Annotated in this window: 40 protein-coding genes and 1 pseudogene; 22 read left to right on the top strand and 19 right to left on the bottom strand. The window is 66.3% G+C overall.

What is annotated here, in order from left to right; translation table 11 throughout:
* The 5 genes from F3J18_RS15340 to F3J18_RS15320 form a co-directional block, all read left to right on the top strand.
* Positions 1–1,107: fructose-specific PTS transporter subunit EIIC (locus F3J18_RS15340; protein WP_240156397.1), on the top strand; the 1,107-nt coding region annotated here is incomplete at its 5' end.
* A 274-nt stretch (positions 1,108–1,381) separates the two neighbouring features.
* Positions 1,382–2,803, top strand: a complete 1,422-nt coding sequence (locus F3J18_RS15335) for an MFS transporter (RefSeq protein WP_025101093.1) — start codon at positions 1,382–1,384, stop codon at positions 2,801–2,803.
* A 426-nt stretch (positions 2,804–3,229) separates the two neighbouring features.
* A complete protein-coding gene (locus tag F3J18_RS15330) occupies positions 3,230–4,876 on the top strand; it encodes a beta-N-acetylhexosaminidase (RefSeq protein ID WP_166913243.1) in 1,647 nt (548 codons plus the stop codon).
* A gap of 100 nt (positions 4,877–4,976) precedes the next feature.
* On the top strand, positions 4,977–5,699 hold the full coding sequence (locus F3J18_RS15325) for a hypothetical protein (protein ID WP_166913242.1): 723 nt from the start codon (positions 4,977–4,979) through the stop codon (positions 5,697–5,699).
* Positions 5,700–5,770: 71 nt separating this feature from the next.
* Complete coding sequence (locus tag F3J18_RS15320) at positions 5,771–6,250, top strand: nuclear transport factor 2 family protein (protein WP_166913241.1); 480 nt, start codon at positions 5,771–5,773, stop codon at positions 6,248–6,250.
* Positions 6,251–6,417: 167 nt separating this feature from the next.
* Here the strand turns inward: F3J18_RS15320 and F3J18_RS15315 are convergent, their stop codons facing one another.
* Complete coding sequence (locus F3J18_RS15315; RefSeq protein WP_025101097.1) at positions 6,418–6,759, bottom strand: ArsR family transcriptional regulator; 342 nt, start codon at positions 6,757–6,759, stop codon at positions 6,418–6,420.
* Positions 6,760–6,837: 78 nt separating this feature from the next.
* Here F3J18_RS15315 and F3J18_RS15310 point away from each other — a divergent pair, with 78 nt between their 5' ends.
* The 3 genes from F3J18_RS15310 (at position 6,838) to F3J18_RS15300 (ending at position 9,529) form a co-directional block, all read left to right on the top strand.
* Positions 6,838–7,737 carry a hypothetical protein gene (locus F3J18_RS15310; RefSeq protein WP_025101098.1) on the top strand — a complete coding sequence of 300 codons (900 nt, stop codon included), beginning with the start codon at positions 6,838–6,840 and terminating at the stop codon, positions 7,735–7,737.
* Between the two features lie 166 nt (positions 7,738–7,903).
* Entirely contained in the window at positions 7,904–8,134 is a 231-nt protein-coding gene (locus F3J18_RS15305; protein ID WP_013689413.1) for a hypothetical protein, read from the top strand.
* 249 nt (positions 8,135–8,383) lie between these two features.
* Positions 8,384–9,529, top strand: coding sequence for a DUF2827 domain-containing protein (locus F3J18_RS15300; protein WP_096752548.1), 1,146 nt, complete (start codon positions 8,384–8,386; stop codon positions 9,527–9,529).
* Positions 9,530–9,601: 72 nt separating this feature from the next.
* On the opposite strand, the gene F3J18_RS15295 is transcribed toward F3J18_RS15300, so the two are convergent.
* A complete protein-coding gene (locus F3J18_RS15295) occupies positions 9,602–10,483 on the bottom strand; it encodes an AraC family transcriptional regulator (protein ID WP_166913240.1) in 882 nt (293 codons plus the stop codon).
* 240 nt (positions 10,484–10,723) lie between these two features.
* Here F3J18_RS15295 and F3J18_RS15290 point away from each other — a divergent pair, with 240 nt between their 5' ends.
* Entirely contained in the window at positions 10,724–11,566 is an 843-nt protein-coding gene (locus tag F3J18_RS15290; protein WP_166913239.1) for an oxidoreductase, read from the top strand.
* Positions 11,567–11,682: 116 nt separating this feature from the next.
* Here F3J18_RS15290 and F3J18_RS15285 read toward each other — a convergent pair whose 3' ends face one another.
* A complete protein-coding gene (locus F3J18_RS15285) occupies positions 11,683–12,729 on the bottom strand; it encodes an aldo/keto reductase (protein WP_025101101.1) in 1,047 nt (348 codons plus the stop codon).
* Positions 12,730–12,843: 114 nt separating this feature from the next.
* Here F3J18_RS15285 and F3J18_RS15280 point away from each other — a divergent pair, with 114 nt between their 5' ends.
* On the top strand, positions 12,844–13,767 hold the full coding sequence (locus F3J18_RS15280; RefSeq protein WP_025101102.1) for a LysR family transcriptional regulator: 924 nt from the start codon (positions 12,844–12,846) through the stop codon (positions 13,765–13,767).
* Between the two features lie 31 nt (positions 13,768–13,798).
* Here the strand turns inward: F3J18_RS15280 and F3J18_RS15275 are convergent, their stop codons facing one another.
* From F3J18_RS15275 to F3J18_RS38660, 4 genes are read right to left on the bottom strand one after another with little or no spacing between them, the layout of a single operon-like run.
* Positions 13,799–14,332 carry a DUF4019 domain-containing protein gene (locus F3J18_RS15275; RefSeq protein WP_025101103.1) on the bottom strand — a complete coding sequence of 178 codons (534 nt, stop codon included), beginning with the start codon at positions 14,330–14,332 and terminating at the stop codon, positions 13,799–13,801.
* A 49-nt stretch (positions 14,333–14,381) separates the two neighbouring features.
* The gene (locus F3J18_RS15270) at positions 14,382–15,533 is read right to left on the bottom strand and encodes a DUF2827 domain-containing protein (RefSeq protein WP_025101104.1); all 1,152 of its coding nucleotides are present in this window, start codon (positions 15,531–15,533) and stop codon (positions 14,382–14,384) included.
* Between the two features lie 23 nt (positions 15,534–15,556).
* A complete protein-coding gene (locus F3J18_RS15265) occupies positions 15,557–16,705 on the bottom strand; it encodes a DUF2827 domain-containing protein (RefSeq protein WP_013689421.1) in 1,149 nt (382 codons plus the stop codon).
* Positions 16,702–18,237 (bottom strand): YadA-like family protein, encoded by a 1,536-nt coding sequence (locus F3J18_RS38660; RefSeq protein WP_345892520.1) that lies wholly within the window; start codon positions 18,235–18,237, stop codon positions 16,702–16,704. The genes F3J18_RS15265 and F3J18_RS38660 overlap by 4 nt, the downstream gene beginning before the upstream one ends.
* Here F3J18_RS38660 and F3J18_RS38655 point away from each other — a divergent pair.
* Both F3J18_RS38655 and F3J18_RS38650 read left to right on the top strand, forming a co-directional pair.
* Positions 18,128–26,509 carry a hypothetical protein gene (locus tag F3J18_RS38655; RefSeq protein ID WP_345892519.1) on the top strand — a complete coding sequence of 2,794 codons (8,382 nt, stop codon included), beginning with the start codon at positions 18,128–18,130 and terminating at the stop codon, positions 26,507–26,509. The genes F3J18_RS38660 and F3J18_RS38655 overlap by 110 nt on opposite strands.
* A 60-nt stretch (positions 26,510–26,569) precedes the next feature.
* Positions 26,570–26,830, top strand: coding sequence for a hypothetical protein (locus tag F3J18_RS38650; protein ID WP_036054277.1), 261 nt, complete (start codon positions 26,570–26,572; stop codon positions 26,828–26,830).
* An 874-nt stretch (positions 26,831–27,704) separates the two neighbouring features.
* Here the strand turns inward: F3J18_RS38650 and F3J18_RS15255 are convergent.
* The 3 genes from F3J18_RS15255 to F3J18_RS15245 all read right to left on the bottom strand — a co-directional run bounded on the left by F3J18_RS15255 (position 27,705) and on the right by F3J18_RS15245 (position 29,832).
* Positions 27,705–28,607 carry a hypothetical protein gene (locus F3J18_RS15255; protein WP_025100359.1) on the bottom strand — a complete coding sequence of 301 codons (903 nt, stop codon included), beginning with the start codon at positions 28,605–28,607 and terminating at the stop codon, positions 27,705–27,707.
* A gap of 109 nt (positions 28,608–28,716) precedes the next feature.
* The gene (locus F3J18_RS15250; RefSeq protein WP_013689426.1) at positions 28,717–28,932 is read right to left on the bottom strand and encodes a hypothetical protein; all 216 of its coding nucleotides are present in this window, start codon (positions 28,930–28,932) and stop codon (positions 28,717–28,719) included.
* 264 nt (positions 28,933–29,196) lie between these two features.
* Positions 29,197–29,832 (bottom strand): NAD(P)H-dependent oxidoreductase, encoded by a 636-nt coding sequence (locus F3J18_RS15245; protein ID WP_017917979.1) that lies wholly within the window; start codon positions 29,830–29,832, stop codon positions 29,197–29,199.
* 369 nt (positions 29,833–30,201) lie between these two features.
* Between F3J18_RS15245 and pcp the strand changes: the two genes are divergently transcribed.
* The gene (pcp, locus tag F3J18_RS15240; protein WP_025100360.1) at positions 30,202–30,849 is read left to right on the top strand and encodes a pyroglutamyl-peptidase I; all 648 of its coding nucleotides are present in this window, start codon (positions 30,202–30,204) and stop codon (positions 30,847–30,849) included.
* A gap of 58 nt (positions 30,850–30,907) precedes the next feature.
* On the opposite strand, the gene F3J18_RS15235 is transcribed toward pcp, so the two are convergent.
* Positions 30,908–31,198 (bottom strand): hypothetical protein, encoded by a 291-nt coding sequence (locus tag F3J18_RS15235; RefSeq protein ID WP_166913238.1) that lies wholly within the window; start codon positions 31,196–31,198, stop codon positions 30,908–30,910.
* A 73-nt stretch (positions 31,199–31,271) separates the two neighbouring features.
* Between F3J18_RS15235 and F3J18_RS15230 the strand changes: the two are divergent.
* The 4 genes and pseudogenes from F3J18_RS15230 to F3J18_RS15215 all read left to right on the top strand — a co-directional run.
* A pseudogene (locus F3J18_RS15230) lies at positions 31,272–32,589 on the top strand (glycine betaine/L-proline ABC transporter ATP-binding protein); the annotation flags it as partial.
* A complete protein-coding gene (gene choW / locus F3J18_RS15225) occupies positions 32,582–33,475 on the top strand; it encodes a choline ABC transporter permease subunit (RefSeq protein ID WP_025100362.1) in 894 nt (297 codons plus the stop codon). The pseudogene F3J18_RS15230 and the gene choW, both read left to right, overlap by 8 nt.
* Before the next feature lie 112 nt (positions 33,476–33,587).
* Positions 33,588–34,595 (top strand): GlxA family transcriptional regulator, encoded by a 1,008-nt coding sequence (locus F3J18_RS15220; RefSeq protein ID WP_166913237.1) that lies wholly within the window; start codon positions 33,588–33,590, stop codon positions 34,593–34,595.
* 68 nt (positions 34,596–34,663) lie between these two features.
* Positions 34,664–35,614, top strand: a complete 951-nt coding sequence (locus tag F3J18_RS15215) for a choline ABC transporter substrate-binding protein (RefSeq protein WP_025100364.1) — start codon at positions 34,664–34,666, stop codon at positions 35,612–35,614.
* Between the two features lie 110 nt (positions 35,615–35,724).
* On the opposite strand, the gene F3J18_RS15210 is transcribed toward F3J18_RS15215, so the two are convergent.
* Positions 35,725–36,417 (bottom strand): aspartyl/asparaginyl beta-hydroxylase domain-containing protein, encoded by a 693-nt coding sequence (locus tag F3J18_RS15210; RefSeq protein WP_166913236.1) that lies wholly within the window; start codon positions 36,415–36,417, stop codon positions 35,725–35,727.
* Positions 36,418–36,667: 250 nt separating this feature from the next.
* Positions 36,668–37,120, bottom strand: a complete 453-nt coding sequence (locus F3J18_RS15205) for a MarR family winged helix-turn-helix transcriptional regulator (RefSeq protein WP_025100366.1) — start codon at positions 37,118–37,120, stop codon at positions 36,668–36,670.
* A gap of 240 nt (positions 37,121–37,360) precedes the next feature.
* Here F3J18_RS15205 and F3J18_RS15200 point away from each other — a divergent pair, with 240 nt between their 5' ends.
* The 5 genes from F3J18_RS15200 (at position 37,361) to F3J18_RS15180 (ending at position 41,987) form a co-directional block, all read left to right on the top strand.
* Positions 37,361–38,896 carry an MFS transporter gene (locus tag F3J18_RS15200; protein WP_166913235.1) on the top strand — a complete coding sequence of 512 codons (1,536 nt, stop codon included), beginning with the start codon at positions 37,361–37,363 and terminating at the stop codon, positions 38,894–38,896.
* A 78-nt stretch (positions 38,897–38,974) separates the two neighbouring features.
* Complete coding sequence (locus tag F3J18_RS15195) at positions 38,975–39,751, top strand: hypothetical protein (RefSeq protein WP_166913234.1); 777 nt, start codon at positions 38,975–38,977, stop codon at positions 39,749–39,751.
* A 12-nt stretch (positions 39,752–39,763) separates the two neighbouring features.
* Complete coding sequence (locus F3J18_RS15190) at positions 39,764–40,474, top strand: GNAT family N-acetyltransferase (RefSeq protein WP_025100369.1); 711 nt, start codon at positions 39,764–39,766, stop codon at positions 40,472–40,474.
* A gap of 107 nt (positions 40,475–40,581) precedes the next feature.
* The gene (locus F3J18_RS15185; protein WP_161783308.1) at positions 40,582–41,349 is read left to right on the top strand and encodes a DUF899 family protein; all 768 of its coding nucleotides are present in this window, start codon (positions 40,582–40,584) and stop codon (positions 41,347–41,349) included.
* A 23-nt stretch (positions 41,350–41,372) separates the two neighbouring features.
* The gene (locus F3J18_RS15180) at positions 41,373–41,987 is read left to right on the top strand and encodes a DUF5134 domain-containing protein (protein WP_084152572.1); all 615 of its coding nucleotides are present in this window, start codon (positions 41,373–41,375) and stop codon (positions 41,985–41,987) included.
* A gap of 5 nt (positions 41,988–41,992) precedes the next feature.
* Here F3J18_RS15180 and F3J18_RS15175 read toward each other — a convergent pair whose 3' ends face one another.
* The 6 genes from F3J18_RS15175 to F3J18_RS15150 all read right to left on the bottom strand — a co-directional run.
* Complete coding sequence (locus tag F3J18_RS15175) at positions 41,993–42,955, bottom strand: GlxA family transcriptional regulator (protein WP_025100372.1); 963 nt, start codon at positions 42,953–42,955, stop codon at positions 41,993–41,995.
* A 68-nt stretch (positions 42,956–43,023) separates the two neighbouring features.
* Positions 43,024–43,995 carry a D-erythronate dehydrogenase gene (denD, locus tag F3J18_RS15170; RefSeq protein ID WP_046580474.1) on the bottom strand — a complete coding sequence of 324 codons (972 nt, stop codon included), beginning with the start codon at positions 43,993–43,995 and terminating at the stop codon, positions 43,024–43,026.
* A 21-nt stretch (positions 43,996–44,016) separates the two neighbouring features.
* Positions 44,017–44,793, bottom strand: coding sequence for a 2-oxo-tetronate isomerase (gene otnI / locus F3J18_RS15165; protein WP_166913233.1), 777 nt, complete (start codon positions 44,791–44,793; stop codon positions 44,017–44,019).
* A 78-nt stretch (positions 44,794–44,871) separates the two neighbouring features.
* Entirely contained in the window at positions 44,872–46,194 is a 1,323-nt protein-coding gene (locus F3J18_RS15160) for an MFS transporter (RefSeq protein WP_166913232.1), read from the bottom strand.
* Between the two features lie 125 nt (positions 46,195–46,319).
* Positions 46,320–46,958: an aldolase gene (locus F3J18_RS15155; protein ID WP_166913231.1), complete on the bottom strand. Its 639-nt coding sequence runs from the start codon at positions 46,956–46,958 to the stop codon at positions 46,320–46,322.
* On the bottom strand, positions 46,955–47,478 hold a 524-nt coding region (locus tag F3J18_RS15150), incomplete at its 5' end, for a nucleotide-binding domain containing protein (protein WP_275691833.1). The genes F3J18_RS15155 and F3J18_RS15150, both read right to left, overlap by 4 nt.

The following is a 47,478-nucleotide window of genomic DNA, read 5'->3' as shown; positions in this document are numbered from 1 at the left end:
GCCGCGCCGGGCGCCGCGTCCGCGGCCGGCGCCTCGCTGGCCGACCAGGCCGCGGCGGCCAAGCAGGCCCGCAACGCGAAGGCGCCCGGCGCCTATCGCCACCTGATGACGGGCGTGTCCTTCATGCTGCCCTTCGTGGTGGCGGGCGGCCTGCTGATCGCGCTGTCCTTCGCGCTGGGCGGCATCTACGCCTTCGACGACGCGCACAAGGGCACGCTGGCCTGGTCGCTGTTCCAGATCGGCGCGAAATCGGCCTTCGCGCTGATCGTGCCGGCGCTGTCGGGCTATATCGCCTACTCGATCGCGGACCGGCCCGGCATCGCGCCAGGCATGGTCGGCGGGATGCTGGCCGCGAGCCTCGGCGCCGGTTTTCTCGGCGGCATCGTGTCGGGCTTCCTGGCCGGTTACGCGGCACTGCTGATCAATCGCCACCTGCGGCTGCACCGCAACCTGGAAGGGCTGAAGCCGGTGCTGATCATCCCGCTGCTGTCGACGCTGATCGTCGGCCTGCTGATGCTCTACGTGGTGGGCACGCCGGTGGCGGCCGCCCTGCATGCGCTGGAAGGCTGGCTGCGCTCGATGCAGTCGGGCAGCGCAGTGGTGCTCGGCGCGATCCTCGGCGGGATGATGGCGGTGGACATGGGCGGCCCCGTCAACAAGGCCGCCTATGCCTTCAGCGCCGGGCTGATCGCGAGCCAGGTCTATACGCCGATGGCGGCCACCATGGCGGCCGGCATGACGCCGCCGCTGGGCATCGCGCTGGCCACCTGGCTGTTTCGCTCGCGCTTCGGCGTCGAGGAGCGCGAGGCCGGCAACGCGGCCGCCGTGCTTGGCATCGCCTTCATCACCGAGGGCGCGATTCCGTTCGCGGCGCGCGACCCGATGCGGGTGATTCCGTCGTGCATCGTCGGCTCGGCGATCACCGGCGCGATCTCGATGGCGGCCGGCGTCGAGCTGAAGGTGCCGCACGGCGGCATCTTCGTGCTGCCGATCCCGAACGCGGTCACGCACCTGGGCACCTACACGCTGGCGATCGTGGCCGGCACCGTGGCGACGGCGCTGCTGATCGGCCTGCTGAAGCGGCCCGCGCCGGCGAAGGCCGCTTGAGCGATCCGGCGCGGCAGGGCGCGACGCGCCTGCCGCGTTCGGCGCGTTCGGCGCGTTCGGCGCGTTCGGCGCGTTCGGCGCGTTCGGCGTGTTCGGCACGCTCGGCGCGCTCGGCGCGCTCGGCGCGTTCAGCGCGTTCAGCGCGTTCGGCGCGCTCGGCACGCTCGGCACGCTCGGGCCGCCCGGCCAGCCGGTACAATGCGCGACGGACCGGCCGCCGCCGCATCGAGGCGAGCCGGTCGCGACGACAAGACCGCACCGGAGACACGCCGCCATGGCTTCCACCGATCGACCCTCATCCACCGCCTTCACCGCCGCGGCGCCCATCGACGCCGGCGCGATCGCGGCGCGCCTCGACCGCCTGCCGCCCACGCGCACCGTCTGGAAGCTGGTCGCGCTGCTGAGCCTCGGTTTCTTCTTCGAGCTCTACGACCTGCTCTACAGCGGCTACGTCGCGCCGGGCCTGGTGAAGAGCGGCATCCTCTCGGCCTCCACGCATGGCCTGTTCGGCACCACGGGGGTGGCGAGCTTCATCGCCGCGCTGTTCGCGGGCCTGTTCATCGGCACCATCTCCTGCGGCTTCCTGGCCGACCGCTTCGGGCGGCGCGCCGTGTTCACCTGGTCGCTGCTCTGGTACACCGCCGCCAACATCGTGATGGCCTTCCAGGACAGCGCCGCGGGCCTGAACTTCTGGCGCTTCGTGGTCGGCCTCGGGCTCGGCGTGGAGATGGTGACGATCGGCACCTACATCTCCGAGCTGGTGCCCAAGGAGATCCGCGGTCGCGCTTTCGCCTGCGAGCAGGCGGTCGGCTTCTGCGCGGTGCCGGTGGTGGCCTTCCTCGCCTACCTGCTGGTGCCGCATGCGCCGCTCGGCCTGGACGGCTGGCGCTGGGTGGTGCTGATCGGCGCGCATGCCGCGATCTTCGTCTGGTGGATCCGCCGCGCGCTGCCGGAAAGCCCGCGCTGGCTCGCCCAGCAGGGCCGCCTCGAGGAAGCCGACCAGGTGATGCGCGAGCTGGAGCGCAAGGTCGAGGCCGAATACGGCCGGCCGCTGCCGCCGCCGGGCCCGAGCGAGCCGGTGATCGCGCGCGGCAGCTTCCGCGACATGTGGGTGGCGCCGTATCGCAAGCGCACCGTGATGATGACGATCTTCAACGTGTTCCAGACCGTCGGCTTCTACGGTTTCGCGAACTGGGTGCCGACCTTGCTGATCAAGCAGGGCATCACGATCACCACCAGCCTGATGTATTCGAGCGTGATTGCCTTGGCCGCGCCGATCGGCCCGCTGATCGGCCTGGCGATCGGCGACCGCTTCGAGCGCAAGAGCGTGATCGTGGCGATGGCGGGCGCGGCGATCGTCTGCGGGCTGCTGTTCAGCCAGAGCGGCACGGCCGGCGTGCTGGTGCTGCTCGGCATCGGCCTCACGCTCGCCAACAACATCATGTCCTACAGCTTCCACGCCTATCAGGCCGAGCTGTTCCCCACCGCGATCCGCGCGCGCGCGGTGGGCTTCGTCTATTCGTGGAGCCGCTTCTCGGCGATCTTCACCTCGTTCGTGATCGCCTCGGTGCTGAACGGCTTCGGCACGGCCGGCGTGTTCGCCTTCATCTCCGCCGCGATGCTGATCGTGATGGCCTCGATCGGCCTGATGGGCCCCCGCACCAAGGGCATCGCGCTCGAGAAGATCTCGCACTGAAGGCGGGACTTCCTGCTCCCGGTGGTCAATCCGGGCACGATGCGCGAGCATTGGCCCGGAGCCGAAACATAATGTCGTTGCCCGCCGCCCGGCGTGCCGAATCCCGCGGCGCGCCGGGGCGGCGCCGACCTTCCTCGCTTGCCGGCCGTGCCGTCGATTTTTCATTGCCAATGAAAAACGAAGCGTGTACGTTACGCTGGTATCAAACTGGTACGAGCCATTCGCGGGCCAGGATTCGCGGGCCGCGGCTGTCGTATCCAGCCTGTTTCTCCGTCGAAGCAAGCCACGCGTGATGCCGATGGGAAGCGATTTTCGCTGGTTGTGAATGCACTCGAATTGCTTCGCATTGCGAAGTAGTGCGCGCGAACGAAGCCACCTCGAAGCGTGGCCGTCGCCTCCATGAACCTGAGAGAGAGGGAAGGTCCGATGCGTATTCCGCGTTCGATGACATCCTGGCTGTCGATGCTGCTGGCCGGCGGTCTGGTCGCGCTCGGCGGCCAAGGCGCGGCGCTCGCCGCATCCGGCGCGAGCCGGCCGGCAGCGGCGGCCCCGCTGGCCTGCAGCGAGGCCGAGCTGGGCCAGGCGCCGGCCGGCGCCAATGCCAAGCCGATGGTGATTCCCACCTTGCGCGACTGGACCGGCGGCAACGGCACGCTGAGCTTCGACGCCGGCAGCCGGATCCTGGTCGACCCGGCCGACGCGGCCGCGCTCGCGGATACCGCCACGCAGTTCCAGGCACAACTGAAGACCGTGTCCGGTCTCGCTCTTCCGATCGTGAGCCGGGCCGCCACGCCGGCCGCCGGGGACATCGTGCTGAGCCTCGCGCCTTGCGGCGCGAGCGCTGCCCAACTCGGCGAGGAGGGCTACAGCCTCGATCTGGAGGACCACGCGGTGCTGCGCGGCAAGGGCGCGGCTGGCGTGTTCTACGCGACGCAGACGCTGCTGCAGATGCTCTCGCTGGACGGCGCCGCCGCGGGCGCGCATTTGCGGGTGACGCGTGGCTTCGCGGTGGACGTGCCGCGCTACGCGGAGCGTAGCATCATGTTCGACGTCGGCCGCAAGTACGCGAGCGTCGATTTCCTCGCGGCCTACCTGCGCTTCATGGGTTGGTACAAGCTCAACACGCTGCACCTGCACCTGAACGACCAGGCCAAGGCGAAGGACGGCAGTTGGGGTTTGCGCGCCTTCCGCCTGAAGAGCGACAAGCCGGAATTCGTCGGCTTGGTGCCCGCCGATGGCCTGGTCTACACGCGCGACGACTGGGACAAGCTGGAGACGATCGCCGCCGCCCATCACGTGCGGATCGTGCCGGAATTCGACACGCCGGGGCATGCCGGCGCCTTCGCCGCGGCCAATCCCGCGATCGCCTATGTCGGCGATACGCCGCCCGGCGGCACCATCGATCCGACCAAGCCGGCAACGCTGAAATATGTCGAATCGGTGTTCGGCGAATTCCTGCCCTGGTTCCGGTCCTCGATCGTGCATATCGGCGGCGACGAGGTCAATGTCAACTCGGGCAGCATCACCACGGCGAGCCAGGTCGACTACCTGAACCAGCTAGGCAGGTTCCTGCAGTCGAAGCACAAGCGCGTCGAGATGTGGGGCGACGCGAGCTACCTGCCGCGGCTCGACAAGTCCTTCATCATCCAGCGCTGGATCAACTGGGGCAGCGAGGCCTCGATCAACTGGGCGGACAAGGGCTACCAGTGGACCGAATCCTACGGCGACTGGTACATCGTGCCGTTCGGCCCGAGCTACTTCAATCCGGACGGCATCAAGGGCGACACGCTGTACGCCAAATGGAGCCAGGCCACCGGCGCCAACGCGCCGAGCGGCGGCCAGATCGCCGTGTGGAACGACAACGCGCTGCTGGACAGCTATACCTGGGAGCGCAAGGTGAACGACCTGCTCAAGGATGCGGTGCCCGCCGCCGGCCAGGTGTTCTGGCGCGGGCAGGCGCATGACGCGCAGGGCCAAACCGTCGACTACGGCGTGCTGCGCCGAGCGGTGGCCACGCTGCAATACGGGCCCGACGTCACGAGCTTTTCCGACTCGCCGATTCCGGCCAGGTAGCGCAACGGCGCGCCGCATGGCGCCAGACCGAAACCGGAGCGCCCGGCGGCAAGGCGCTCCGGCGGATCGAATCCCCTCCGTCCTCACCGAGCCCGAACCCATGACCGCCAATACATCCGCGCCGCTCGACGCACTCGCCGCGACCCGCGTCAGCGGCCGCGACCTCCTCGTGATGCTCGACGGCGAGCACGGTTACGAGGCCCATCAACTGGCCAGCCGCCTGGGCGTGACCACGCCGCGCGTGAAGATCCTGCTGGGCCGCCTGATCGCCGAGAGCCTGGTGGTCGTGCGGCGCGACAAGCTCGATTCCGCGCGTCACGCGCGGATCCGCTACTACGCCAGCGACAAGGCGCGTTCGCGTCGCGCCGAGCTGATGCCGCCGCCGCCCGCCGAGCACGACGCGCAGCAGGCGAGCGCCCATGCCGAGCAGGCACGGCAACGGCGGCGCGCGCGTGCCGACGAAACCTATCGACGCGACCTGGTCGCGCTGCTGGCCTGCATGACGCCGGGCGTGCCGCACAGCGCGGCGGCGTTGGCCAGGACGCGGAAGTCGAGCGGGCCGCGCGTGGTGGCGCTGATGCAGCAGCTGATCGCCGATCGCAAGGTGGAAGCGGTCACGCGGATCTGCAAGGGCGGTGCCTCGCGCTACGTCTACTACGTGGCCGGCAGCCGGCCCGAGGAGGGCGCGGCGAAGCCTCAACGGCAGGCGGACGGCACGCCGCCGCGATCCATTTTCGAGCGGCCCGAGTTCGACGCGGAATATGGCCGCGCGCTGGGCACGCTGCGCGAACTGAGCCAGGCGCAGCGTTGCCGCCGCAGCTGAGCTCGATGGCGGGCGGCTCGCCGCTGGCGCGCGGTGCACGTATATTCCGGTTTTCTGCCGAGGAGATTCTCATGCGACGTATCCCGCGCTTCCTGTCCGCTGCCCTGATCGGCTGCGGCCTGCTGGTTTCGACCGTCGCCGTGGCGGCGCAACCGGCGGCGCCCCGCAACCTGGCCGAGGAGGAGGGCAACCGCCGGCTCGTGATCGACTTCTACGAGCGCTTCTTCAACCAGCACGACGTGCAGCATGCCGCCGCCGTGGTGGCGCCCGACTACCGGCAGCACAATCCCGGCGTGCCGGACGGCAAGGCGCCGTTCGTCGAGTTCTTCACGGGTTATTTCAAGGAGCACCCTCGATCGAGGGCGAGGATCGTGCGCAGCGGCAGCGCCGGCGACCTGGTGTTCCTGCATGTGCATTCGACCGACGGGCCGGCCGATCGCGGCCAGGCCGTGGTGGACATCTTCCGCGTGCAGGGCGGCAGGATCGTCGAGCACTGGGACGTGATCCAGGACGTGCCGGCCGAATCGGCCAACGGCAACACGATGTTCTGACCAGCGGCCGCGTGCCCCCGGCCAGGCGCCGGGGCGACGCGGCCATCGCGATCGATCGAATCGATTCATGCCTCGATCGATGCGCCGACGCGGCCAGCCCGGCCGCGTCGCATTCTTCCTTCCCTTCTTCGGCTCGAGCGAGCCGCCGCGCCGCGCGTGACGCCGCGCTATCCCGGCTTGCCGCCGAGCCCCTTGAGCCCCTGGATCACCACCATCAGCGCGCGGCCGTGCTCGTCCGAGCCGTCCCAGGCCTCGACGATCGCCTCACGCAGGCGCTCGTCGTAACTGCCGGTGCGCATGCCCGAGGCAGGGGCCTCCATTCCGTAGAAAGTGCATAACTTGATGAATGGTTCGCTGCGACGAAGACGCTGCCCATCGGACAGGCGAAGCCGCGACACGGTAGGCTGGCTGACGCCGCAAAGCCGCGCTATCTCGCTGGATGAGCGCGGATCTCCACGAAGCTTGTCGAGCAGCTCCTGAACGGAAAAATTGGTGTCTGGGGCTTCCATGTCATGCATTATAACTATACAGTAGCGCTTATTGAAATGCCCCATCGCAAGATCGGGCCGCGGTACCCGAGAGAGTTGATGACACTGAAACACCTGCCCCCGACGTTTTGCTGGACCCGGATCGGCGCCGAATTCGGCGAGGATCTCTCGACCACCGTGCTCCGCAAGGAGTGGGAGCGTCGGCTCGGCGGCGGGCGGTTTCTGTGGGGCATCGGGCAGTCGCTGGGCAGCAGCGTGCAGGTGGCCGCGCATCGCGCCGGTTCGCTGGTCGCGCTGTTCACGCCGGTGGTGAGCCGCGCGCCGGTGGTCAACCCGGGGCGCATGCTGCTCTGGAACGCCTGGGTCGATGCCGGCGGCCAGGTGCGCCAACTGCCGCCCTACAGCTTCATCACCAGCCGCGCGACGCTGCCTTCGGGGCGCCGTCGCGAGCAGCACTACGCGCTGGTCTGCGCCTCGGCAGCGCCGCTCGGCGTCGGCACGCGCCTGCGCGTGACGCCCGAGAACCTGCGCAGCGCCGTCACCGGCAAGCCGCTCGGCGCGGCGCAGTCGGCGGTGGTGGTCGATTGCGTGGCGCGCACGGCCGAGCCCGGCGCGCGCAGCTATCCGGTCGCGCTGTCGGTCGAGCTCGACGCGCCCTACACGGTGCGCCTGGCCGAGCCCTCGGTGATCAAGGCACGCGATCTCGCGCGCGTGAACAAGGCCGCGCGCGACGGCGATTTTGAAACCTATGTCGAGTTGGTCGGGCGCCTGCGCGGGCGTTCGGCCGAGGCACAGTCGCGCGGCTTCACGCGCGACCTGTTCGACTTGCCGGCGGTGGAGCCGGCGGCCGTCTACACGGATTTCGTGAAGCGGCTGCGAGCCCGCCCGCCGGCCGAACATGCGCGCGGTATCACGCGCGACCTGTTCGAGCTTCCCGCGCCCGATCCGGAGCCCGCATTCGGCACGCCTGGCCATGGCCAGGGCAAGCTGCTGCTCTAGCGTCGAGCGGCCTGGCCGCGCGATCGAATGACGGACCGGTCCGGAAGTCGCTTCCGCTGCCGCAGCCTTCGGGCGCGGCGCGGCGAGCGGGATTGATGCCCGCGGGCGTTCCTCCCTGGACGCCCGCCGCTGGCTTGCCGACGGGCGAGCCCGAGGAGGACGGTTGATGGCTCATGGTGCTCATTCGCGCGAGGCGCTTGCCGCCCAGCGTTACGTCGAGGCGACGCGCAACGTCGATCTCGCTTTCCGCGCGGTGCGCGGCGATCAGGAGGAGGGCGCGCGAAGCGCCGAATACGCGGCCGCGCAATCGCGGCTCGACCACGCGCTGGACGAGCTGGCCCGCGCGCAGGAGTTGTTCGATACGGCCGTCAACGTGCGCGGCACCCGGCATTACTGATCGGCAGGGCGGGGCACGAACGAAGGCACGCGGCAACGCTCGCGCGCCTCGCCATGCCATCGAGCAACCGGGCTTCCGGGCGCGGCTCGTGCCCGGGCGGCCGGCGGCGTATCCTGTGACCATTTATGACAGTCCAGGCGCGGCGGCTCGGTTAGACTGCGGCCCTGAACCCAGGCCAGTGCGCGGCCGGCCATGCAGCGCCGGCATTGCGTGCGCGCCGCACCGCGACATCTTTTTCGCCCGCCCATAATGACTGCTCCTGTCGATTTGAACGGCCTGCGTATCGGTATCACGATCGGCCTGCGCGAGCCGAACGAAAGCCTCTGGATCAACGGCATCAAGCAGAACGCGCTCTATCTCGCGAAGCTGCTGATGAAATCCTCGCGCGGCTATCGCGTGACCCTGGTCAACACCACCGACGTCGCGCTCAGCGACGCGCTGCCCTGGGATCGCAGGATCTTCGAGACGCGCAGTTTCACCGAGATGAAGGATTCGCTCGACGTGCTGATCGAGCTGGGCGGGCAGATCGACGGCGAGCAGACCGCCTACCTGAAGGCGCGCGGCGTGAAGATCGTCAGCTACTGCTGCGGCTTCGAATACATCCACGCCACGCAATCGATCCTGTTCGGCCGCAAGCTGTGGGACACGCTGTTCATCAATCGCGGCTACGACGAGATCTGGGCGATCCCGCAGATCGCGCCGTCCTCGCTGCCCTTCCTGCAATCGCTGCGGCGCTGCCCGGGGCGCGTGGTGCCCTTCGTCTGGGATCCGATGTTCCTCACCGAGCGCGCGCGGCCGCTGCGCGAGAACGGCGAGTACCGGCCCAGCGGCCAGGCGGCGAAACGCCTGACGGTGATGGAGCCGAACCACGACGTGGTGAAGTTCTGCCTCTACCCGATGCTGATCATCGACGAGGTGTTCCGGCGCGACCCCGAGGCGATCTCGTTTACGCACGTCACCAATGCCGAGCACATCGCGCATCACAGCCAGGAGTTCGTGATGCTGATGAATTACCTCGAGATCGTGCGCGCCAGCAAGGCCAGCTTCGTCGGTCGCTACGACACGCCGATGTTCCTGGCCGAGTTCACCGACGTGGTGGTCTCGCACCAATGGGAAAACCCGCTCAACTACTTCTATTTCGACGTGGCCTGGCAGGGTTATCCTCTGGTCCACAACGCGCACCTGGTGCAGGACCTCGGCTACTACTACCCCGAGAACGACGTGCAGGCCGGCGCCGGGCTGCTCGCGCGCGTGCTGCGCGAGCACGACGCCGACTGGGAGCACTATGCGCGGCGCCAGCGTGAACTGCTGCGCCGCTATACCTCGAAGAACCCGGCCCTGGTGGCCGACTACGACCTGCTGCTCGCCAACCTGGTGAACGGCTCGGCCGCCTGAGGCGAAGCAGGGCGGCCATCGCCGGCCGCCCTCGTCATCCCCGTTGCTCCTTTCCCCCGCTATCGCCCGTTGTTATCGTCCATTGGCGAGCCGCGCCGTGTCGCTCGCGGGCGGCGCGCCGAACAGGCGCTTGTAGTCGCGGCTGAACTGCGACTGGCTCTCGTAGCCCACCTTCAGGCCGATCGCCCCGGCGCCTTCCCCTTCCGAAATCAGCATGCGCCTCGCCTCGCGCAGGCGGATCTGCATCCGGTACTGGATCGGCGTCATCGAGGTGAGGTTCTTGAAGTGGCGATGGAAGGAGGTGACGCTCATGCCGGCCAGCTCGGCGAGCGCCTCGATGCTCATCGGCTCGGCATAGTGATGCTTGATCCAGTCCGTGACGCGGCCGATCTTCGCCACGTGCGAGCTGTTCAGCGCGAACTGCGTGAGCGTCTCGCCGAGCGCGCCCGTCAGCAGGCGGTAGTAGATCTCGCGCACGATCAGCGGCGCCATGAAGTCGATCTCCTCGGGATGGTCGAGCAGCCGCAGCAGGCGCGAGAAGGGCTCGAGCAGCGCATCGGTCATCGGCGCGGCCGCCAGCGCGGCCGGCGAGGCGGTGGCCACCGGTTCGGCCGCCACGCGCTGCAGCACCTCGGCGAGCAAGGCGCGATCCAGGCTCAGCGTCAGCGCGAGATGCGGGCGGCCGTCGGGCGTCACCTCGATCTGGGTGGTGACGGGGATGTTGACGGTCACCAGCAGGAAGTTGGCCGGCGTGGCGCGGAACGACAGCTCGCCGAGCGCCACCGACTTCGCGCCCTGCACGATCAGCAGCAGGCGCGGGTTGTAGAGCGCGCGATCGGGCGGCGTGGTGCTGGTCATGCGGAAGATCGTCAGGCCAGGGATGGGCGTGGCCTGGTGCGGCGAGGCGCAATGGCGTTCGATCGCATCGCGTATCGGGTCGAGCAAGGGGTCCATGGTCGTCTCCACTGGGGCCTGGCGAGCCGGCGCTCGTTTCGGCGGATCGCGTCACCCTAAGGCATTCGGCAGGATCGTGCAACGGCGCGGCCGATGCTTCGTGATCCTGCCGATGCGATTGGCAGGATCGCGCAAAAGATTGGTGCGATCTCGCTGGCGCCGCCGGCGCGCCGCGGCGCAACATACGTCTCATGCAGCCGGGCTGCCGGCTGTCGATCCGATCTTTCCCAAGGAGTGGTGATGAAGAAAGAAGACGTCTGGTTCATTACGGGATGTTCGACGGGTTTCGGCCATGAACTGGCCCGCCAGGTGCTCGAGCAGGGCGGCCGCGCGGTGCTGACGGCGCGCGATCCGGGCAAGCTGGCGGCGCTCGCCGCGCCGTATGGCGAGCGCGCGCTGGTGCTGCCGCTCGACGTCACCGACGAGGCCACCATCGGCCGGGCCGTGGCGGATGCCGAGGCGAAGTTCGGCCGCATCGACGTGCTGGTCAACAATGCCGGCTACGGCTATTTCTCGGCGATCGAGGAGGGCGAGGACGCCGAGATCCGCCGCCAGTTCGAGACCAACGTGTTCGGCCTGTTCTCGCTGACGCGCCACGTGCTGCCCGGCATGCGCGCGCGCCGGCATGGACACGTGGTCAACGTATCGTCGATCGGCGGGCTGATGGCCTTCGCGGCGACCGGTTACTACCATGCCTCGAAGCATGCCGTGGAAGGCTTCTCGGAGTCGCTGGCGGCCGAGGTCGGGCCGCTCGGCATCCACGTGACGATCGTCGAGCCGGGGCGCTTCCGCACCGACTGGGCGGGCCGCTCGGTGATCGAGTCGAAGATCGTGATCGACGATTACGCGGAGACGGCCGGCAAGCGCCGTGCCCAGGCACGCGCCTATTCGGGCACGCAGCCGGGAGACCCGGTGCGCGGCGCGGCGGCGATCATCCGCGCCGTGGAAGCCGAGCATCCGCCGCTGCGCCTGCTGCTTGGTTCGGATGCCTATCAACTTGCGCAGACCAAGCTCGAATCGCTGCGCAGCGGGTTCGAGCAGTGGAAGGATCTGACCCGGAGCACCGACTTCCCGGCTGCCTGACGAGGGCTGGCTGACCCCGGCTTCGCGCCGACGGCAAGCGACACGGGCCGGCGCCGCTTCACAGCGGCGCCGGCCCGTTTTCACGAGAGCCGCCCGAGGTCGGCCCCGCTTTTCGTTCAGGCCTTCGGCTCGAACGGCTGCGGCACGCGATGGACCGCCTGGCGCGACAGCATCCAGCCCGGATACTCGGGCGCCAGCGCGCTGGCCTCGTCGAGCTTGGCGAGGTCCTCGGCGTCGAGCTTCAGCTTGACCGCGCCGAGGTTCTGCTCGATCTGTTCGAGCCGCTTGCCGCCGACGATCACCGTCGTCACGAAGGGCTTGGCGAGCACATAGGCCAGCGCCACCGCGGCCACGCTCGCGCCGTGCTTCTCGGCGATCGGACGCATCGCGGCCACGCAGGCCCAGGCGCGATCCTTGTCGACCGGCGGGAAATCGAAGGTGGCGCGGCGGCCTTCGTTGTCGTTCGAGCCCGGGCCGTACTTGCCCGACAGCAGCCCGCCCGCCAGCGGCGACCAGACCATCAGGCCGACCTTCTCCTCGTTCATCATCGGCACCATCTCGCGTTCGAGGTCGCGGCCGGCGATCGAGTAGTAGGCCTGCACCGATTCGAAACGCGCGTAGCCGTGCCGCTCGGCCACGCCGAGCGCCTTGGCGATGCGCCAGGCCTGCCAGTTCGACACGCCGATGTAGCGGACCAGGCCGCGCGAGATCAGGTCGTCGAAGGTGCGCAGCATTTCCTCGATCGGCGTGACCGTGTCGTTGGCGTGGATCTGGTAGAGGTCGATGTAGTCCGTCTGCAGGCGCTCGAGGCTGGCCTCGATCGAGTTGATGATGTGCACGCGCGAGGTGCCGCGATCGTTCGGGCCGCTGCTCATCGGGTTGTACAGCTTGGTGGCCAGCACCACGTTCTTGCGCGGTACCGACAGGTTCTTCAGCGATTGGCCCAGCATCTCCTCCGATTCGCCGAACGAGTAGATGTCGGCGGTATCGATGAAGTTGACGCCGGCGGCGAGGCTGCGCTCGACGATCGCGTCGGCCGTGGCCTGGTCCATGCCGGCGATGTTGCCCCACATGCCGTCCTGGCCCGAGCGGCCGAAGGTCATCGTGCCGAGACAGATCTCGGACACGAACAGTCCGGTATTGCCAAGCTGGTTGTAACGCATCGTGTTCTCCGTCGTTCAGCCGGCGGCGCCGGCCGTGAGTCGCTCACTATGCGCCCCCGGCTCGATGCGATAAAGTGCGCCAATCTGAACGCACTGTTATTTTCAAACATCACAATGCAGAACCTGGATGCGCTGCGGATCTTCGTCAGGGTGGCCGAGATGGCGAGCTTCACGCGTGCCGCGGAAAGCCTCGGCATCCAGAAGGGGCGCGCCTCGAACACGGTGCGCGCGCTGGAGGCGGAGATCGGCGCGCGGCTGCTGCATCGCTCCACGCGCACCGTGCAACTGACCGAGGACGGCCACGCCTTCTACCAGCGCGCCCAGGACCTGCTGGCCGATGCCGAGGCGCTGCAGTCGATGTTCACCAGCGAGCACGACGTGCCGCTGCGCGGGCGCCTGCGCGTGGACCTGCCCAGCGAGATCGCGCGCAGCGTGCTGGTGCCGGCGCTGCCCGGGTTCATCGCGATGCATCCGGAACTGGCGCTGGAGGTGTCGAGCACCGACCGGCGCGTCGACCTGATCCAGGAGGGCATCGATTGCGTGCTGCGGATCGGCGGGATCGTCGACGAATCGCTGGTGGCGCGGCGGCTCGGCAGCCTGCGCATGGTGAACGCGGCGAGCCCTGAATACCTCGCCCGCCATGGCGTGCCGCGCAACCTGCGCGAACTGGCCACCCAGGGCCATCGGCTGGTCAACTACACCATGAGCTTCGCCAACCGGCCGACCGTGTGGGACTACGTCGAGCGCGGGCGGCCCGCCACGCTGGCGCTGCCTTGCGCGCTCAGCGTCAACAGCGTGCAGACCTATCACGCGGCGGGGCTGGCCGGCATCGGGCTGATCCAGGCGAGCCGCTGGCGGCTGCTGTCCTACCTGGAAAGCGGCGAGCTGGTGGAGGTGCTGCCCGAGTATCGTCCGGCCTCGCTGCCGGTCTGGTTCGTGGTGGCGCACCGGCGCAACCTGTCGCGCCGGGTGCGGGCCTTCATGGACTGGATCGAGGCGCTGCTGAAGCCGCACTTCGACGGCGAGGAGGAGGCCTGAGCAGGCCCCCCGGTCGTGAGGCGCCGCGGGCTTACTGGCTGCCCGGAATCGGCCCTTGCGCGACGCGCGGCACGTAGCCCGTCAGGTGCCAGCGGCCGTCGTTCTCGAGGCGGAAGCTGACCTTCTCGTAGACCACCTTGCCCGAGGTCTGCGTGGTGGCGTAGTCGACGTTGGCATAGAGGCCGTCGGGCACGTCCTTGGCGCCCGTGTAGATGATGCGCGTGACGGCGGCCCAGCCGCGGCTCTTGATGGCACCGACCAGTTGACGCGACTGGCGCGTGTCGTCGGAGAAATGCTGCTCGTCGTAGCGCTGCTTCACGAACGGCGCCACGTCGGTGTAGAGGTCGTGGAAGCGGCCCGTATCGATCATCTGGAGTGCGAAGTCGGCGTTGCGCAGCAGCTCGTCGGCCGAGGTACCCGCGTTGACGGGCGCGAGCGAGAGCGTCGGCGCATTGCCGGCTGCCGCGGCGGCCGGCGCCGGCGTCTGGGCCTGCGCGAGCTGGGCGAAGGCGGCGAGGGCGCCGAGCGTGGCGAGTGTGGCGCAGCGGACGAAGATCGATTTCAAGTGGCCTCCGGGTTCGAAGTCGATGTGGCGAGTTGGCTAGGGCGCTGCCTCAGCGATAGAGCGCGGCCAGCGCTTCCGTGTAGGCGGCGACGTTGTCCGGGTTGTGGATGTCGACCGAGTGCAGCAGATGGGCCGCGTGCTCGCGGTAAGCCTCGAGGTTCGCGTCGTGCTCGCGGAACGCGCGCAGCAACTGGCGGCCGCCTTCCTCGCAGTCGAAATCCGGGTAGTAGTAGCCGCAGGGGCCCAGGAAGGGCGAGTTGTGGACCAGCGGGTAGCCGCCGTACAGCAGTTCGTAATAGAGGTAGTTCTGGGCGTTTTCCCAGGTATGGGAGATCACCACGTCGCCGTGATGCGACATGAACTCGTAGATCGCGAAACGCCCCTCGAAGGTCGCCAGGCTGTGGTTGACGATGTCGAGGCTGCGCGCGAAATGCACGAAGGTCGTGTGGTCCTTCATGTGCAGCGTGTTGCACACGCGCACGAACTCGACGAAGGCGGGCTGCTCGCGATAGGCCGCCTCGGCGATCAGCATCGGGATGATGCTGGTCTTCACCATGCAGATATTCGGTTCGAACATCGTCACGCGCCAGCGCGAACGGCCCGGCTGGTAGCCGTAGGAACGGCCTTCCTCGAGCTGGTTGCGCGCCTTGTCGAACAGCATCGGATGCCAGATGTGCGGCACGATCGTGACCTCGCGGCGCAGGCCCGATTCGAGGTAGTGGCGGCACGAGTGTTCGAACTCGGGGATGGTCCAGACGCCGTCGTAGCGCGCGCCGGAAAACAGGAAGCCCGAGGGTTTGTCGAACATCGCGCGCTCGATGTCGATCACGTAGTCGTTGCCCACGCGCATCGTCACCACCTTGCCGCCGCGCTCGCGGAAGGCCGCGATCCAGTTCGCGTTGAACTGCGCGCTCATCTCGATCAGCACGTCGCAGCGCGTCATGGCCTCGTCCATCGAGACCAGCGGCACCTGCCACTCGTCGAGCATCATCTGCGGATCGGCGGATTCGTTGTTGCCGCCGTTCACCATCAGCACCTCGCCGACCAGCGGCGACTGGCGCAGCAGCAGCACCAGCAGCAGGCAATTCTGGAAAATCCCGTTTTCCCACAGCGACTGGCCGGCGCCGCGCACATAGAGCGAGACGCCCACGACGAGACGCTTGCCGCCGTTCGGAAGATCACGGACGGGAATATCGGACATGCAGGTTCTCCCGCGGAAATCGGTCAGGCCAGGAGGCGCTCGACGTAGGCGTCGAGGTTCGCCGGATTATCGATCGACACGCGCTGCAGCAGGGCGTTTGCCTTCGCGCGGTAGCTGTCGAGGTTGGCGTCGTGCTCGCGCCAGGCCTGGTGCAGCACGCGCCCGCCCGTGGCCGAATCGAACTCCGGATAGTAGTAGCCGGCGTCGCCCAGCATCGGCGAATTGTGGATCAGCGGATAGGCGCCGTACAGCACGTCGTAATAGAGGTAGTTCTGCGGGTTCTCCCACTGGTGGGAGATCACCGCGTCGGTGTGCTGGGCCAGGAACGAGGGCAGCTCGACGCGCGGCTCGAAGGTGGCCTTGTGGTGGCGCACCAGGTCGAGGCTGTTCGCGAAATGCACGAAGGTGCTGTGCTCCTTCATGTGCATCGAGTTGATCACGAACATGTGCTTCACCGCATCGGGCTGCGCGCGGTAGAACTCGTCGGCGACCAGCATCGGGTAGTGGCAGCTCTTCACCACCGAGATGTTCGGTTCGAGGATCGCGAGCCGCCAGTCGGTGCGGCGGCCCGCCTGGTAGCCGAACTGGATGCCTTCCTGCGCGAGCGCGGCGATGCGGCGATCGACGAAATGCGGCGACCAGATATGCGGCATGGAATAGACCGGCGCGCGCATCAGCGTGCGCAGCAGCGGCTTGGCCGTCTTGTCGTCCTTGGGCAGGATCCAGACTTCGTCGTAGGGGCCGCCGTTGAAGATGTGGCCCGACGGCTGGTTGAAGATCGGCGTTTCGCAGAGGCCGGCGTAGACATTGCCGACGAAGCACATGATCAGCTTCTTGCCCAGCGTCTTCATGTACTTGAGCCAATCCACCTGCAACTGGGCGCCCATCTCGATCACCACGTCGAGCTGGTGCGAGACGTCGCGCGGATTGACCAGTTCGACGTCGAGTCCGCCGAAATCGAGGCCGGTGGGGATCTGCTTGGCATCCCCGCCGTTGAGGAAATAAATCCGGCCGATGCGGCCGGATTTGCGGAGCATCATCGCCAGGAAGGCGATGTTCTGATGAATACCGTTTTCCCAGATCGCCTGGCCGTCTCTCGCGAACAGCGAGATGCCGACGGTCAGGCGCCTGTCAGGTTCCCCCGCGGGGGACGATGGCAAGGATTCGATCACCAGCTGTATCCATATCCGACACCGTACGTCTTGTTCTGGCCCGAGACGCCGATGCCCAGTTTCAGAATGCCGTTGGTCGTCACGTGCGCGCTTGCGCCGAACGCCATGCCGGACTCGCCGGCGAAGCGCGCGACACCGATCGCCATGTTGACGGTCTTGCCGGGCTCCACCTGCGGCAGCATCGTCAGCGCCGTGGCGGCGGCGATCCCCTGCCGTGCCATCTGGTTGGTCTGCTGGACCGCCTGCTGGGTCTGCGCGAGCTGCGAACCGAGCAGGTTGAGCTGGCTTTGCTGGCCGGAGAAGGATTGTGACATAGAAGTCGACAGCGCATTCAACTGGTTGAGGTTGACTGCGTCCGTGCCTTCCGTGCCCGCCGCGACGTTGGTGATCTGGCGTTGCTGGGTCGAGCTGCCGACCGACACCACGTTGGATCGGCCGCCATCGGTCGAGCCCTGGCCGAGCGCCACCGAGTTCGAGCCGGCGCTGACCGACGGCGCCTGCGCGCCCGGCGCCGACATGTCGGCCGCGTAACCGCCGGCGCTCAGCGAGCGCGTGGTGTTGTTGGCCGCCGTGGTGGACAGCGAGGCCACCTGGGAGCTGACCGTGCCGAGGCTCGAGGACAGCGAGGTGACCGAGTTGTTGGTCGACGACAGGCTGGTGGACAGCGAGCCGATGCTGGTCGAGGTGGCGGTCGACAGCGACGTCACGCTGCTGCTCGTGTTCGACAGGCCGGTGGACAGCGAGCCGGTGGTGGTCGAGGTCGAGGTGGACAGCGAGGAGACCGAACTGTTGGTCGTGGACACCCCCGTCGAGAGCGAGCTCAGCGAGGTGGAGGTGGACGAGGACAGCGCGTTCAGCGAAGTCGAGGTCGAGGTGGACAGCGAGGCCACCGAGCTCGAGAACGCGCCGGCCGCGCTGCTCAGGCTGCTCGACAGCGAGGCCACCGCTGCATTGGTCTGGAACAGCTGGCTGCCGTTTACCGCGTCGGTGCTGGTGGCCGAGATCCGGCCGGCGGCGAGGCCCGTCAACTGCCGTTCGAAACCGGGCGCGCCGATGTTCACCGTGCCGGCCGGGTTGCTGCCGGCGAAGTTGCCGAAGGTGATGCCGCCGACCGTCGCCGAAATCACCGGCACCGCCGTGGTGGTGATCGAACCGCTGCCGATGGCCACCGAGTTGTCGATGTTCGCGACGGCGTTCGGGCCGATCGCGACGCTGTCCACGCCGGTGGCGATCGAATCCGCGCCCGTCGAGTTGGTGTGGAAGTACTTGATGCCGTTCGAGTTGATGCTGTCGAGCGCATCGCCGACGTTGTTGACGTTCGCGGTGGTGCCGTTGGCCTTGTAGGTCGTGTAGGTCGGTGCCGTCAGCGTGCCGGTGGCCGGGTCGTAGGTCGAGCCGCCGCCCAGTGCCGAAGCCACGCTGTTGCCGATCTTGCCCGACGAGTTGGCGATCGAGCTGACCGAGGTCGACAGCGAGCTGACGCTCGACGAGGTGGACGTCGACAGCGAGGCGACGTTGCTGTTGGTCTGCACCAGGCCGGTGGACAGCGAACCGGTTGCCGTCGACAGGGAGCCGATGCTGCTGGTGGTCGAGGACAGACCGGTGGACAGCGAGCCGATGCTGGTCGAGGTCGAGGACGACAGCGAGCCGATGTTGCTGTTGGTGGAGCTGAGGCCGGACGACAGCGAAGAGACGTTGCTGTTGGTGGTCGAGAGTCCGGTGGAGAGCGAGCCGACGCTGGTCGAGGTCGAAGACGACAGCGAGCTGATGTTGCTGTTGGTGGAGCTGAGGCCGCTCGACAGCGAAGTGACGTTGCTGTTGGTGGTCGAGAGGCCGGTGGACAGCGAGCCAACGCTGGTCGAGGTCGAGGACGACAGCGAAGTGATGTTGCTGTTGGTGGAGCTGAGGCCGGACGACAGCGAGGTGACGTTGCTGTTGGCGGTCGAGAGGCCGGTGGAGAGTGAGCCGACGCTGGTCGAGGTCGAAGACGACAGCGAGCCGATGTTGCTGTTGGTGGAGCTGAGGCCGGACGACAGCGAGGAGACGTTGCTGTTGGTGGAGCTCAGGCCGGACGACAGCGAAGTGACATTGCTGTTGGTGGAGCTGAGGCCGCTCGAAAGCGAGGTGACGTTGCTGTTGGTGGAGCTGAGGCCGCTCGACAGCGAGGAGACATTGCTGTTGGTAGAGCTGAGGCCGGACGACAGCGAAGTGACATTGCTGTTGGTGGAGCTCAGGCCGGACGACAGCGAAGTGACGTTGCTGTTGGTCGAGCTCAGGCCGGACGACAGCGAGGTGACGTTGCTGTTGGTGGAGCTGAGGCCGGACGACAGCGAGGTGACGTTGCTGTTGGTGGAGCTGAGGCCGGACGACAGCGAGGTGACATTGCTGTTGGTGGAACTCAAGCCTGACGACAGCGAAGTGACGTTGCTGTTGGTGGAGCTAAGGCCGCTCGACAGCGAGGTGACGTTGCTGTTGGTGGAGCTGAGGCCGCTCGACAGCGACGAGACGTTGCTGTTTGTCGTCGACAGACCGCTGGAGACGGACGAGGACAGAGACGAGACATTGCTGTTGGTAGAGCTGAGGCCGGACGACAGCGAAGTGACGTTGCTGTTGGTGGAGCTCAGGCCGGACGACAGCGAGGTGACATTGCTATTGGTGGAGCTGAGGCCGGACGACAGCGAAGTGACGTTGCTGTTGGTGGAACTCAGTCCGGACGACAGCGAGGTGACGTTGCTATTGGTCGTGGACAGGCCGCTGGAGACAGATGAGGACAGCGACGAAACATTGCTGTTGGTGGAGCTCAAGCCGGACGACAGTGACGTGACATTGCTATTGGTGGAGCTCAGGCCGGACGACAGCGAAGTGACGTTGCTGTTGGTCGTCGACAGACCGCTGGAGACGGACGAAGACAGTGACGAGACATTGCTGTTGGTGGAGCTGAGGCCGCTCGACAGCGACGAGACGTTGCTGTTAGTCGTCGACAGACCGCTAGAGACTGACGAGGACAGCGACGAGACATTGCTGTTGGTAGAGCTGAGGCCGGACGACAACGAAGTGACATTGCTGTTGGTGGAACTCAGTCCGGACGACAGCGAAGTGACGTTGCTGTTGGTCGTCGACAGACCGCTGGAGACGGACGAAGACAGCGACGAGACATTGCTGTTGGTGGAGCTGAGGCCGCTCGACAGCGAGGTGACGTTGCTGTTGGTGGAGCTAAGGCCGCTCGACAACGAAGTGACGTTGCTGTTGGTCGTTGACAGACCGCTAGAGACGGACGAGGACAGCGACGACACATTGCTGTTGGTAGAGCTCAGTCCGGACGACAGCGAAGTGACGTTGCTATTGGTCGTGGACAGGCCGCTGGAGACAGACGAGGAAAGCGACGACACATTGCTGTTGGTGGAGCTCAAGCCGGACGACAGTGACGTGACATTGCTGTTGGTTGTCGACAGACCGCTGGAGACGGACGAGGACAGCGACGACACATTGCTGTTGGTGGAGCTCAGTCCGGACGACAGCGAAGTGACATTGCTGTTGGTGGAGCTGAGGCCGCTCGACAGCGAGGAAACATTGCTGTTGGTGGAGCTCAGTCCGGACGACAGCGAGGTGACGTTGCTGTTGGTGGAGCTGAGGCCGCTCGACAGCGAAGTGACATTGCTGTTGGTCGTGGACAGGCCGCTGGAGACGGACGAAGACAACGACGACACATTGCTGTTGGTGGAGCTCAGGCCGGACGACAGCGAAGTGACGTTGCTGTTGGTCGTCGACAGACCGCTAGAAACGGATGAAGACAGCGACGAGACATTGCTGTTGGTCGTCGACAGACCGCTGGAGACGGACGAGGACAGCGACGAGACATTGCTGTTAGTGGAGCTCAGGCCAGACGACAGCGACGTGACGTTGCTGTTGGTGGAGCTCAGTCCAGACGACAACGAAGTGACGTTGCTGTTGGTGGAGCTGAGGCCGCTCGACAGCGAAGTGACGTTACTGTTAGTCGTCGACAGACCGCTGGAAACGGACGAGGACAGTGACGAGACGTTGCTGTTGGTGGTCGACAGACCGCTGGAGACGGACGAGGACAGCGACGAAACATTGCTGTTGGTCGAGCTCAAGCCGGACGACAGTGACGTGACATTACTGTTGGTGGAGCTCAGGCCAGACGACAGCGAGGTGACGTTGCTATTGGTGGAACTGAGGCCGCTCGACAGCGAAGTGACGTTGCTGTTGGTAGAGCTGAGGCCAGACGACAGCGAGGTGACGTTGCTGTTGGTCGAGCTCAGGCCGGACGACAGTGACGTGACATTGCTGTTGGTGGAGCTCAGGCCGCTCGACAGCGAGGTGACATTGCTCGTTGTCGTTGACAGTCCTGTCGACAGTGATCCAACGCTTGTCGAAGTCGAAGACGACAAGGACGAAACAGTGCTGTTCGTGTTGCTTAACCCAGTGGATAGCGAGCCGATCCCCGTCGACAGCGAGCCAACACCGGTAGACAGCGAGCCAATCGTCGTGGAGAGCGAGCTGACGCCGGTCGACAGTGAACTGATACCTGTCGACGCTGATGTCGAAAGGGAGCTGATGCCTGTCGAAACCGAAGTCGATAAAGATGTGACGTTGCTATTGGTTGTCGACAGGCCACTAGAGACTGACGAAGACAGCGATGACACATTGCTGTTTGTGGAGCTCAATCCACTCGACAACGAGGTGACGTTGCTGTTGGTCGTTGACAGACCGCTAGAGATGGACGAGGACAGCGACGAGACATTGCTGTTGGTCGTCGACAGGCCGCTGGAAACGGACGAAGACAGCGAAGACACATTGCTGTTGGTGGAGCTCAATCCACTCGACAATGAGGTGACGTTGCTATTGGTCGTCGACAGACCGCTGGAGACAGACGAAGACAGCGATGACACGTTGCTGTTCGTCGTCGACAAGCCGCTGGAAACGGACGAAGACAACGATGACACATTGCTGTTGGTGGAACTGAGGCCGCTCGACAACGACGAGACATTGCTGTTGGTGGAGCTCAGGCCTGACGACAGCGAAGTGACGTTGCTGTTGGTGGAGCTCAGGCCTGACGACAGCGAAGTGACGTTGCTGTTGGTGGAGCTCAGGCCGCTCGACAGCGAGGTGACGTTGCTATTGGTAGAGCTGAGGCCGCTCGACAGTGAGGTGACGTTGCTGTTGGTGGAGCTCAGGCCAGACGACAGTGAGGTGACGTTGCTATTGGTCGTCGACAGGCCGCTGGAGACGGACGAAGACAACGACGACACATTGCTGTTGGTGGTGCTCAGTCCAGACGACAGCGAAGTGACGTTACTGTTGGTCGTCGACAGACCGCTGGAGACGGACGAAGACAGCGACGACACATTGCTGTTGGTGGAGCTCAGGCCGCTCGACAACGAAGTGACGTTGCTGTTGGTCGTTGACAGACCGCTGGAGACGGACGAGGACAGCGACGAGACATTGCTGTTGGTCGTCGACAGACCGCTGGAGACGGACGAAGACAGCGACGACACATTGCTGTTGGTGGAGCTCAATCCACTCGACAGCGAGGTGACGTTGCTATTGGTGGAGCTCAGGCCGCTCGACAGCGAGGTGACGTTGCTGTTGGTTGTCGACAGGCCACTGGAAACGGACGAAGACAGCGACGTCACATTGCTGTTGGTGGAGCTCAATCCACTCGACAATGAGGCGACGTTGCTATTGGTCGTCGACAGGCCGCTGGAGACAGACGAAGACAGCGATGACACGTTGCTGTTCGTCGTCGACAAGCCGCTGGAAACGGACGAAGACAGCGATGACACATTGCTGTTGGTGGAACTGAGGCCGCTCGACAACGAAGAGACATTGCTGTTGGTGGAGCTCAGGCCTGACGACAGCGAGGTGACGTTGCTGTTGGTGGAGCTAAGGCCGGACGACAGTGACGTGATGTTGCTGTTGGTGGAGCTCAGGCCGGACGACAACGAAGTGACATTGCTATTAGTCGAGCTGAGGCCGCTCGACAGCGAAGTGACGTTACTGTTAGTCGTCGACAGACCGCTGGAAACGGACGAGGACAGCGACGAAACATTGCTGTTGGTTGTCGACAGACCGCTGGATACAGACGAGGACAGCGACGAGACATTGCTGTTTGTGGCGCTCAGTCCAGACGACAACGAAGTGACGTTGCTATTGGTCGTCGACAGACCGCTGGATACAGACGAAGACAGCGATGACACATTGCTGTTCGTGGTGCTCAGTCCAGACGACAGCGAAGTGACGTTGCTATTGGTCGTCGACAGACCGCTGGAGACGGACGAGGACAACGACGACACATTACTGTTCGTGGTGCTCAGTCCAGACGACAGCGAAGTGACGTTGCTATTGGTCGTCGACAGACCGCTGGAGACGGACGAAGACAGCGATCCGACATTGCTGTTCGTGGAGCTCAGTCCAGACGACAGCGAAGTGACGTTGCTGTTAGTCGTCGACAGACCGCTGGAAACGGACGAAGACAGTGACGAGACATTGCTGTTGGTGGAGCTCAGGCCGCTCGACAGTGAGGTGACGTTGCTGTTGGTGGAGCTCAGGCCGGACGACAACGAAGTGACATTGCTATTGGTCGAGCTGAGGCCGCTCGACAGCGAAGTGACGTTACTGTTAGTCGTCGACAGACCGCTGGAAACGGACGAGGACAGCGACGAGACATTGCTGTTTGTGGAGCTCAGTCCAGACGACAACGAAGTGACGTTGCTATTGGTCGTCGACAGACCGCTGGAGACGGACGAAGACAGCGATGACACATTGCTGTTTGTGGAGCTCAGTCCAGACGACAGCGAAGTGACGTTACTGTTGGTCGTCGACAGGCCGCTGGAAACGGACGAAGACAGCGACGTCACATTGCTGTTGGTGGAGCTCAATCCACTCGACAGAGAAGTGACGTTGCTATTGGTCGTCGACAGACCGCTGGAGACAGACGAAGACAGCGACGTCACATTGCTGTTCGTGGAGCTCAGTCCAGACGACAGCGAAGTGACGTTACTGTTGGTCGTCGACAGGCCGCTGGAAACGGACGAAGACAGCGACGTCACATTGCTGTTTGTGGAGCTCAATCCACTAGACAGCGAAGTAACGTTGCTATTGGTTGTCGACAGGCCGCTGGAGACAGACGAAGACAGCGATCCGACATTGCTGTTCGTGGTGCTCAGTCCAGACGACAGCGAAGTGACGTTACTGTTAGTCGTCGACAGACCGCTGGAGACGGACGAAGACAACGACGACACATTACTGTTGGTGGAGCTCAGTCCGCTCGACAGCGAAGTGACGTTGCTGTTGGTCGTCGACAGCCCGCTGGAGACGGACGAGGACAACGACGACACATTACTGTTCGTGGTGCTCAGTCCACTCGACAGCGAAGTGACATTGCTGTTTGTCGTTGACAGCCCGCTGGAGACGGACGAGGACAGCGACGACACATTGCTGTTGGTAGAGCTCAGTCCACTCGACAGCGAAGTGACATTGCTGTTTGTCGTCGACAGACCGCTGGAGACGGACGAGGACAACGACGAGACATTGCTGTTAGTGGAGCTCAATCCACTCGACAGCGAGGTGACGTTGCTAGTGATCGTCGATAGCCCGCTGGAAATCGACGTCGCGCCCGAGGACAACGATGCCACCGTGCTGTTGGTGCTCGACAGTCCTGACGAAAGGGAAGTCACCGAGCTGGTGGTCGTGGACAACCCGGTCGAGAGCGATTCAACGCTGGTCGAAGTGGACGACGACAACGAAGCCACGTTGCTGTTGGCCGTCGACAAGCCGCTGGAAATCGAGGTCACGCCGGATGACAGCGAAGTTACCGAGCTATTGGTACTCGAGAGGCCGGACGACAGGGAGGTCACGGAGCTTCTGGTCGTGGACAAACCAGAAGACAGCGACGTGACATTGCTGTTCGTGGAGCTCAGTCCGCTCGAAAGCGAAGTGACATTGCTGTTGGCCGTCGACAGCCCGCTGGAAATCGAGGTCACCCCCGATGAAAGCGAAGTCACCGAGCTATTGGTGCTCGACAGCCCCGACGACAGAGAGGTCACCGAGCTGCTGGCGGTGGACAAGCCGGAGGAAAGCGAGCCGACGCTGGTCGAAGTGGACGACGACAACGAAGCCACGTTGCTGTTGGCCGTCGACAACCCGCTGGAAATCGAAGTCACCCCCGACGAAAGCGAAGTCACCGAGCTATTGGTGCTCGACAGCCCCGACGACAGAGAGGTCACCGAGCTGCTGGCGGTGGACAAGCCGGAGGAAAGCGAGCCCACACTGGTCGAAGTGGACGACGACAACGAAGCCACGTTGCTGTTGGCCGTCGACAAGCCGCTGGAAATCGAGGTCACCCCCGACGAAAGCGAAGTCACCGAGCTATTGGTACTCGACAGGCCCGACGACAAGGAGGTCACCGAGCTGCTGGCGGTAGACAAGCCGCTGGAAAGCGAGCCCACACTGGTCGAAGTGGACGACGACAACGAAGCCACGTTGCTATTGGCCGTCGACAATCCACTGGAAATCGAGGTCACCCCCGACGAAAGCGAAGTCACCGAGCTATTGGTGCTCGACAGCCCCGACGACAGGGAAGTCACCGAGCTGCTGGTGGTGGACAAGCCGGTCGAGAGCGATTCGACGCTGGTCGACGTGGACGACGAGAGCGACGCGACGTTGCTGTTGGCCGTCGAGAGCCCACTGGAAATCGACGTTACACCGGATGACAGCGAAGTCACCGAGCTGTTGGTGCTCGACAAGCCGGACGACAGCGAGGTCACCGAGCTTCTGGTGGTGGACAGCCCGGAAGACAGGGACGTGACATTGCTGTTCGTGGAACTCAGTCCCGACGAAAGGGAGGTGACGTTGCTGCTGGCGGTGGACAAGCCGCTGGAAAGCGAGCCGACGCTGGTCGAAGTGGACGACGACAACGAAGCCACGTTGCTATTGGCCGTCGACAAGCCACTGGAAATCGAGGTCACCCCCGACGACAACGAAGCCACATTGCTATTGGCCGTCGACAACCCACTGGAAATCGAAGTCACCCCCGAAGACAACGACGTCACCGAGCTATTGGTGCTCGACAGCGCCGACGAAAGCGAACCGATGGAGCTCGTCGTCGACGACAAGCCCGACGACAGGGACGTGACGCGGCTATTCGTGGTGGAGAGCCCGCTCGAGGTCGAGGTCGACAGGCTGGCGATCGAGCTGGTGGTCGTGCTCAGGCCGGTGCTGAGCTGCGAAACCGTCACGGCATCGGTCGGCGCCGAGCCGTCGGCGACATTGGTGATGCGCCGCAGCGCGGTGGCCGAGCCCACCGACACTTCCGAGGTCGGCGCCGCCTGGCCGGTCAGGAAACCGGTGGTGGTGGGCGCGGCCGCGGCGGTGGTGCTGCCCGAGCCGATCGCCACGCTGTTCGCATACTGGGCGGAAGCGTTGGGCCCCAGCGCCACGGCGAACTGGTCCGATGCGGTCGCTCCCGCCCCGGCAGCCAGCGCAGAGGTGGCTGTGGCGACCGAGAACCGGCCGATCGCGATCGAGCTTGTACCCGACGCGGTGGCGCCACCGCTGCCGGTGCTGTTGCCGCCACCGATCGCGACGGCACTGCTGCCGGTCGCGAGCGTGTCGTTGCCGATCGCGGACGCGCCCACGCCTTGCGCGTTTGAACCGGAGCCGACTGCAATCGCGCTCGAGGCAGTCGCCACGGCGTTGTGGCCGAACACGGTGGAAAACACGCCGGTGGCGGTGGCGCCGTTGCCGATGGCCATCGAGGTGGAGCCGGTGGCGGTCGAGCCGTAGCCGAGTGCCATCGAGGCCGCACCGGTCGACGTCGCATTCGAGCCGAGTGCGATCGAACCGGTGCCGCTCGCGGTGGTGCCACTCGGCGCGAATACCCCGAGCACGGCCGCATTGCCGCCGATCGCGATGGTCGAGGTCGAGGCCGCCACCCCGCCGCCGGTCGCGTACTGCGCCTGCGCGACCTGGTTGGTCGCGCCGGCCACCAGCACCGCGGTGGTCACCGCCTTGGCCACGGCCGACTTGTTTGGTTTTCCCCGTGCCGAATCGTTTTCGGAAGCAGCCACCCACGCCCCGAGAGATTCGTTCCAGATCGAGCGGTAATTGCGATTCATGCGGCCTATCTCCACGGACCCGTGCAATGAATCAGGCAGTTTCAGTCGCCGTCTCTGCCTTGCGCGGGAAAACTAATCAATTGCGCGGATTCTATTGGAGGCGGCTAATTTCAAATGAAAACAACTGCAAACTACCTGGGATCAACTGTGAAACATTGTTGTCGATTACTGCTCCATCGGTCTGTTAAATTTCTTCAAGAGCCGGTAAATCGTTTGCGTGGAGCCTCCGTGGACACCAAAAAGTCCGTGTTGAGTGGCTTGAAGCTACTGATACTAAAGGATATTCAACAATTTTACAGAATCATTCGGTGATATTTAGAGTATCGAAATTTGACAATCTTGCGATTTTGTACTCTACAATCCGTATTCGGCATTGATAAAATATAAAACCTTAAAAAAGCCCTCTGTTTGATTATTGAGCAGGTTGGAAACGATTTTTCGAATCGTTTAAGTATCGATATTGCATCGCGGCAAAAATAGGAATTGGGGATGAATCGCTGCGAGCCGCCCGGCGTCGCAGGAGGCTGGTCCTGATGGAATTCCCGGTTTGAAACTCGAGAGGGATCGACGGGGATTTCAGACAGGACGTGGATAATCCCGCCCACCTTCAGGGCAGGGCGCCGCCCGCCACCACGGGCCGCGTCCCAACATGCGGACAGATGGTGACCAAGTGTGTCGTGACGAACGACGCGTGATCGCAGGCGTTGTCGGCCGGCAACAGCCGTGTGCGCATGCAGCAGCTATCGCGATCGATGCACGCGCATGCGATGAAGCGAGACGGGGGAAGGCAAGGAAAGAAAGGTGCCGATGCAACCAATCGGCCGCGCCCGATGCGAGCGCGGCCGGGCCACTTCTCCGGCGGCTTACTTCTTGATGAACTTCAGGGCGAGGCGGGCCATGCGGGGGACGAACTTCGGACGCAGCAGCCGAGGATCGTAGCCCGCCATGCGGCGCTCGTTCTCGGCCAGGCAGAGTTCGATCAGCTCACGCGGCTTGAGCGCCTCGTTGCCGACCGTCGCCGCGGCATTGGCCGGAAAGTTCGCATCGTGGGCCACGCCGTCGGTATCGATGCCGCGCGCGATGCCGATGCGGTCGCGGATCAGCGTGATCCAGATCGCCGCGACGCGCAGGAAGAACCACGGCCGCTTCCACCAGGGCAGGTTGCGCCAGTACCAGGCGTACCAGTTCACGAAGAACAGGATGTGGCGGCCTTCTTCCTGGATCACGGGCTCGAAGGTCTCGACCAGTTCCGCCGGGAAGAAGCCTGATTGCTGGGCCGAGCGGAACAGCCCGAAGGCGAAGAAGCTGTCGATGCATTCGCTGAAGCCGGTCAGCACCCAGGCCCATTCGGGATCCGTCGGCGCGGGATAGGGCGGTTCGGGCGCGAGGGCGATGCCATAGGCTTCCACCAGCTTCGACAGCACCACCTTGTGGCGCGCCTCCTCGCCACCGTCCATCTGCAGCGCCGAGCGCAGCAGCGGATCGGCCACGGTGGCGGCGAAGGTGGCCACCCGGATCGAGGCGCGGCCTTCGGTCTGGACCGCGATGTCCCAGATCGGCAGCGCGGTGAGTCGCTTCAGTTCGGCCGGCGATAGCGGCGGCCAGTCGATCACGGCCGGTTTGTAGGGGTTATGGGTGTCGAGGAGCATTCGGCAGAACATCTGCTTGTGCGCCTCGGAGCCGATGCGGACGGGACCGGTGCTGTCATGCGCCCAATGGCGCATGGCGTGATCGGCCGCCTGCTCGTGCTGTAGCGTGTCGGACATGAGCTTGATCTGGGTGTCTGGCGGAAAATCGCAACGGCTTATTCTTGCATAGGCAGTCGATTTTCGCGTTTTCGGGCCAGGACACCGCCCACGTCCGTCTTGCCGAAGCTCAACTGTGCGCGTCGATCCAGATGCGCCCCCAGCGCGAGGCGTAGGCCAGCGCGTGGGCCTCGTCGAAGAAGAAGTCGATCGCATCGAACGAGTAGGCGCGGGAGGGGCCCGCGGCGGTCTTCTCGATGGTCAGGTTCGCGGCGAACAGCCCGTTAGGCTGGCGGGCGGCCGCAGGCGCCATTTCGTAGCCTTTGTAGCGGATCGGACGAATCATTGCAGGACGAAATCGAGTACGGGAGTGTGCAGCGTAAGCTGCGCGCGAGCCGGCCGGAACCAATCTTTCCGGCGAAGCATATGCGCGGCCCGGCGCGAATGCATATGGCCCGACACGATGCCGGGCGGCCGGATGAAAAACGAGGGGAAGTGCCAAAAACAACAAAAAAGGCCCCAAAAGGGCCTTCAGTCATGCCGAAAACGGCAAGAAACCGCAAAGTCGCCAAAATTCACCGATCTCGCCCGGCCGAAGCCGGCGCGGCGCTCAGTTCGAGGCGAGCTTGAGCACCGGGGCGGCGATCTGCGTCGCGGCGCGGTGCGAGGCGAAGGCCAGCGCGAACTCCGCGGCTTGCGCGCCGACCGTCTCGAGCTGGCCGGCGACCTTGGCGTCGGAGCAGGTGTCGGCCGTCTCGAAGCGCGTCTCCAGTGTGTTGACGGCGGCGCCGAACGGCGTCGGCCAGCCGCGCAACGCGTGGACGATCGAGCGCAGCGAGCTCAGCACCGTGCCGGCGGCCTGCCAGCCATAGGCGGTGACGATCACGCCCACCGCGCGCCCGTCCAGGTAGGGGCGCTGGTCGGCACGCAGTTCCTCGAGCGTATCGAGCGCGTTCTTCACCAGGCCGGACACGCCGCCGTGGTAGCCGGGCGTCGCGATGATCACGGCGTCGGCTTCGCGCACCGCCTCGATCAACTCGATCTGGGATTCGCTCAGGCCTTTTTGTTCGGGCGCGTAATGGGGCAGGGAATGCAGGAACGGGCCGTCGAACAGCCGCGTGCGCGCGCCGGCCGCCTGGGCGCCGCGCAGCGCGAAATTCAGGGCGCGCTCGGTCGACGAAGCCGCGCGGGTGGTGCCGCCGATGCCGACGATGAACGGCCGGCGGTGTTGATCGAATGCAGTCAAGATGTGCTCCCGGGAATGCGGTGCCTGATCAGACAGGCTCGAACGAGCATGTTAACGAGCCGTGCCGGCCGCGGGAAACGACTTTTCGTTCTATCGATATGCGTTTGCGCGAGGCAAGTCCTGGCCGCCGGAGCTCGTTTGGATAGCAGAAATGCTTGGTTCGACCGGCCCCGGCGCGTCGATATGATCGTTTCATGGCACCTCGCTGGTGTCGTCTCTGACATGGGTTGGCCCCGCCCTCGGCAACGTCGGCGGGGCATTTTTTCTTGGTCCCGGCGGCTTGGGCGGCCCGCGGCGGAAATCCGGCGCGCCGGGTCCGAGCTTTCGGGCCTAACATGAGAGCCTGCCCAACCAGACCGCTTCGTTTCGATGAGTACCATCCTCCTTACCGGTTTCGAGCCCTTCGGCGGCGACGCCCTCAATCCTTCCTGGGAAGCCGCGCGCTGCGTCGACGGCGAAACCCTCGCCGGCGCGCGCGTGGTGGCGCATCGCCTGCCCTGCGTGGTCGAATCGGCGCCGCGCGCGCTGGCCGAAGCCATCGAGGCGACCGATCCGGCGCTGGTGCTGTGCCTGGGTCTGGCCAGCGGCCGTCCCGACGTTTCGGTCGAGCGAGTCGCCATCAACGTGGTCGACGCGCGGATTCCCGACAATGCCGGGCGCCAGCCGATCGACGAGCCGGTGGTGGAGGGCGGCCCGGCCGCCTACTTCTCGACGCTGCCGATCAAGGCGCTGGTGCGCGACCTGCGCGAGGCCGGGATTCCCGCCTCGGTCTCGCAGACGGCCGGCACCTACGTCTGCAACACCGTCTTCTACGCGTTGATGCACTTCGCCGCCACGCAGCGTCCTTCGCTGCGCGGCGGTTTCATCCATGTGCCCTGCCTGCCCGAGTTGGCCGCGCGCCATCCCGGGCTGCCGAGCCTCTCGCTCGATACGCTGGCCCAGGCGATTCGCATCATGGCCGTCACCGCGCTCGAGCGACGCGAGGACATCCGGCTGGGCGCCGGCGCCGTGCATTGAGACGGCGGGGCGCCGTTCGAGATCGGGGCGCGTGCCCCAGGCAATCGCTGCGCGATCCTCAGGAAACCTGAGCATCGTCCTTGTCATGGGAAACCGGTGCATGCGCAAGCAACCATCGTCGAGCGCGCGCGAGCCGGTGCCGCGAAGCTTTCAGGCCGATATCGCCGGCCGGGCGATGGTGCGACCGGGTTGCACCTGCCGCGTCCGGCCGCATCGAACGATCGTGCGCCGAAGGGGCAGCGGGCCGCATCGGCGATCGGACATGTTCTTGTCGAATTGCGACCTCGCGGCTTGTGTTTTTCCGCCGCGATCCGCGCCGCGCGTCGCTCATGCCGCGTTGCGGGATCATGGGGCACGATCCGCGTCCATCAAGGCTTTTCGCTTGACGCGGCGCCGCAAGCGGGCCCCCGCCGCCGCGTCTGCCGCGCCGGTGCTGGCGGAGCACGACAAATACCCGTGTCGTATTTGCGCAAGCGACTGTCGGAATTCGTCGGCTACCCCAAGTTTTTTCTGGCAACCATTGAGGCACGCTCTGATGGTGAGCCCCAGCTACACGAGGAGAAGGTTTCGATGGATGCCCCCAAGGTCGTAGTCGAAGGTCTGTGCAAGGTTTTTGGTAACAACCCGAAGCAGGCGCTCGACATGCTCGCAGCCGGGTCGACGAAGGACGATATTTTCAAGCAGACCGGCCAGGTGGTCGGAGTGCACGACGTATCGTTCGACGTGCAGGAAGGCGAGATTTTCGTGCTGATGGGCTTGTCCGGTTCGGGCAAGTCGACGCTGATCCGCCTCGTCAACCGCCTGGTCGAGCCGACCGCCGGCAAGGTGCTGATCGACGGCCGCGACGTGGCCTCGGTGCGCCGCTCGGAACTGACCGCGCTGCGCCGCACCGACATGAGCATGGTGTTCCAGTCCTTCGCGCTGATGCCGCAGCGCACCGTGCTGTCGAACGCCGCGTTCGGCCTTGAAGTGGCCGGCGTGGGCCGCAAGGACCGCGAGCGCCGCGCGATGGACGTGCTCGAGCAGGTCGGCCTGGCCGCGTTCGCTAAGAAGCTGCCCGCCGAGCTGTCGGGCGGCATGCAGCAGCGCGTCGGCCTGGCCCGCGCGCTGGCCGTCAATCCCTCGCTGATGATCATGGACGAGGCCTTCTCGGCGCTCGATCCGCTCAAGCGCAAGGAAATGCAGAACGTGCTGCTGCAGCTCCAGAAGGAGCAGCGCCGCACCATCATGTTCGTCTCGCACGACCTGGAGGAGGCGCTGCGCATCGGCACGCGCATCGCGATCATGGAGGGCGGCCGCCTGGTGCAGGTCGGCACGCCGCAGGACATCATCGCCAACCCGGCCGACGACTACGTCCGCGCCTTCTTCGAGGGCATCGACACCAGCCGCTACCTGACCGCCAGCGACCTGATGCAGACCGGCGCCGTGCCGATCGTCTCCAGGCTCGACGCGGCCAACGTGGCCGCCACGCTCAACGGCAGCGCCGAATACGCCTTCGTGCTCGACGAGGCGCGCAAGATCCGCGGCTTCGTCACGCGCGACGCGCTCGGCATGGCCGCGCCCGACGTGCGCCAGATCGAGTCCATCCCGCATGACGCCACGCTCGACCACGTGGTCGAACGCGTGGTCGCCAGCCCCAACGCGCTGCCCGTGGTCGACGACCAGGGCTGCTACTGCGGTTCCGTCGATCGGGCCGTGCTCCTGAAGGCCATCACCCGTTCGCGAGGCTCCCATGTCTGAACTGATTCCGCTCGGCACCTGGGTCGATCAATCCGTCCGCTACCTGCTCGACCACGACGCGAAGACCTTCGACACGATCGGCCAGGTGATCGAGAGCCTGGCCGCGCTGGTCGAGCACGGCCTGCAGGCGATCCCGATGTGGCTGCTGATGGCGATCTTCATCGGCGTGGGCCTCTGGCGCGTGGGCTGGCGCTTCGCGATCTTCACCACGCTGGCCCTGCTGCTGATCTTCGCGACCGGCTTCTGGGACCAGACCGTGATCACCCTGGGCCTGACGCTGTCGTCCACCATCATCAGCCTGGTGCTGGGCATCCCGCTCGGCATCTGGGCGGCCAAGAGCAAGTGGGTGTCGGCCATCGTGCGGCCGATCCTGGACCTGATGCAGACCATGCCGGCCTTCGTCTACCTGATCCCGGCCGCGATGCTGTTCGGCCTGGGCCGCGTGCCGGGGATCCTCTCCACGGTGATCTTCGCGATGCCGCCGGCGGTGCGCCTGACCAGCCTCGGCATCCGCCACGTGAACCGCGAGATCGTCGAGGCCGGCCAGGCCTTCGGCTGCACGCCCTGGCAGTTGCTCTACAAGGTGCAGTTCCCGAATGCGCTGCCCTCGATCATGCAGGGCGTGAACCAGACCATCATGATGGCGCTGTCGATGGTGATCATCGCCTCGATGGTCGGCGCGGGCGGCCTGGGCAACGACGTGCTGGCCAGCATCCAGCGCCTCGATATCGGCCTGGGCTTCGAGAGCGGCCTGTCGGTGGTGCTGCTCGCGATCATCCTGGACCGCATCACGGAGAGCTTCGGCCGTGCCCCGGGCGCTGCCCGCGCGCCGCTGTTCTCGGGCTTCCGCCAGTTGTTCGGCATGAAGCCCGCCGTGCAGGCCTGAGGCCGGCGCTCCCGCCTTTCCCGTTCCATCCGCTTCGCTTCTGTTGCCGGTGCCGGCGGCCACGTGCCGCCGGGGCCGGCTTCGTGCAACCTGCTCTTGCCGGAGAGCGACCGTGAGCCTTGCCGTCGACACCGTTCCCGTCGCCCGCGCGACCTCCGCCCAGTCGCTCGCGCATTTCGGTTTCCTGACCTTGCCGCATTTCTCGATGATCGCCTTCAGCAGCGCCGTCGAGGTGCTGCGCATGGCCAACTACGTGGGCCGCGCCGAGCATTACCGCTGGTCGATCCACTCGCTCGACGGCGGGCCGGTGCAGGCCAGCAACGGCATCGCCGTGCGTCCCACCGAGGCGCTGGACCTGGACGGCCCGCTGCCCGACGTGATGATCGTGTGCGGCGGGATCCGCATCCGCGAGGTGGTCGACGCGCGCACCCGCGAGGCGCTGGCGGGCCTGGCCGCGCGCGGGCTGCCGCTGGGCGGGATCTGCACCGGCGCCTACGCGCTGATGTCGGCGGGCCTGCTCGACGATTACCGCTGCACCGTGCACTGGGAGAATCTCTCGGCGCTGCATGGCGAATTCCCCCAGGTGCGCTTCGCCGACGAGCTGTTCGTGGTCGATCGCGACCGGCTCACCTGCACCGGCGGCACCGCGCCGCTCGACCTGATGCTGAACCTGGTGGGCGCGCGGCTCGGCCAGCACCTGGCCGCCCAGGTATCCGAACAGTTCATCCTGGAGCGCATCCGCGGCGCCGGCGATCCGCAGCCGATCCCGGTCGATGCGCGCGTCGGCTTCTCGCGCGCCGAGCTGGTGGAGGTGGTGCGGCTGATGGAGGCCAATATCGAGGAACCGCTCTCGCTCGACGAACTGTCGCGCCTGGTGCGGCTCTCGCAGCGCCATCTGCAGCGCATGTTCAAGGTCTACCTGAACGTCTCGCCCACCCACTATTACCTGACGCTGCGCCTGAAGCGCGCGCGCGACCTGCTGCGCACCACCGATGCTTCGATCGCGCGCGTCACGACGATCTGCGGTTTCCATTCGCCCTGCCATTTCAGCAAGGCCTATCGCGCGCAGTTCGGCCACGCGCCGAGCTACGAGCGCCGGGCCACGCCGACGCGCCAGTGAGGGCCTGGCGCACGCCCGCTTGCCTATGAATCGAACGACGTGTTGAACCCAGCTGAGGAGAGAAGAAGATGAAACGATTCCTGATCACGGCGGCCTGCGGGCTCGGGATGGCCGTGGCACCCTGGACGGCGGCGCAGGCGGCCGACCCGCAAGCCTGCAAGAGCGTGCGTTTCGCCGATGTCGGCTGGAGCGACATCGCGGCCACCACCGGCCTGGCCTCGGCCATGCTGGCCGGGCTCGGCTACACGCCGACCAAGACCATCGCCTCGGTGCCGATCACCTTCGCCGGGATCAAGAGCAAGCAGATCGACGTGTTCCTCGGCTACTGGTCGCCGACCATGGACCCGATCATCGCGCCGTTCACCAAGGCCGGCACCATCAAGGTGCTGGCCACGCCGAACCTGACCGGCGCGAAGTACACGCTGGCGGTGCCGGACTATGTCTACCAGGGGGGGCTCAAGTCCTTCGCCGACATCCAGAAGTTCGCCGACAAGCTCAACGGCAAGATCTACGGCATCGAACCCGGCAACGACGGCAATGCGCTGATCAAGAAGATGATCGACGGCAACCAGTACGGGCTCGGCAAGTTCAAGCTGGTGGAGTCGAGCGAGGCGGGCATGCTGGTGGAGGTCAATCGTGCGATCCGCGACAAGCAGTGGATCGTGTTCCTCGGCTGGGAACCGCATCCGATGAACGTGCAGTTCAAGATGGACTACCTGACCGGCGGCGACGACGTGTTCGGCCCGAACTACGGCGAGGCCCGCGTGCTGACGGCGACGCCGCCCGACTACGCGGCGCGCTGCCCGAACGTGGCGAAGTTCGTCTCGAACCTGCAGTTCAGCACCGAGATCGAGAACCACGTGATGGTGCCGATCATGAACAAGGAAGATCCGAACAAGGCCGCCGCGGCGTGGCTCAAGCAGAATCCGCAGCAGCTCGACAAGTGGCTGGCCGGCGTGACGACCTTCGACGGCAAGCCGGGCCTGCCGGCGGTGAAGACCTACCTGGGCATCCACTGAGGCCGTAGCGGCGTCTGCGTGACGTGAACGACAAGGCCGGCCCCGAGGGGCCGGCCTTGTCGTTCGCGGCGGGCGCGAAAGGGGTGGCAAGAAAGGGGCGGGCGCCGCCTTCAGACCGGGATCGAGCCGCCGCGCAGGCGGATGCCGAGCCGGATCAACTGGATGATGCCGGCCGACAGCAGCCGCAGGCCGGTGGGCAGGTCGCGGCGGCGGATGTCGAGCAGCAGCACGATGCGCACCTCGTCGCTGTCGTTCCAGACCTCGTGCACGAAGGTGTCGTCCCACAGCAGGAACTGGCCGTCGTCGAGACGATGCTCGCGGCCGTCGATCTTCAGCACCGCGGCGGCCGAGCCGTCCTCGCGCTTCGGCATCGACAGCACCAGGTAGCCGCGCAGCACCCCGCGGAACGGCCCGCGATGCGGCGGGATGTGCTTGCCGGGCGCGAGGAAGGACAGCGAGGCCGACAGCACGTCGGGCGAGGCGTCGACGATCTCGCTCAGCGCCGGGCAGCGCACGCGGTTCTTCTCGAAGCGCACGCCGTAGGCCTGCATGATGAACATGCGCCAGTCGCGTGCGTCGTTATCCGAAATATCGGCCTGCTCGCGCATGATCTCGTGGAAGCGCGGGATGCGCGGCAGGTCGCGCGCCACCGCCAGCGCCTCGGCGCGGATCGTCTGCCAGGCGGCGGTGAAGCGCCGCGCGTCCGGGAACAGCGTCGTCGTGTCGAGCACGGCGGCGCTGCGGATCTTGCGGTCGTAAAGGTGGCGCAAGGTGCGGGCGCCGAAATCGTAGAGAGCGGCCATGATGGGTTTCGATTGGCCCGCCGGGTTTTCGGTTCGCCTTGCAGCGCGAAAGCTTGCGACCCTGAATGCGAGCGTTGATCGATCATCCCAGATATGGTTTACGCCTAGCTAGCTGAGCTGTAACAATCTGTGTCAAACGAGCGTCCGGTAATAATGCGTGACGCTTCGATGCGCGACGGCTTTTTGTCTGATGTGAAGCGTCGCTTTCAACCGCTTTCAACCACGTTCCGACGCGCCCGTCATGCCGGCGCTAGGCGGCGCCTGCCTCGTCGAAACTGCCGGATGCCAGATGATCGAGCAGGGCCAGCAGGTCCTGGGTTTCCTGCTTGCCGAGAAACGCCTCGAAGCGCTGCTGCACCGGTTTCCACAGCCGCCTGGCGTGCCGCAGCCGCTCGCGGCCTTCCGGTGTCAGCGAGATCAGCCGGCGGCGATTGTCTTCGGGATCCTTGTCGAGAGTGATCCAGCCATCGCGGATCAGCGGCTTGAGCGTGTGCCCGAGCGCGGAAAGGTCCATCACGACCTCGGCGGCCAGCTCGCTTTGGGTGGGAGCGCCCAGCCGCTGGACCGCGCGCAGCAGGTTGTACTGGGCGGCATTGATGCCGGCCGGCTCCAGGGCCTGGTCGTATTGCTGGCTGATGCCGCGGGTCGCGCGCCGGAGCGCTCCGTAACTGCAGACGCTGGGGTTCAGCGGCCGGACGTTCATGGATCGGCTCCTGTTCGATGCTCGCATGCCGCGTGGCGGCTCGGGACGAGCGCCGGCCTGCGTCGGCGCATTATGGCATATGCCAGTCATTCGATCCGGTATCGCGAGCGGCAGGGCAGGGAAACATGGGCACCTGCTTGCACGATAAGATGGTATATGCCAGTATTCGGCAACGCCGGATCGCCGGCAACCGATGACTCAATCCGCAGTGAAGCCGGGCGATGGCCCAGGCCGTGGCCCATGAACAGAAAACTTCTCCTCCTGCTTTGCGTGTCGGTGCCGTCCTTCATGATCAACCTGGACGCCAACATCGTCGCGGTGTCGCTGTCCTCCATCGCGAAGTCGCTGCATGCGGATTTCTCGGCGATCGAGTGGGTGATCTCCTCCTACACGCTGGCGTTCGCGAGCCTGTTGATGCCGGCCGGCGCGCTGGCGGACCGTTTCGGGCGCAAGCGGATCCTGATCATCGGCCTGTCGATCTTCACGCTGGCCTCGTTCTTTTGCGGCGCCGCGTCGGTGTCGATCGTCCTCAATCTCGCGCGCGCGATGCAGGGCGTGGGTGCCGCCCTGCTGCTGAGCGCAGCGCTCGCGGTGCTCTCGCATGCCTTCCACGGCAAGGAGCGGGCCAAGGCCTTCGCGTTCTGGGGATCGGTGATCGGGGTCGCGGTCATGATGGGGCCGGTCATCGGCGGCTTGATCACGCAATTGCTGGGATGGCGCTGGGCCTTCTACGTCAACCTGCCGATCGGCGTCGCGATGATCGCGCTGACGGCCTGGACGGTGAGCGAGTCGAAGGATCCCGGCGCCAGCAAGCTCGACGGGATGGGCGTGCTGCTGTTCAGCGGCTTCCTCGGCTTGCTTACCTGGGGGCTGATTTCCGGCAACCGGGAGGGCTGGGGCGATGTTTCCGTGCTGCTGCGCATCGGCGTCGCCCTGGTCCTGTTCGTCGCCTTCGTCCTGGTGGAACTGCGGGAGAAGCGGCCGATGGTCGAGCTCGCCTATTTCGCGAAGAAAACCTATCTCGGCGCGAGCGTGGCCGGCATCGCCTATCCCGTGGCATTCCTGACGATGCTGACCTACCTGCCGTTCTTCTTCCAGACGGCGCTGCATCGCTCCCCGCTCGAGGCGGGCCTGCTGATGCTGCCGCTCGCGGTTCCGCTGTTCGCGGTGCCGCGCGTGGTGTCGGTCCATCTCGAGCATCGCTTGTCCGGGCGTGCGCTGCTTTCCATCGGCCTGGTGCTGGTGGCGGCCGGGCTGGCAGTCGCATCGGTGACGGTGCAACTCCTCAGTTATGCCGCCGTGGTGGTGCCGATGTTCGTCGCTTCGCTGGGCGGCGGCATCCTCAACGGCCAGGTCGCGAAGGTCAGCATGACGGTGATCCCCGTCGAGCGCGCCGGCATGGCCTCGGGCGTCGCCGGCACCTTGCGCTTCAGCGGCCTCGTGCTGGGATTCGCCGCGCTCGGCGCCGTGCTCGTCGATCGCATCGCCGCGGACGTCCAGCTGCATTACCCGTTGCTGGACGCGGGCCGGCAATTGGCCATGACGCGCCTGATCCTCGACGGCCATCTCGGCGACGCCGCCTCGCTGGCGGGGGCACGGGACGGCGTCGCGCCGATGCTGGAGGCCAGCCTTGCCCAGGGATACACGGGGCTGCTGGCTGTCGCGTCCGCGCTGGCCTTTCTTGCCGCGGCCCTGTGCTGGCGGCTGGTCGATCCGCTCGAAACCCGTCCCCTGAGCAACGCCGCGCCGGTGGCCGTCCAGGCGCTGCCGGAGTGAGGCGGGCGCGCCGCGAGCGCGCTGCCCTCGATCGATGCGCCGGGCCGGGCCATCCATGCCTCGTACAAGGACAATGCCATGCAGGATCATCAGGAAACCGGCAGCCAGGCTGCCCCTCGTCAAGCGGATGCCGGCCCGGGAACCGCGAATCCGGAATCGGTTTCGCGCCGCAAGGCGATCGCCGGGCTCGGCTTCTTCGGCGCGGCGATGGCGGCCCTGGCCGGCAACCGCGCCTGGGGGCACGACACCGTGCAGGGCAGCTTCGGCAACGAGGCGCTGGCCTTGCCGCCCGGCCCGGCCCGAAGCGAGATGGACGAGGAGGAGCGGGCGATCAAGATTGCGCGCGCGATGCAGGCCGGCCCTTCGCAGATCACTCGCGATGCCACCGTGGCCGAGATGGACATGCACGGCAACATGTCGAGGATCCTGCGCCAGGGCAGCAACGGCTGGGTCTGCACGCCGGGCAACGAGAACCGGATCGGGGATCCGCCGATGTGCGTGGACCGGGTCGGCATGCAGTGGTTCAAGGATATTCACGACCGCAAGCCGCGCCCGTCCATCACCACGCCGGGGCTTTGCTATATGCTCTGCGGGGCGACCCAGCACAGCAATAGCGATGCCCTGGACACCACCAGCCCCGCGATTCCGATCGGGCCGCACTGGATGGTGCTCTGGCCGTTCGATGCCGCGCATTGCGGGCTGCCCACCGACGTGCGCGACGCGGGCGCCTGGATCATGTTCGCGGGCACGCCCTATGCCTACCTGCACGTCTGCGGTTCGCCCTGGGTGGGCAACTCGTACGCGCCGGGGGATCGCGCCGTGTGGACCATGCGCTACGTGAAATCCAATGATTGAGGAGCCGCCGGCATGCCGGAATCGATCGTCGAGCAGGGCGAAGGCGCGCATGCGCTGGACACCCTGATATGGAATGCCCTGTCCACGCGGCAGGCCGAATTCGCGGTGCCGGGCGAGCGCGTGCTGCGTTTCCAGCCCGAGGTCGCGCCGTTTGCCGCGCTGGCCGACCTCACGCCCGCATCGTTCGGCGCCTTGCGCGAGTCGATCGAACGATACGGGCCCGCCGCGCTGGTGACGGTCGACGAGATCGAGCCGCCTGAGGGGTTCGACGTGCAGCGGCGCGCGACGCTGATCCAGATGGTCGCCGAGCGCGAACCCGAACCCGTCGCGCTCGAGCACGTGCGGCTCGAGGCCGGCGACGTGCCGGACATGCTGGCACTGACCGCCGCGACCCAGCCGGGGCCGTTCGGGCCGCGCACCATCGAGCTGGGCCGCTACCTCGGCGTGCGCCGGCAGGGAAGGCTGGCGGCGATGGCCGGCGAACGCCTCAGGATCGACGGCTATGCCGAGATCAGCGCGGTCTGCGTCGATCCCGCATTTCGCGGGCAAGGCCTGGCGGCCGGCTTGATGCGGCTGCTGATGGCGGCCATGCGCGCGCGCGGCGAGATCCCGTTCCTGCACGCGGTGGCGTCGAACCAGAATGCGATTGCGATCTATCGTGGGATGGGTTTCGTCGTGCGGCGCGAGTTGCATCTGTTGGTGCTGGGCGGGGCCGGAGCCTGATTGCCCGGCGCTCGACGCGAATGTCGGGAATTGCCGTGTCCATGTCGGTTCGCCGGTTTTCTCCAATGTTAAGGTTTGCTGATGAAAACCGACAAAGGAGCATGACCATGGCACTCAAGGGTGAACCGCGCGATATGAACCGCTGGCGTGAGGTCGTTCTCGATCCGAGCCTGCGATTTCCCGGCGAATCCGGCGAATACCGTCGCGCGCGCGACGAGTTGATGGCGGCGGAGGACGAGTTGCGGCGGCTCAACGAGAAGGTGATCGCCCAGCGCCGCGCCTTGCCGCCGGGCGGCCTGATCCAGGAGGATTACGAATTCGAGCAGGCCGGTGACGGCAGGAAGATCCGCTTTTCCGAGCTGTTCGAGCCGGGCAAGGATTCGCTGGTGATCTACAACATGATGTTCCCGCGCTGGCCGGAAGACCGGCGCGCGGGGGCGCCCTGCGGCAAGACCGCTGCGCTGCCGCTGGTGGAGCAGCCTTGCCCTTCCTGCACCTCGGTGGTGGACGGCCTCGAAGGCGCGGCCTTCCACCTCGCGGAGCGGACCAACCTGGTGGTGGTGGCGAAGACCAGTCCCGAGCGGCTGGGTACCTTCGCGCAGGAGCGCGGTTGGCAGAACCTGCGCCTGCTGTCCTCGCGAGGCAACCACTTCAACCGCGACTACTATGCCGAGAAGCCCGATGGCGTGCAGCTCGCGATCCTGAACGTGTTCTCCCGCCACGCGGACGGGATTCGCCATCACTGGGCCAGCGAACTCGCCTTCAAGCACGGCACAACCACGCCTCTCGAGTCGATCTGGCCGATCTATGGAATCCTCGGCGTCACGCGCGAGGGGCCGGGGGATCGGGCAGCCTATCCGAACCTGCAGTACTAGCCCGGTTGCCGGAGGCGGTTCGGATGAATGTTCCTGCCTGGTGGTCCGGCGCGTTGGCGGCCTTGATGATCGCCGCCGCGCTGCCCGGTGCGTGGCGCGTCGCGCTCGCCCGGATGCCGGTGGCGGCGAGCGCGGCGACGATGCAGCGCTCGCCGCGGCGTCGCCCGCGCCGCGGCGGCAGGCTCGACGCGGAAATTTCGGCGTCGCTGATGGCGCTGGCGATGACCGGCATGCTGTTGCCGAGTTTCGCGATCCTGCCGGACCGGGCCTGGGCCGCCACGTTCGTGCTGGGCGCGGCCTGGTTCGTCGGGCGGTGCGCGGCGGCCGTGCATGCCGCCGGATTTCGCGCGCTCGGGAACGGTCACGACTTCACGCAGGTGCTCCACTGCGCGGCGAGCGCCTATATGTTCGCCTCCGCGCCGATCGCATCGATGTGCGCGCAAGCACCGGATATCGGCAAGTACCTCTCCCTTTCCTCGGCCATCGCCTTCGTGCTGGTCGGCGATTGCCTGCGGGAGGGATGCCGCGCGAGCGTCGCGCGGGCGCCCGCGCCCGGCGCTTCGGCCGATGTGGCGAGCTCTGCCTGCCGCATCGTCATGGGCATGGCGATGGCCGCGATGCTGCTCGCCATGCCGTGAGCCGTTCAGGGCTCGACGCGATCGTCCTCCTCGCTCGACGGATGGCCGAGCGCCTGTCGCCTGACCATATGCGGCGGCAGGCCGAACGCCCTTAGAAAAGCGCGGCGCATCCGGTCGCGATCGCCGAAGCCCGTCATCTGCGCCACTGCGTCGAGCGAGTGATGGCTTTCCTCCATCAGCACCCGCGCCTCGTCCAGCCGGAGCTGTTCGATCGCCTTGGCCGGCGTGCGGCCGGTCTCGGTCTGGAAGGCTCGACCGAACTGGCGCGCCGAGAGATTCGCGACATCGGCCAGTTCCTCCACGCTCAGGCGTTTGCCGAGGTTCGCGCGGGCATAGGTCAGCACGGCCCGGATCCGGTCGGTCCTGGGTTCGAGTTCGAGCAGCGAGGAGAATTGCGACTGGCCGCCGGCGCGGCGGTGATAGAGCACCAGGCGCCGTGCCACGGCACGCGCCGCTTGCACACCCAGGTCGTCCTCGATCAGGGCCAGGGCGAGGTCGATGCCGGCCGTCATGCCGGCGGAGGTCCAGATCGGGCCGTCAGCGACGAAGATACGGTCCTCGTCGACCTCCACCGCCGGATATCGGGCACGCAGCTCGGCGGCGCGATCCCAGTGCGTGGTTGCTCTGCGGCCGTCGAGCAGGCCCGCTTCGGCGAGCACGAATGCGCCGTGGCAGGTGGCGGCGATACGCCGGCAATGCGAGGGCGCTGCGCGGATCAGCGCGATCGTGGCAGGCGAGGCATCTTCCAGGCTCGCGCCCACCACGACCAGGTCGTAGGCCTGCCTGGCGAAGCGCTCGGTCATGACCTCGAAGCCGAGCGAGGTGCGGATCGGTCCGCCGTGCTCCGACACCATCCGGATGTCGTAGACGGGCCTGGCAGACTGCAGGTTCGCCGTTTCGAACGGGGCTGTCACGGCGATTCCCATTGGCTGATAGCCGGGGAAGAGGAAAAAGGCGATCTTGCGCATGTCCGACCCATGTCTTGAATTGTCGTTAGTGTGACATTTCAGACATGGGTTTGCCACGCCGGCGAGACTCAGTGCAGCTCGTCCTCGATATGCGCGCGAATCACGTCGGCGAACGAAGCGTCGCCGACCAAGCCCAGCGATTCGGCGCGCGAGGTATCCCAGCGCCCCGGCCAACTGCCGACGATGGCCACCACGCGCGGGTCGATCTCGTGGCGGATCCGGGCCACCGGCGCGTCGCCGGCCACTTCGCGCAGCGCCTCGATCATCTCGCCCACGCTCACCGAGATCCCCGGCAGGTTGATCACGCGGCGCTTGCCGAGCCGTTCGCCGTCGAGCTCCAGCCCGGCCACCAGCGCGTCGATCGCGCGGCGCGGCGAGAGCAGCCAGAGCCGCGTGTCGAGCGGCACCGGGCAGACGGCGTCCTCGCCGTTCAGCGGTTCGCGGATGATGCCGCTGGCGAACGAGGAGGCCGCCGCGTTCGGGCGCCCCGGGCGCACGCTGATGGTCGGCAGGCGCAGCACGCGCCCGTCGACGAAGCCGCGCCGCGCGTAGTCGCCCAGCAGCAGCTCGGCGATCGCCTTCTGCGCGCCGTAGGAGGATTGCGGGTTGAGCGCGGTCTCGTCGAGCACCACCTCGGGCAGCTCGCCGCCATAGACCGCCACCGAGCTGGTGAACAGCACGCGCGGCCGGTGGCCGAGCGCGCGGCAGACTTCCAGCAGCGAGCGCGAGGCGTCGAGATTGATGCGCATGCCGAGCTCGAAATCGGCCTCGGCCTGGCCGCTGACGATCGCGGCCAGGTGGAAGATCGCGCCGGTTTGCGTATCGATCGCGCGCTCCAGCACGGCGCGATCGGCGATATCGCCGACCAGGGTCTTGACGCGCGCATCGCTGAAGCCGCTCGCCTCCACCACGTCGAGCAGCAGCAGTTCGTCGATGCGCTCGGGCGCGCCGTTCGGGCCGGCCAGTTCGCCGCGCGCCAGCAGTTGGGTGGCCAGGCGCCGGCCGAGGAAACCGGCGCCGCCGGTGATCAGGACTTTCATGGAGGTGTCGTTCGCGTGAGGTTACAGGTAGGGGCGCAGCCAGCCGAGCCCTTCGGAGGTGCCGGCTCTCGGGCGGTATTCGCAGCCGATCCAGCCGTCGTAGCCGAGCGTGTCGATCAGCTCGAACAGGTAGGGGTAGTTCAGCTCGCCCAGGTCCGGCTCGTGGCGCTCGGGCACGCCGGCGACCTGGATATGGCCGATGCCGGCGAAATCGCGCTTGAGCTTCATGGCGATGTCGCCCTCGACGATCTGGCAGTGGTAGCAATCGAACTGCACGCGCAGGTTCGGCGCGCCCACCTCGCGGCAGATCGCCTGCGCGTCGTCCTGGCGGTTCAGGAAGTAGCCGGGCATGTCGCGCGTGTTGATCGGCTCGATCACCACCAGGATGCCGGCCGCGCGCGCGGCCTCGGCGGCATGCGCGAGATTGCGCAGATAGACCTCGCGATGGCGCGCGCGATCGGCGCCGGCCGGCAGCAGCCCGGCCATCACGTGCAGCTTGTCGTTGCCGAGCACGCGCGCGTAGTCGAGCGCGGTGTCGAAGGCGCGGCGGAATTCGTCCTCGCGGCCCGGCAGCGAGGCGAAGCCGCGCTCGCCGGCCGCCCAGTCGCCCGGCGGCGCGTTGAACAGCGCCTGCACGAGGCCGGCGTCGGCCAGGCGCGCCTTCAGCTCGTCGGCGGCGAAGTCGTAGGGGAACAGGTACTCGACGGCCCGGAACCCGTCGCGCGCCGCGGCGGCGAAGCGCTCGAGGAACGGGTGCTCGGTGTACATCATCGAAAGATTCGCGGCGAAGCGTGGCATGGCGGCGGTTCCGTCAGGAGAGTGGAGCGGCGCCGGGCGCTGCCCGTGTCGACACGAGCAGCGCGCGGCGGCGAAAAATCAGCGGTTCACGAGTTTCGCGGGCGTCAGCCACACGGCGATCGAGCCGATCACCAGCATGCCGGCCAGCATGTACATGCCCGAGGCGGTGCTGTGCGTGGCATCGCGCAGGTAGCCGATCACATAGGGGCTCGCGAAACCCGCGAGGTTGCCGACCGAGTTGATGATGGCGATCCCGGCGGCCGCGGCGCCGCCGGCCATGAAGGCGGTCGGCAGCGACCAGAACAGCGGCGCGCAGGTCAGCACGCCGCCCGCCGCGATCGACAGGAACAGGATCGACACGGCGGTATTGTGCGGGAACATGGCCGCCACCGCGAAACCCACGGTGCCCATGGTGGCCGGGATGATCAGGTGCCAGCGGCGCTCGCGGCGCTTGTCCGAACTGTGGCCGAACAGGTTCATCACCACGATCGCGACCAGGAAGGGGATCGCCGAGAGCAGGCCGATCGTGAAGTTGTCCTGGATGCCGGTGGACTTGACCAGGGTCGGCATCCAGAAGGTCAGGCCATATTGGCCCGTCACGAAGGTGAAGTAGATCAGCGACATCCACCACATGCGCGGATCGGCGAACACGGTGCGCAGCGAATGCTTCTCCTTCGATTTCAGGTGCGGCTGCGCGTCGATCTCGTCCTGCAGCAGCTGCTTCTCGCGCTGACTGAGCCACTTGGCCTGGGCGATGCCGTTGTCGAGGTAGAGCAGGGTCGCGATCCCCACCAGCACGGCCGGCACCGCCTCGATCATGAACATCCATTGCCAGCCGTGGAAACCCGCGCCGCCCTGGAATTTCGACATGATCCAGCCCGACAGCGGGTTGCCGAAGATCCCCGAAACCGGGATCGCCGACATGAACACGGCGATGATCCTGGCGCGCCGGTGGGTGGGGAACCAGTAGGTCAGGTAGAGGATCACGCCGGGGTAGAAGCCCGCCTCGGCCAGGCCGAGCAGGAAGCGCAGCACGTAGAACTGGGTGGGAGTCCTCACGAATGCGAACGTGGCGGAAAGCAGGCCCCAGGTGATCATGATCCGCGCGATCCAGATCTTCGCGCCGATGCGGTGCATCAGCAGGTTGCTGGGCAGCTCGAACAGGAAGTAGCCGACGAAGAAGATCCCCGCGCCGAGCCCGAACACGGTCTCGCTGAAGGCCAGGTCCTGCGACATCTGCAGCTTGGCGAAGCCGACGTTGACGCGGTCGAGGTAGGCGACCACGTAGCAGAGCATCAGGAACGGCACGATGCGCCAGAACACCTTCTTGTAGGTGGCGTCGAGTTCGGCCGGGCCGGCCTGGGCGGCGGCGGGAGTCGCCGTGGCTTGATACGGGGTCATGCTTGTCTCCAGGTGGTGGCGCGCGCGATTCGCTTCGCGCGTCGTCGATGCGCGTGGCCGCCGTTTGTCACGCCGCCACGCCGTCGCGGCTCCGGCGCGAGGCGGGAGCCGCGCCATGCCTTGTCCTACCAGCGCGTGCCGAACACGGCGCCCAGCTCGTCGAGCGCGGCCGCGTCGAGCGGCGCCGGCTTCGGGTCGGTCATCAGCCACAGCCGCGCGGTTTCCTCCAGCTCCTCGAGCACGGCCGAAGCCTGCTCGACGCTCGGCGCCCAGACCACCGGGCCGAGCCGCTCGAGCAGCACGCCGCGCACGCGATCGGCCAGCGCCGCGACCTCGGCCGCCACGGCCGGGTCGCCAGGGCGCCGGTAGCGGATCAGCGGGATATGGCCGACCTTCATCACGTAGTAGGGCGTGATGGGCGGCAGCACGTCGTCGGCTTGCCAGACGCCGGCCAGGGTCAGCGCCACCAGGTGGGTGGAATGGGTGTGGACGATGCCGCGCGATGCGGGGCTGCGCTGGTAGATGCCGCGATGCAGGGCCAGCGTCTTCGAGGCCTTGTCGCCCGAGACCTGCTGGCCGGCCAGGTCGACCTTGGCGATGCGGGCCGGGTCGAGCCGGCCCAGGCAGGCGTCGGTGGGCGTGATCAGCCAGCCGTCGTCGAGCCGCGCGCTGATGTTGCCGGCGGTGCCGACCGCGTGGCCGCGCGCGTAGAGGCTGGCGCCGACCGCGCAGATGGTCTCGCGCAGGGTGTTTTCCATGCTCATCCGAGGGTCTCCAGTTGCGCGAGCGCCTTGGCGAAGAAGTCGACGGCGCCGAAATTGCCCGACTTCAGCGCCAGCGCGAGCCTGCCGTCGAGCGTCGCCGTGGCCGGCACGCCGGGGTCGATCTGCGCGCCGATCTGCAGCGCGCGCACGCCGAGCGCCTGCACGACCGCGCCCGAGGTTTCGCCGCCGGCCACCACGAAGCGGCGCACGCCGCGCGCCTGCAGGCCGGCGGCGATCTCGGCCAGGGTGCGTTCGACCAGCGCGCCGGCGGCTTCCACGCCGAGCTGCTGCTGGATCGCCTTGACCTGGTCGGGCGTGGCGGTGGCGTAGATCAGCACGGGCGCGGGCAGATGCTGTTCGGCGAAGGAGAGCGCCTGGGCGGCTACCGGCTCGCCGCGCGCGGCGGCCAGCGGATCGATGCGGAACGCGGGACGGCCCTGCGTGTCGCGCCATTCGGCGACCTGCGCGTTGGTGGCCCGGGAGGCGCTGCCGGCCAGCACCACGGCCTGGCCGTCCACCC

Source organism: Burkholderia sp. Ax-1720 (assembly GCF_011753035.1).
GTDB lineage: Bacteria > Pseudomonadota > Gammaproteobacteria > Burkholderiales > Burkholderiaceae > Burkholderia > Burkholderia gladioli.
Note: the sequence above shows the minus strand (reverse complement) of the source record. Positions and strands in the feature narration are given on the sequence as shown.

Bases quoted from the DNA above. Each gene is read 5' to 3' on its own strand.
- denD (WP_046580474.1), bottom strand. From the start codon at position 43,995: ATGAAAGTCCTGATCACCGGCGGCGCCGGTTTCCTCGGCCGGCGCCTG.
- F3J18_RS15250 (WP_013689426.1), bottom strand. From the start codon at position 28,932: ATGATTCGTCCGATCCGCTACAAAGGCTACGAAATGGCGCCTGCGGCC.
- F3J18_RS15205 (WP_025100366.1), bottom strand. From the start codon at position 37,120: ATGAACGTCCGGCCGCTGAACCCCAGCGTCTGCAGTTACGGAGCGCTC.
- F3J18_RS15175 (WP_025100372.1), bottom strand. From the start codon at position 42,955: ATGCGCAAGATCGCCTTTTTCCTCTTCCCCGGCTATCAGCCAATGGGA.
- F3J18_RS15320 (WP_166913241.1), top strand. From the start codon at position 5,771: ATGCGACGTATCCCGCGCTTCCTGTCCGCTGCCCTGATCGGCTGCGGC.
- choW (WP_025100362.1), top strand. From the start codon at position 32,582: ATGTCTGAACTGATTCCGCTCGGCACCTGGGTCGATCAATCCGTCCGC.
- F3J18_RS15200 (WP_166913235.1), top strand. From the start codon at position 37,361: ATGAACAGAAAACTTCTCCTCCTGCTTTGCGTGTCGGTGCCGTCCTTC.
- pcp (WP_025100360.1), top strand. From the start codon at position 30,202: ATGAGTACCATCCTCCTTACCGGTTTCGAGCCCTTCGGCGGCGACGCC.
- F3J18_RS15255 (WP_025100359.1), bottom strand. From the start codon at position 28,607: ATGTCCGACACGCTACAGCACGAGCAGGCGGCCGATCACGCCATGCGC.
- F3J18_RS15290 (WP_166913239.1), top strand. From the start codon at position 10,724: ATGAAGAAAGAAGACGTCTGGTTCATTACGGGATGTTCGACGGGTTTC.
- F3J18_RS15155 (WP_166913231.1), bottom strand. From the start codon at position 46,958: ATGAGCATGGAAAACACCCTGCGCGAGACCATCTGCGCGGTCGGCGCC.
- F3J18_RS15315 (WP_025101097.1), bottom strand. From the start codon at position 6,759: ATGGAAGCCCCAGACACCAATTTTTCCGTTCAGGAGCTGCTCGACAAG.
- F3J18_RS15295 (WP_166913240.1), bottom strand. From the start codon at position 10,483: ATGGACCCCTTGCTCGACCCGATACGCGATGCGATCGAACGCCATTGC.
- F3J18_RS15160 (WP_166913232.1), bottom strand. From the start codon at position 46,194: ATGACCCCGTATCAAGCCACGGCGACTCCCGCCGCCGCCCAGGCCGGC.
- F3J18_RS15300 (WP_096752548.1), top strand. From the start codon at position 8,384: ATGACTGCTCCTGTCGATTTGAACGGCCTGCGTATCGGTATCACGATC.
- F3J18_RS15270 (WP_025101104.1), bottom strand. From the start codon at position 15,533: ATGTCCGATATTCCCGTCCGTGATCTTCCGAACGGCGGCAAGCGTCTC.
- F3J18_RS15285 (WP_025101101.1), bottom strand. From the start codon at position 12,729: ATGCGTTACAACCAGCTTGGCAATACCGGACTGTTCGTGTCCGAGATC.
- otnI (WP_166913233.1), bottom strand. From the start codon at position 44,793: ATGCCACGCTTCGCCGCGAATCTTTCGATGATGTACACCGAGCACCCG.
- F3J18_RS15310 (WP_025101098.1), top strand. From the start codon at position 6,838: ATGACACTGAAACACCTGCCCCCGACGTTTTGCTGGACCCGGATCGGC.
- F3J18_RS15335 (WP_025101093.1), top strand. From the start codon at position 1,382: ATGGCTTCCACCGATCGACCCTCATCCACCGCCTTCACCGCCGCGGCG.
- F3J18_RS15215 (WP_025100364.1), top strand. From the start codon at position 34,664: ATGAAACGATTCCTGATCACGGCGGCCTGCGGGCTCGGGATGGCCGTG.
- F3J18_RS15280 (WP_025101102.1), top strand. From the start codon at position 12,844: ATGCAGAACCTGGATGCGCTGCGGATCTTCGTCAGGGTGGCCGAGATG.
- F3J18_RS15195 (WP_166913234.1), top strand. From the start codon at position 38,975: ATGCAGGATCATCAGGAAACCGGCAGCCAGGCTGCCCCTCGTCAAGCG.
- F3J18_RS15180 (WP_084152572.1), top strand. From the start codon at position 41,373: ATGAATGTTCCTGCCTGGTGGTCCGGCGCGTTGGCGGCCTTGATGATC.
- F3J18_RS15185 (WP_161783308.1), top strand. From the start codon at position 40,582: ATGGCACTCAAGGGTGAACCGCGCGATATGAACCGCTGGCGTGAGGTC.
- F3J18_RS15325 (WP_166913242.1), top strand. From the start codon at position 4,977: ATGACCGCCAATACATCCGCGCCGCTCGACGCACTCGCCGCGACCCGC.
- F3J18_RS15210 (WP_166913236.1), bottom strand. From the start codon at position 36,417: ATGGCCGCTCTCTACGATTTCGGCGCCCGCACCTTGCGCCACCTTTAC.
- F3J18_RS15190 (WP_025100369.1), top strand. From the start codon at position 39,764: ATGCCGGAATCGATCGTCGAGCAGGGCGAAGGCGCGCATGCGCTGGAC.
- F3J18_RS15330 (WP_166913243.1), top strand. From the start codon at position 3,230: ATGCGTATTCCGCGTTCGATGACATCCTGGCTGTCGATGCTGCTGGCC.
- F3J18_RS15235 (WP_166913238.1), bottom strand. From the start codon at position 31,198: ATGATCCCGCAACGCGGCATGAGCGACGCGCGGCGCGGATCGCGGCGG.
- F3J18_RS15305 (WP_013689413.1), top strand. From the start codon at position 7,904: ATGGCTCATGGTGCTCATTCGCGCGAGGCGCTTGCCGCCCAGCGTTAC.